Annotated in this window: 57 protein-coding genes and 1 pseudogene; 29 read left to right on the plus strand and 29 right to left on the minus strand. The window is 67.6% G+C overall.

Features of this window, described 5'->3' with window-relative positions; all coding sequences use genetic code 11:
- Positions 1–23 precede the first annotated feature (23 nt).
- The 5 genes from ACWEKS_RS39575 to ACWEKS_RS39595 form a co-directional block, all read right to left on the minus strand.
- Positions 24–1,052 carry a polyprenyl synthetase family protein gene (locus ACWEKS_RS39575; RefSeq protein ID WP_452344854.1) on the minus strand — a complete coding sequence of 343 codons (1,029 nt, stop codon included), beginning with the start codon at positions 1,050–1,052 and terminating at the stop codon, positions 24–26.
- Between the two features lie 150 nt (positions 1,053–1,202).
- On the minus strand, positions 1,203–2,183 hold the full coding sequence (locus ACWEKS_RS39580; protein WP_452344855.1) for a terpene synthase family protein: 981 nt from the start codon (positions 2,181–2,183) through the stop codon (positions 1,203–1,205).
- 118 nt (positions 2,184–2,301) lie between these two features.
- On the minus strand, positions 2,302–3,078 hold the full coding sequence (locus tag ACWEKS_RS39585) for an ABC transporter permease (RefSeq protein WP_357005905.1): 777 nt from the start codon (positions 3,076–3,078) through the stop codon (positions 2,302–2,304).
- On the minus strand, positions 3,075–3,725 hold the full coding sequence (locus ACWEKS_RS39590) for an ABC transporter ATP-binding protein (protein WP_452344856.1): 651 nt from the start codon (positions 3,723–3,725) through the stop codon (positions 3,075–3,077). The genes ACWEKS_RS39585 and ACWEKS_RS39590 overlap by 4 nt, the downstream gene beginning before the upstream one ends.
- Before the next feature lie 110 nt (positions 3,726–3,835).
- Positions 3,836–4,168, minus strand: a complete 333-nt coding sequence (locus tag ACWEKS_RS39595) for an ArsR/SmtB family transcription factor (protein ID WP_452344857.1) — start codon at positions 4,166–4,168, stop codon at positions 3,836–3,838.
- 74 nt (positions 4,169–4,242) lie between these two features.
- On the opposite strand from ACWEKS_RS39595, the gene ACWEKS_RS39600 reads away from it, so the two are divergent.
- Both ACWEKS_RS39600 and ACWEKS_RS39605 read left to right on the plus strand, forming a co-directional pair.
- Positions 4,243–4,656: a PPOX class F420-dependent oxidoreductase gene (locus ACWEKS_RS39600; protein WP_452344895.1), complete on the plus strand. Its 414-nt coding sequence runs from the start codon at positions 4,243–4,245 to the stop codon at positions 4,654–4,656.
- A 466-nt stretch (positions 4,657–5,122) separates the two neighbouring features.
- Positions 5,123–5,569, plus strand: coding sequence for a nuclear transport factor 2 family protein (locus tag ACWEKS_RS39605; protein WP_452344858.1), 447 nt, complete (start codon positions 5,123–5,125; stop codon positions 5,567–5,569).
- A gap of 12 nt (positions 5,570–5,581) precedes the next feature.
- Here ACWEKS_RS39605 and ACWEKS_RS39610 read toward each other — a convergent pair whose 3' ends face one another.
- Positions 5,582–6,463 (minus strand): LLM class F420-dependent oxidoreductase, encoded by an 882-nt coding sequence (locus tag ACWEKS_RS39610; RefSeq protein WP_452344859.1) that lies wholly within the window; start codon positions 6,461–6,463, stop codon positions 5,582–5,584.
- A gap of 181 nt (positions 6,464–6,644) precedes the next feature.
- On the opposite strand from ACWEKS_RS39610, the gene ACWEKS_RS39615 reads away from it, so the two are divergent.
- From ACWEKS_RS39615 to ACWEKS_RS39625, 3 genes are all read left to right on the plus strand, one after another.
- Entirely contained in the window at positions 6,645–7,865 is a 1,221-nt protein-coding gene (locus tag ACWEKS_RS39615) for a transcriptional regulator (RefSeq protein WP_452344860.1), read from the plus strand.
- Positions 7,866–8,058: 193 nt separating this feature from the next.
- Entirely contained in the window at positions 8,059–9,576 is a 1,518-nt protein-coding gene (exaC, locus tag ACWEKS_RS39620; protein ID WP_354832664.1) for an acetaldehyde dehydrogenase ExaC, read from the plus strand.
- 77 nt (positions 9,577–9,653) lie between these two features.
- On the plus strand, positions 9,654–10,061 hold the full coding sequence (locus tag ACWEKS_RS39625) for a DUF779 domain-containing protein (RefSeq protein ID WP_354832666.1): 408 nt from the start codon (positions 9,654–9,656) through the stop codon (positions 10,059–10,061).
- Between the two features lie 86 nt (positions 10,062–10,147).
- On the opposite strand, the gene ACWEKS_RS39630 is transcribed toward ACWEKS_RS39625, so the two are convergent.
- From ACWEKS_RS39630 to ACWEKS_RS39645, 4 genes and pseudogenes are all read right to left on the minus strand, one after another.
- Complete coding sequence (locus ACWEKS_RS39630; RefSeq protein WP_452344861.1) at positions 10,148–10,963, minus strand: class I SAM-dependent methyltransferase; 816 nt, start codon at positions 10,961–10,963, stop codon at positions 10,148–10,150.
- Between the two features lie 60 nt (positions 10,964–11,023).
- Positions 11,024–12,577, minus strand: a complete 1,554-nt coding sequence (locus tag ACWEKS_RS39635; RefSeq protein ID WP_452344896.1) for a succinic semialdehyde dehydrogenase — start codon at positions 12,575–12,577, stop codon at positions 11,024–11,026.
- Between the two features lie 319 nt (positions 12,578–12,896).
- A complete protein-coding gene (locus ACWEKS_RS39640; RefSeq protein WP_452344898.1) occupies positions 12,897–13,142 on the minus strand; it encodes a hypothetical protein in 246 nt (81 codons plus the stop codon).
- 20 nt (positions 13,143–13,162) lie between these two features.
- Positions 13,163–13,405 (minus strand): annotated as a pseudogene (locus ACWEKS_RS39645) (alkaline phosphatase); the annotation flags it as partial.
- A 171-nt stretch (positions 13,406–13,576) separates the two neighbouring features.
- On the opposite strand from ACWEKS_RS39645, the gene ACWEKS_RS39650 reads away from it, so the two are divergent.
- The 6 genes from ACWEKS_RS39650 (at position 13,577) to ACWEKS_RS39675 (ending at position 20,416) form a co-directional block, all read left to right on the plus strand.
- Entirely contained in the window at positions 13,577–15,907 is a 2,331-nt protein-coding gene (locus ACWEKS_RS39650) for a sensor histidine kinase (protein ID WP_452344862.1), read from the plus strand.
- Positions 15,885–16,283 carry a roadblock/LC7 domain-containing protein gene (locus ACWEKS_RS39655; protein WP_354832678.1) on the plus strand — a complete coding sequence of 133 codons (399 nt, stop codon included), beginning with the start codon at positions 15,885–15,887 and terminating at the stop codon, positions 16,281–16,283. The genes ACWEKS_RS39650 and ACWEKS_RS39655 overlap by 23 nt, the downstream gene beginning before the upstream one ends.
- Before the next feature lie 166 nt (positions 16,284–16,449).
- Entirely contained in the window at positions 16,450–19,068 is a 2,619-nt protein-coding gene (locus tag ACWEKS_RS39660) for a sensor histidine kinase (RefSeq protein ID WP_452344863.1), read from the plus strand.
- Positions 19,046–19,471 (plus strand): roadblock/LC7 domain-containing protein, encoded by a 426-nt coding sequence (locus ACWEKS_RS39665; protein ID WP_040857697.1) that lies wholly within the window; start codon positions 19,046–19,048, stop codon positions 19,469–19,471. Before ACWEKS_RS39660 ends, ACWEKS_RS39665 begins: the two co-directional genes overlap by 23 nt.
- Positions 19,468–19,845 carry a DUF742 domain-containing protein gene (locus ACWEKS_RS39670; RefSeq protein WP_354832682.1) on the plus strand — a complete coding sequence of 126 codons (378 nt, stop codon included), beginning with the start codon at positions 19,468–19,470 and terminating at the stop codon, positions 19,843–19,845. Before ACWEKS_RS39665 ends, ACWEKS_RS39670 begins: the two co-directional genes overlap by 4 nt.
- Positions 19,826–20,416 carry a GTP-binding protein gene (locus ACWEKS_RS39675; protein ID WP_354832684.1) on the plus strand — a complete coding sequence of 197 codons (591 nt, stop codon included), beginning with the start codon at positions 19,826–19,828 and terminating at the stop codon, positions 20,414–20,416. The genes ACWEKS_RS39670 and ACWEKS_RS39675 overlap by 20 nt, the downstream gene beginning before the upstream one ends.
- Positions 20,417–20,492: 76 nt before the next feature.
- On the opposite strand, the gene mtnC is transcribed toward ACWEKS_RS39675, so the two are convergent.
- The 5 genes from mtnC to ACWEKS_RS39700 all read right to left on the minus strand — a co-directional run bounded on the left by mtnC (position 20,493) and on the right by ACWEKS_RS39700 (position 24,899).
- A complete protein-coding gene (mtnC, locus tag ACWEKS_RS39680) occupies positions 20,493–21,176 on the minus strand; it encodes an acireductone synthase (protein ID WP_452344864.1) in 684 nt (227 codons plus the stop codon).
- Positions 21,173–21,751: a 1,2-dihydroxy-3-keto-5-methylthiopentene dioxygenase gene (locus ACWEKS_RS39685; RefSeq protein WP_452344865.1), complete on the minus strand. Its 579-nt coding sequence runs from the start codon at positions 21,749–21,751 to the stop codon at positions 21,173–21,175. Before ACWEKS_RS39685 ends, mtnC begins: the two co-directional genes overlap by 4 nt.
- A 33-nt stretch (positions 21,752–21,784) precedes the next feature.
- Positions 21,785–23,446 (minus strand): S-methyl-5-thioribose-1-phosphate isomerase, encoded by a 1,662-nt coding sequence (mtnA, locus tag ACWEKS_RS39690; RefSeq protein ID WP_452344866.1) that lies wholly within the window; start codon positions 23,444–23,446, stop codon positions 21,785–21,787.
- A 414-nt stretch (positions 23,447–23,860) separates the two neighbouring features.
- Positions 23,861–24,061, minus strand: coding sequence for a hypothetical protein (locus ACWEKS_RS39695; RefSeq protein WP_452344867.1), 201 nt, complete (start codon positions 24,059–24,061; stop codon positions 23,861–23,863).
- Positions 24,062–24,512: 451 nt separating this feature from the next.
- Positions 24,513–24,899, minus strand: a complete 387-nt coding sequence (locus tag ACWEKS_RS39700; protein WP_452344868.1) for a TROVE domain-containing protein — start codon at positions 24,897–24,899, stop codon at positions 24,513–24,515.
- A gap of 281 nt (positions 24,900–25,180) precedes the next feature.
- Here ACWEKS_RS39700 and ACWEKS_RS39705 point away from each other — a divergent pair, with 281 nt between their 5' ends.
- The 3 genes from ACWEKS_RS39705 (at position 25,181) to ACWEKS_RS39715 (ending at position 27,131) form a co-directional block, all read left to right on the plus strand.
- Positions 25,181–25,459: a hypothetical protein gene (locus tag ACWEKS_RS39705; protein ID WP_452344869.1), complete on the plus strand. Its 279-nt coding sequence runs from the start codon at positions 25,181–25,183 to the stop codon at positions 25,457–25,459.
- Between the two features lie 980 nt (positions 25,460–26,439).
- Positions 26,440–26,721, plus strand: a complete 282-nt coding sequence (locus ACWEKS_RS39710) for a ribbon-helix-helix domain-containing protein (protein ID WP_354832698.1) — start codon at positions 26,440–26,442, stop codon at positions 26,719–26,721.
- Complete coding sequence (locus ACWEKS_RS39715) at positions 26,718–27,131, plus strand: hypothetical protein (protein WP_033091132.1); 414 nt, start codon at positions 26,718–26,720, stop codon at positions 27,129–27,131. The genes ACWEKS_RS39710 and ACWEKS_RS39715 overlap by 4 nt, the downstream gene beginning before the upstream one ends.
- A 35-nt stretch (positions 27,132–27,166) precedes the next feature.
- Here the strand turns inward: ACWEKS_RS39715 and ACWEKS_RS39720 are convergent, their stop codons facing one another.
- A complete protein-coding gene (locus ACWEKS_RS39720) occupies positions 27,167–28,411 on the minus strand; it encodes a KasA/KasB family beta-ketoacyl-ACP synthase (protein ID WP_452344870.1) in 1,245 nt (414 codons plus the stop codon).
- A gap of 39 nt (positions 28,412–28,450) precedes the next feature.
- On the opposite strand from ACWEKS_RS39720, the gene ACWEKS_RS39725 reads away from it, so the two are divergent.
- Entirely contained in the window at positions 28,451–29,020 is a 570-nt protein-coding gene (locus tag ACWEKS_RS39725; RefSeq protein WP_452344871.1) for a TetR/AcrR family transcriptional regulator, read from the plus strand.
- Positions 29,021–29,082: 62 nt separating this feature from the next.
- Here the strand turns inward: ACWEKS_RS39725 and ACWEKS_RS39730 are convergent, their stop codons facing one another.
- Positions 29,083–30,327 carry an MFS transporter gene (locus ACWEKS_RS39730; protein ID WP_452344872.1) on the minus strand — a complete coding sequence of 415 codons (1,245 nt, stop codon included), beginning with the start codon at positions 30,325–30,327 and terminating at the stop codon, positions 29,083–29,085.
- A 112-nt stretch (positions 30,328–30,439) separates the two neighbouring features.
- On the opposite strand from ACWEKS_RS39730, the gene ACWEKS_RS39735 reads away from it, so the two are divergent.
- From ACWEKS_RS39735 to ACWEKS_RS39770, 8 genes are all read left to right on the plus strand, one after another.
- Entirely contained in the window at positions 30,440–30,817 is a 378-nt protein-coding gene (locus ACWEKS_RS39735; protein WP_452344873.1) for an ArsR/SmtB family transcription factor, read from the plus strand.
- 370 nt (positions 30,818–31,187) lie between these two features.
- The gene (locus tag ACWEKS_RS39740) at positions 31,188–31,778 is read left to right on the plus strand and encodes a DUF3558 family protein (RefSeq protein ID WP_452344874.1); all 591 of its coding nucleotides are present in this window, start codon (positions 31,188–31,190) and stop codon (positions 31,776–31,778) included.
- A gap of 67 nt (positions 31,779–31,845) precedes the next feature.
- Complete coding sequence (locus ACWEKS_RS39745; RefSeq protein WP_452344875.1) at positions 31,846–32,052, plus strand: hypothetical protein; 207 nt, start codon at positions 31,846–31,848, stop codon at positions 32,050–32,052.
- Between the two features lie 482 nt (positions 32,053–32,534).
- Positions 32,535–32,945 carry an NUDIX hydrolase gene (locus ACWEKS_RS39750; protein WP_452344876.1) on the plus strand — a complete coding sequence of 137 codons (411 nt, stop codon included), beginning with the start codon at positions 32,535–32,537 and terminating at the stop codon, positions 32,943–32,945.
- 139 nt (positions 32,946–33,084) lie between these two features.
- Positions 33,085–34,206 carry an NAD(P)H-dependent flavin oxidoreductase gene (locus ACWEKS_RS39755; RefSeq protein WP_452344877.1) on the plus strand — a complete coding sequence of 374 codons (1,122 nt, stop codon included), beginning with the start codon at positions 33,085–33,087 and terminating at the stop codon, positions 34,204–34,206.
- Between the two features lie 145 nt (positions 34,207–34,351).
- Entirely contained in the window at positions 34,352–34,849 is a 498-nt protein-coding gene (locus tag ACWEKS_RS39760) for a hypothetical protein (protein ID WP_452344878.1), read from the plus strand.
- A 274-nt stretch (positions 34,850–35,123) separates the two neighbouring features.
- Complete coding sequence (locus ACWEKS_RS39765; protein WP_452344879.1) at positions 35,124–35,930, plus strand: HNH endonuclease family protein; 807 nt, start codon at positions 35,124–35,126, stop codon at positions 35,928–35,930.
- A gap of 35 nt (positions 35,931–35,965) precedes the next feature.
- The gene (locus tag ACWEKS_RS39770; protein ID WP_402775830.1) at positions 35,966–36,190 is read left to right on the plus strand and encodes a hypothetical protein; all 225 of its coding nucleotides are present in this window, start codon (positions 35,966–35,968) and stop codon (positions 36,188–36,190) included.
- A 3-nt stretch (positions 36,191–36,193) separates the two neighbouring features.
- Here the strand turns inward: ACWEKS_RS39770 and ACWEKS_RS39775 are convergent, their stop codons facing one another.
- Complete coding sequence (locus ACWEKS_RS39775) at positions 36,194–36,646, minus strand: SRPBCC domain-containing protein (protein WP_354832733.1); 453 nt, start codon at positions 36,644–36,646, stop codon at positions 36,194–36,196.
- A gap of 75 nt (positions 36,647–36,721) precedes the next feature.
- Here ACWEKS_RS39775 and ACWEKS_RS39780 point away from each other — a divergent pair, with 75 nt between their 5' ends.
- Entirely contained in the window at positions 36,722–37,249 is a 528-nt protein-coding gene (locus tag ACWEKS_RS39780) for an NUDIX domain-containing protein (protein ID WP_452344880.1), read from the plus strand.
- A gap of 22 nt (positions 37,250–37,271) precedes the next feature.
- On the opposite strand, the gene ACWEKS_RS39785 is transcribed toward ACWEKS_RS39780, so the two are convergent.
- The 3 genes from ACWEKS_RS39785 to ACWEKS_RS39795 form a co-directional block, all read right to left on the minus strand.
- A complete protein-coding gene (locus tag ACWEKS_RS39785) occupies positions 37,272–37,868 on the minus strand; it encodes a Uma2 family endonuclease (RefSeq protein WP_452344881.1) in 597 nt (198 codons plus the stop codon).
- Between the two features lie 118 nt (positions 37,869–37,986).
- Positions 37,987–39,129, minus strand: a complete 1,143-nt coding sequence (locus tag ACWEKS_RS39790; protein WP_452344882.1) for a serine hydrolase domain-containing protein — start codon at positions 39,127–39,129, stop codon at positions 37,987–37,989.
- Positions 39,130–39,195: 66 nt separating this feature from the next.
- Complete coding sequence (locus ACWEKS_RS39795) at positions 39,196–40,599, minus strand: MFS transporter (RefSeq protein ID WP_452344883.1); 1,404 nt, start codon at positions 40,597–40,599, stop codon at positions 39,196–39,198.
- A gap of 100 nt (positions 40,600–40,699) precedes the next feature.
- Here ACWEKS_RS39795 and ACWEKS_RS39800 point away from each other — a divergent pair, with 100 nt between their 5' ends.
- Both ACWEKS_RS39800 and ACWEKS_RS39805 read left to right on the plus strand, forming a co-directional pair.
- On the plus strand, positions 40,700–41,176 hold the full coding sequence (locus ACWEKS_RS39800) for a winged helix-turn-helix transcriptional regulator (protein ID WP_452344884.1): 477 nt from the start codon (positions 40,700–40,702) through the stop codon (positions 41,174–41,176).
- A gap of 233 nt (positions 41,177–41,409) precedes the next feature.
- Positions 41,410–41,622 carry a hypothetical protein gene (locus tag ACWEKS_RS39805; protein ID WP_452344885.1) on the plus strand — a complete coding sequence of 71 codons (213 nt, stop codon included), beginning with the start codon at positions 41,410–41,412 and terminating at the stop codon, positions 41,620–41,622.
- A gap of 13 nt (positions 41,623–41,635) precedes the next feature.
- On the opposite strand, the gene ACWEKS_RS39810 is transcribed toward ACWEKS_RS39805, so the two are convergent.
- Positions 41,636–42,745, minus strand: coding sequence for a winged helix DNA-binding domain-containing protein (locus ACWEKS_RS39810; protein ID WP_452344886.1), 1,110 nt, complete (start codon positions 42,743–42,745; stop codon positions 41,636–41,638).
- 244 nt (positions 42,746–42,989) lie between these two features.
- Positions 42,990–44,156 (minus strand): thiolase family protein, encoded by a 1,167-nt coding sequence (locus ACWEKS_RS39815; RefSeq protein ID WP_452344887.1) that lies wholly within the window; start codon positions 44,154–44,156, stop codon positions 42,990–42,992.
- Positions 44,157–44,341: 185 nt separating this feature from the next.
- Between ACWEKS_RS39815 and ACWEKS_RS39820 the strand changes: the two genes are divergently transcribed.
- Complete coding sequence (locus ACWEKS_RS39820; RefSeq protein WP_452344897.1) at positions 44,342–45,013, plus strand: YoaK family protein; 672 nt, start codon at positions 44,342–44,344, stop codon at positions 45,011–45,013.
- A gap of 71 nt (positions 45,014–45,084) precedes the next feature.
- Positions 45,085–45,672 carry an HdeD family acid-resistance protein gene (locus ACWEKS_RS39825; protein ID WP_452344888.1) on the plus strand — a complete coding sequence of 196 codons (588 nt, stop codon included), beginning with the start codon at positions 45,085–45,087 and terminating at the stop codon, positions 45,670–45,672.
- Positions 45,673–45,746: 74 nt separating this feature from the next.
- Here ACWEKS_RS39825 and ACWEKS_RS39830 read toward each other — a convergent pair whose 3' ends face one another.
- The 5 genes from ACWEKS_RS39830 to ACWEKS_RS39850 are packed head-to-tail and all read right to left on the minus strand — an operon-like array spanning position 45,747 to position 50,775.
- Entirely contained in the window at positions 45,747–46,625 is an 879-nt protein-coding gene (locus ACWEKS_RS39830) for a phosphoribulokinase (protein WP_379381040.1), read from the minus strand.
- Between the two features lie 46 nt (positions 46,626–46,671).
- Complete coding sequence (locus tag ACWEKS_RS39835) at positions 46,672–47,748, minus strand: class 1 fructose-bisphosphatase (RefSeq protein WP_452344889.1); 1,077 nt, start codon at positions 47,746–47,748, stop codon at positions 46,672–46,674.
- Between the two features lie 16 nt (positions 47,749–47,764).
- On the minus strand, positions 47,765–48,859 hold the full coding sequence (locus ACWEKS_RS39840) for an AAA family ATPase (protein ID WP_452344890.1): 1,095 nt from the start codon (positions 48,857–48,859) through the stop codon (positions 47,765–47,767).
- A 25-nt stretch (positions 48,860–48,884) separates the two neighbouring features.
- Entirely contained in the window at positions 48,885–49,307 is a 423-nt protein-coding gene (locus ACWEKS_RS39845; protein ID WP_452344891.1) for a ribulose bisphosphate carboxylase small subunit, read from the minus strand.
- Between the two features lie 16 nt (positions 49,308–49,323).
- Positions 49,324–50,775, minus strand: a complete 1,452-nt coding sequence (locus ACWEKS_RS39850) for a form I ribulose bisphosphate carboxylase large subunit (RefSeq protein WP_452344892.1) — start codon at positions 50,773–50,775, stop codon at positions 49,324–49,326.
- A 120-nt stretch (positions 50,776–50,895) separates the two neighbouring features.
- Between ACWEKS_RS39850 and ACWEKS_RS39855 the strand changes: the two genes are divergently transcribed.
- The gene (locus ACWEKS_RS39855) at positions 50,896–51,771 is read left to right on the plus strand and encodes a LysR family transcriptional regulator (protein WP_452344893.1); all 876 of its coding nucleotides are present in this window, start codon (positions 50,896–50,898) and stop codon (positions 51,769–51,771) included.
- Positions 51,772–52,189: 418 nt separating this feature from the next.
- Here ACWEKS_RS39855 and ACWEKS_RS39860 read toward each other — a convergent pair whose 3' ends face one another.
- Positions 52,190–54,607, minus strand: coding sequence for a serine/threonine-protein kinase (locus ACWEKS_RS39860; protein WP_452344894.1), 2,418 nt, complete (start codon positions 54,605–54,607; stop codon positions 52,190–52,192).
- Positions 54,608–55,114: the final 507 nt, after the last annotated feature.

Consider the following 55,114-nt stretch of genomic DNA (forward strand, 5'->3'; position numbering starts at 1 on the left):
CCCCGGCACCGACCACTTCCTCCTCACCGGCAAGAAGTGGCCGACGTCCTATGAAGTGCGTTTCGTCCCCGCCTGATCTGGTCCATCGCGACCGGCTCGCGGCCCGCCGCGGTATCCGATTCCAGGGCGCACACCACCGGGAAGGACTGTTTGCGGTGAATCAGGTCGCTGTGCGCCGGTTTTCCGGTGATCTCCGGATCGCCCCAGATGTCGATGAAGTCGTCGACGAGCTGGAACACGAGCCCGATCTCGATGCCGAAAGTGTGCATGGCCGACACCACGCGGTGGTCGGCCCCGGCGCACAGCGCGCCCAGCGCGCACGCGCAGCCGAGTAGCGCGCCGGTCTTCCCGGCGGCCATGGCCAGGTACTCGTCCACGCTGACGGTGGGCCGGGTTTCGAAGGCGCAGTCCGCGTACTGGCCCCGGCACAGCGTGACAGTGGCCTCGGCCAGCCGGATGACCGCCTCGGAGGTGACGGTCTCGGGTGCGCCGTCACACAGCACGCCGAGCGCGACCGCCTGCAACGCGTCGCCGAGCAGCGTCGCATTGGTCTCGCCCCAGACGCGCCAGACCGTCGGCCGGCCGTGCCGGAAGGGATCGGCGTCCATGACGTCGTCGTGGACGAGCGAGAAGTTGTGCAGCAGTTCGGCGGCCGCGGCGGCGTGCACCGACCCCTCGACCACGCCGCCGCAGGCCGCGGCCGCCGCGAAGGTGAGGGCCGGGCGCAGCGCCTTGCCCTGCGCGCCGGTGGCCGTCTGCCCCTCGGGATCACACCACCCGAAGTGATACCCGGCCATCACATCCAGGGGTTCGGACAGCGCGCCGACCGCCGAGCGCAGCACCGGATCGATGGCGACCCGGGCCTCGGACAGGCGTCTGCGAGCTCTCCGCTCGGTGTCGACGTCGAGCGGGCGGGATAGGGATTCGAGTGTGCGGGCACAGGTTTCGTCACGGTCGGCGAGGGCGGCCGCGGCCGGACGGGACAGGCCCCACCGGCGCTTGCCGTCGGTGTGCTGTCCTGCGGTGAATCGGATCGGTTTCGACGCTCGCATAATCGGCCCCGCTCGCTCGGACACGGTTGCCGCAGCCACCCGATGGCGGCTGGGCAGCCATGCTCAGAAGAAGCTCATGGTCCCATCACAGTCTGAAACCTGAGGGTTGCCCGCGGATTTCATTTCGGCAACGCCGGAAGGTTTCCTGCTTCAGGTCAGTGGCAGCCCGTGCTCGAGCGCCTCCGCGGGTGCGCTCGTGTAGCGGGCCGCCTGGTAGTGGTAGTCGTGGTTGGCGCGCACATAGACGGTGTAATTCTGGGCGGTGACCAGGGCGTCCGCGCGTTCGCGGCCGGTGAGGCCGGCATCGTCGAGCTCGGTCGGCAGGCGTTGCACCGCCTCGATCATGTGCTCGACGCATTCGGAGAGCATGCCGTTGACCAGTTGCCGGGCCTGAGCTCTGTTGTGCCCGTGGTGATACTGCGCGAGCAGTACCGAGTTGTAGAGGTAGCCGGAGGCCTCGTCCGAGGCAACCGACAGCACATCGTTGAACAGGCCCATGTGTTCGACGGCCGCCATCCGGAGGCTGCGCATGGCGGGCAGGTGGCGGACGGCGGCGGACAGGTCCACGCCCTCGGCGCGTTCGCTGATATCGAGAAACACGAACAGTGCCACGCCGTCTCGCCGATGTGCGCGGTAGGTCTCGAGGTCGGGCAGATTGCCCGATAGCCGGCCGACGCTCTCGGTGTAGTAGGTCCACAGCCAGTCGTGGATCTCCCGGCGCACGCTCCGCCGCCAGGCTGCCGACCGGCCGTGGCACAGCCGCGGCCACAGCTCGGCCAAGGCGACGGCCAGCACGCCGGAAGGTGTTGTCGTACCGTCCAGTACGGCCTCGATGGCGGTAATGGCCTCCAGACACCTGCCTGGATCGGGAATTTCGATGTCGAACTGATCGTCCACGATGAAAGCCCATGCGGTGTACTGACTCAGCAGCGTGAGCTCGTCGGCGTCCGCACTCGGACACCAGAGGGCATACATGCGCGCCGGGCGGGTGCGTTCCATGCGCCGCCGGGTGGGCTCGGTGGGAACCAGCCCGTAGGCCTCCAGCCAGGACCACATCCCCGCTTCGGCTTCCGGCTCCGCCGGATTGACCCCCGCGGCGTCGAACGGCATGAAGAACTCGATCGCTTCCATACGAAACTACCTATCCCCCAAGCGTTTTACCGGCGACACCGTAACGATAACGGCATTTCGGACGTTTGAGCTCGCATTTGAAATCTCACTCATTAGGATTTTGCGGGCTTGACGGTCGTCAGTCGGGCAGCCGGACCAGGCGCTGTGCACCGTCGAAGAGGGTCCGCTCGGCCACCCGCGTGGCCGCCAGCGCGGCCAGGGTCGTGGCCGCGAGCAGCATGTACATCACGACGATCTGATAGCGGATGGCCGTCAGCGGATCCACGCCCGCCAGAATCAAACCCGTCATCGCGCCCGGCAGACTGATCAGACCGACCACCTTGGTCGAGTCGATGGCCGGGATCAGCGCGGTGCGCAGCGCCGAACGCTGATTCGGCAGGAACGACTGGTACGCCGAAAGACCCAGTGCCAGCCGCGCTTCCACGGCATCACGGGCCCGGCGCGCATCCTCGACCAGGCGGCGCAGGGCGATTCCGGTCGACTGCATCGCCGACGACACGATCATGCCGCCCACCGGTACCACCACCCGCGCCTGCGTGGAGATGATGCCGAGCGCGATCAGCGCGCCCAGAGTGATGGACGCGCCGAACGCCACGCCGATGGTCGCCGAGCGCGTCGCGTGCGGCAGTCCCGCCCCGCGTCGCCCGGCCACCTGCCCGGCGATGACGATCATCAGGACCACCCAGCCCAGTGCGCCCGGCAATCCGGTGTGGCGGAACAGGATCAGCAGAATCGCGCCCACCGCGACGAGCTGCACCCCGGCCCGGGCCGCCGCGATCAGCAGTTCGCGGGTCAGATGCAGCTGCTGCCGGTAGGCGATGGCCGCCGCCAGGGCGACCAGGACCAGCGACGCGCCGACGCCTGTCCAGTCGGGCACCGAAAGTCCCTGGGTCATGGCTGATTCCCCGCTTCCGCACCGCGCGTGAGCCGCCCGGCGGCCAGCGTCCACACCTCGTCCGCCACCTCGGCCACGAATCCCGGATCATGGCTGACCAGCACCACGCTGCCGCCGGCCGCCACATGCGCCCGGATCAACGCACCGATCGCCACCGCCGACGCCCCGTCCAGCGCCGAGGTCGGCTCGTCGAGCAGCAGCACCCGCGGCTCCACCGCCAGCGCCCGCGCCAGGCAAACCCGTTGCGCCTCACCCCCGGACAGCTCGGCGCAGCGGCGCGCAGCGAACCCGTCGGGCAAGCCGACCGCCCCGAGCAATCCGCCCACCCGCTCGTAATCGACGGCCCGCCCCACGCGCACCTCCTCGGCGACCGTGTCGGTGAGCAGCACCGGACGCTGCGGCACCAACCCCACCTGCCGCCGTAGCGCCAGTACATCCAGGTCGGCCACCGGGATCCCGTCCAGTAGCACCCGGCCGCTGTCGGGCTCCCCGAACCGATTCAGTAGCCGCAGGAGGGTCGTCTTGCCCGCCCCGCTCGGTCCGACCACCGCCGTGCACCGCCCGGCCGCGAAGGTGGCATCGGCCTCGACGAGTACCGAGGTCGATCCGTGGCCGAGACTGACCCGGTCCAAGACAATGCTGGGCACCGCCTCACCCTGCCCCACTCCGGATCGGTGGTGCGGTGCGGGGTCGCCCACTCGCGGGAAGTCGCCGGCAGCCCGGCGATCCGACGCAAACCCTCCGGCGCCGAGGTCGATCAAGGGTGTGCGGCTGGTTGGTGGTCGGCAAGCACCGCGGTGATGAGGCCAGGGAATCGATCGTCGATTGCTTCGCGGCGCAATACCGGGTAGCGAGCAGTGCCTTCTGACCAGCACTCGGTGATTCCGGTCGTAAACAACTGCTTGAGGTGATACGAACAGGTCGAAGCAGGCAGATTGACGTGCTTCGCGATCTCGCCGGTTGTGCGTAGTCGACCATCGGAGAGCAGGCGAACGATCTCCAGGCGCGCCTGATCCCCCAGGACACGCATCACCGCCGCCAGATCCAGCTCAGGTGCTGGGTTACCTCGTAAGCGCTTCGCGGACACCATCAACCCATGCTATCCTTTAAAGTATTTCCAAATGTTTGGAAATATAGAAGGAAGCGGAGAGATTGGAGCACATCATGGTTGCGGTTCCCGCTGGCTACAGCGATCTGCTCGAACGCCCGCTGTACGGGCACCTGGCGACGACCCGGCCGGACGGTACGGTGCAGGTGAGTCCGATGTGGTTCGACTGGGACGGCGAGCTGCTTCGGTTCGCGCACACCACCAAGCGCCAGAAATACCGCAATGTGCAGATCAACCCGCAGGTTGCCATGTCAGTCTCGGATCCCGACGATCCGTACCGCTACCTGGAAGTGCGCGGCAACGTCGAGCGCATCGACCCCGACCGAGGGTCGAGCTTCTTCCTGCATATCGCCAACCGCTACAAAGAGGCGGAGCGTCCCGCCGACGCCCCGCCCCCGGGGCAGGCTCCCGCGGACGCCCCGGACTGGGTGGTCATCGTGGTGCGCCCGACCGGCTTCAGCAAGCATTAGCCCAGCGAGCAGCGGTCCCGAGAGCGGACCAGGAAGTGTCTCGAAGTGGTGGGGCGAGCGGATCCGACCGATGCGCAATGGGCGCGGTTGGAGCCGTTGTTGCCCCGAGTCCACGCCCCGAGCCCGTGGCTCCGCACGCGTGAACCGGGACCCAACCCTCGACATCGACGAATCCAACTCGGCCACATCATGATCCAACGCCACATTCAGTAGCACAGACCCGGGCAAGTGCTGTTGCGGTCGGTCAATAGGTGAGGTGCAGAAATCGGTAATTGCCAGTAGGACGCGGTAGCGACCGGTAGGTCGTCAGCGAGCAAAACCCCCTGCTCCGGGCAGTTGGCGTGCCGCCGAGCTCGGCGGTTCTCATTCGCCCGCAATATCTTTCGGAAACGGCAAGATCAAGGCCCGCCTCGCCGTACGCTGGCCCACCGTCCCTGAACAGTTATCGGCACCACTCGGAGGCACCATGCTGTCCCTGCAGGAGATTTCGGACCGCCTGGAAATAGAGGACCTCATGGTCCGCTATTCCCACGCCGTGGACACCCACCAATGGGAGCTGCTGGACGAAATCTTCACCCCCGACGCGCACATCGACTACACCGCCATGGGCGGCCCGGCCGGTGACGTGGAATCCACCAAGAAGTTCCTCGCCACCGTCATGCCGAATTTCTCCGCCTTCCAGCACCTGATCAGTAACTCCTCCATCCGCGTGGAGGGCGATAACGCCACCGCCCGCACCATGTGCCACAACCCCATGCTGGTCACCGCCGCCGACGGTACGCGGCAGCTCATGCTGTGCGGGCTCTGGTATCACGACACCTTCGTGCGCATGGACGGCGAATGGCGCATCAAGCAGCGGGTGGAGGAGAAGAGCTACATGTTCATCGCCCCCGACGCGGTCCCGGGCACCTGAGTCCTGCGGGGATCACTCCCCCGTCAGCAGCTCGATGAGCGGCGCGAACCGGTCCATGTTGTGCTCGAGCACGGTGATGTAGTTGAACCCGAAGCGTTCCCGGCGTTCGCGCAGGACCTCGGCCATCTGCGCGGCGGTGCCGACCAGCAGCACGGGCAGGTCCTCGGGCGCGCCGGTGTAGCCGAAGGGCAGGTGCTCGGTGAGGTAGGCGACCGCGGCCTCGCGGTCGGCCGGTGCGGCGATGCCCTGCACGAGCAGGTTGAATTCGACGGCGCCGGCCCGGTTTCCGAGCAGCCCGCGCACATAGTCCGTCTTCTTCGCGGTCGAGTCGGCGTCCGCGAGCGTGAGCAGCCCGCTGTCGGCCGAGCTCGCGCCGGTGAAGGCGACAATGTCGGCGTGCTCGGCTGCCAGCCGCAGCGCCCGCTCACCCCAGCCGGCCACGAGCAGCGGCGGCCCGGAAGGCTGCGCCGGACGCGGCTGATACTCCGGATCGGCGTAGAGGCGGCGCAGCGTCGTGACCGTCTCCTCGAGGTGGGCGACGCGGCGGCCCGCCGGCGGGAACGGCATTCCGGCGGCCTCGAATTCGGCCCGCACGTACCCGGCCCCCAACCCCAGCTCGAACCGCCCTCCGGTGAGCTGATCCAGCCCGGCCACGTCGCGGGCCAGCAGAACCGGGTTGTAGAAGGGCGTATTGAGTACGAAGGTGTTCAACCGCGGTCGTTCGGTGACATCCGCGGCCAGCATGAGCGCCGGGAACGGCGCGGGCAGCCCGAGATGGTCGGGCACTCCGATGACGTCGTAGCCGAGTCCCTCGGCGCGACGGCACTTCTCGATCCATTCCGGGCGGGATGCGGGGGCCAGCAGGTTCACGCCGAAGCGGAAAGGGAGGACCATGACTTCTTGTCTACCAGTGGAATCCGGAACCGTTCGAGCGCGCGGAACCGGGGCGGCGAAGGCTGCGCAGCCGCCCGGAACGAATTAGCGCACAGACTGCGGCGAATGCGGCCCGCGCGATGCGACCGCGCGCCATCATGGAATATCGCTCGGTCCGGTCGCACCGCGAGGAGTTTGCGCCATGACACAGCTGCCGGTTCCTTCGCACCAGCGTGCGGAGTTGGAGAAGGCATGGGTGCGGTGGACCACGGCCTCCTCGGGCCGCCCGCCCGGCACCGAGGTGGTGCTGCGCAACGAGGTGGCGGAGTCGTGGGAGCGGTCGCTGCGCACGGTGGATCCGACGCGTGCGGTGGCGCCCGGAACCGATCGGGACGAATTGGGTTCGCGCTGGGCCGAATCGCCGTTGCGCACGCCCATCACCGAGATGGCCGGTGAGCTCCGGGCGCTGTCGGAGGATTCGGGCATGGTCGCGGTGGTCACCGACGACACGGGGACCGTGCTCTTCAGCTGTGGCGACCGCTCGGTCCGGCGGCGGGCGGAATCGGTCAATCTCGCGCCCGGCGGCTGCTGGGACGAGCCGTACATGGGCACCAGCGGCGTCGCGCTGTCGCTGCACAGCGGCCGCCCCACCTCGGTCTGGGCCGCCGAGCATCTGGTGGAGGCGCTGCACGGCTGGGTCTGTTACTGTGCGCCCATCCGCGGCGCCGACGGTCGTCAGCTCGGCGTGCTGGATTTGTCGACGTATTGGGATCGCTCACATCCGCTCATCCTCACAACGGTCCGAGCCCTGGTGACAGCCATCGAAGCCCGAGTACATGCCGAACAGTCCCGCCCGGCCGGTGATACCCGGCTGGAGTCGCTGGGGGTGCCGCGCCTCTACAAGCAGGGCAAGCAGATGGCGATGCGGCCCCGGCAGCTGGAGATCCTGACCCTGCTCGCCCTGGAGCCCGAGGGCTTCACGCCGGAACGCTTGCACGAGGCCGTCTATGGCGACCGGTCGGTGTCCTCCAGCACCCTCAAGGCCGACGTCTCCCGCCTGCGCGCCGCCACCGACGGCCGCATCGCCGACCGCCGGTACATGCTCACCGAACCCCTCGCTTGCGACGCCGTCGAGCTGCTCGCCGCCCTCGAAGCGGGCGACCTCACTACCGCCGTCCGCCTGTATCGCGGTCCGCTGCTGCCTGATTCGGACGTTCCGGGCATCGTGCAGTGGCGCGAACACCTCGACGTCTGCCTGCGCACCGCCGTGCTCGCCGACCACAACCCCGAGCACGCCCTGCGTTTCGGCCAGCGCTGCCCGGACGACATCGAGATCCACGAGCACGTGCTGCATCTGCTCCCGCACGGCGACAGCCGCCGCGCCCTGGCGACCGCGCGCCTGCACACCGCCTTGCGCGCGTAATCGATGCCGCAGCGCGTGCGCAGGTGCACCCCGTGCCGCGAATATGCCGACCTTGTCCGGAATGTCCATTGCCGCAGCCGTATTCGACGGCAGTGACTCAGCAACGTTTCGCCAACCCGGCGCCAACCTCCCGCCAACCTTCGCGGTTCATAGTGGCCCCCGTCACCGCAGATACGGGATCAGGAGCCGCGCCATGATCTACGCAAAACCCGGCACCGACGGGAGCATTGTCAGTTTCAACCGCCGCTATGACAACTTCATCGGCGGTGAGTGGAAAGCGCCGATCGAGGGCAGATACTTCGACAATCCCTCCCCGATCGACGGTGAAACCTTCTGCCAGGTGGCACGTTCGAGTGCCGCGGACATCGATATGGCCCTGGAGGCGGCGCACCGGGCGGCCGACGCCTGGGGTGCCACGTCGGTGACGGATCGTGCCAACATCCTCAACAGGATCGCCGACCGGATCGAGGCGAACCTGGAGCGGCTCGCCGTCGCCGAAACCTGGGAGAACGGCAAGCCGGTCCGCGAAACCCTCGCCGCCGACCTGCCTTTGACGGTCGACCACTTCCGCTACTTCGCCGGCGCGGTGCGCGCGCAGGAGGGCCATCTCTCCCAGATCGACGCCGACACCGTCGCCTATCACTTCCAGGAACCGCTGGGTGTGGTCGGGCAGATCATTCCGTGGAACTTCCCGATCCTCATGGCCGCCTGGAAACTGGCCCCCGCGCTTGCGGCCGGCAACTGCGTGGTCATCAAGCCCGCCGAGCAGACCCCGGCCTCGCTGCTGCTGGTCATCGAGCTCATCGCCGACCTGTTGCCGCCCGGAGTCGTCAACGTGGTCAACGGTTTCGGCGTCGAGGCGGGCAAGCCGCTGGCCTCCAGCCCGCGCGTCGCCAAGGTCGCCTTCACCGGCGAGACCACCACGGGCCGGCTCATCATGCAGTACGCCAGCGAGAACATCATCCCGGTGACCCTGGAACTCGGCGGCAAGAGCCCCAATATCTTCTTCCCCGACGTCATGGCCGCCGACGACGCCTTCCTGGACAAGGCTGTCGAGGGCTTCGTGATGTTCGCGCTCAACCAGGGCGAGGTCTGCACCTGCCCGTCGCGGGCGCTGATCCACTCGTCGATCTACGACGAGTTCATGGCCCGCTGCCTCGAGCGCACCAAGGCCATCAAGGGCGGCAATCCGCTCGACGACACGACCATGATCGGCGCGCAGGCCAGTAACGACCAGTACGAAAAGATCCTGTCCTACATCGACATCGGCCGCAAAGAGGGCGCGACGGTCCTCACCGGCGGCGAGATGCGCAAGGTGGAGGGCTTCCCCAATGGGTACTACATCGAACCGACGATCTTCGAGGGCCGCAATGACATGCGGATCTTCCAGGAGGAAATCTTCGGTCCGGTGGTAGCGGTGGCCCGCTTCGACAACGAGGTCGAAGCGGTAACCATCGCCAATGACACGCTCTACGGCCTCGGCGCGGGCCTGTGGACCCGCGACGGCAGCACCGCCTACCGGGTGGGCCGCGCCGTCAAGGCCGGTCGGGTGTGGACCAACTGCTATCACGCCTATCCCGCGCACGCGGCCTTCGGCGGCTACAAGAAGTCCGGCATCGGCCGGGAAAACCACCGTATGATGCTCGACCACTATCAGCAGACCAAGAACCTGCTCGTGTCCTACTCCCCGAACAAGCTCGGATTCTTCTGAACCGCAAGCAATTCGGTTCATTCAGAACTTGTCGGTAATTCAGAGTCGGACAGGCCGGAAGGTCTGCGAGGAGCGTGATGAAAGCAGGTTCCGTATCCCGGGTGACCATCACCGAGGCCGCCGCACACGTGCTGCAGGACCTCATCGATCACCATGGTCCGGTGATGTTCCACCAGTCGGGCGGCTGCTGCGACGGCAGCTCCCCGATGTGTTACCCCCTGGGCGAATTCCGGGTGGGCGCGGCCGATGTGCTGCTCGGCCGCGTCTTCCCGGACACGGCGTTCTGGATCAGCGCCGACCAGTACGAGTACTGGCGCCACACCCATCTGACCGTCGACGTGGTCCCCGGCCGCGGCGGTGGTTTCTCCCTCGAGGCCCCCGAGGGAGTCCGATTCGTCATCCGGTCACGCCTGTTCACCGATGCCGAGACAGCGGCGTTGGAAGCGGCTCCCGCTCCGCTGCGCGGCAACGAGCTGGCCGGATGAAGGAAGGTGGCGCGGCCGGTTTCTCCGGGTCGGCCGCGCCATCGTAAACCTCCGGAGCCTCCGGGCAGCTCCGAACCCGGAAGTCCTTATCGCGGAACGCGACCGGTGCCCAGCCACGCGGTCGTCGACAGCGGTGTGCCCGGCACGTAGTGCTCGCGCAGATAGTCGATCATGACCTTTTCCTGGGCTGCCCAGGTGGCCTTGTCGGTGCGCCGGCGGGTCGCCTGCAGTGGCGCGCTGCCCCGGGTCAGCCGGTCCCACATCTGCTCGGCGCTGTCGTAACTGAACGATTCCGCGTGCGGCCGCAGCACCACCTCGGTGAAACCGGCCGCGAGCAGCTCCTTCTCGAACAGGTTCGGATTCTCGAGGCTCTCCGGATTCGGCTGGGGCGCGGGGAATCCCGGAATTCCGGCCTGGAACGCCTCGAACAGCAATGTCATCAGCGGCGAGTCCGTGATCGGGGCCCAGCTCGACACCACCGCGATGCCGCCCGGTCGCAGCACCCGGTGCAGTTCGGCGAACCCGCTGGCCCGGTCCGGGAAGAACATGAGCCCGAACATCGAGAACGCGGCGTCGAAAGTGTTACTGGCGTAGCGCAAATCCTGCCCGTCGCCGACGCCGGTGAGCACATTGCCGACCCCGGTCTGCATGATGGCGCGCCGTAGCCGACGGATCATGGCCTCGGAGAAGTCGACCGCGACCACCTCCGCGACCCGCGGCGCGGCCAGCAGCGCCAGCACGCCGGGCCCGGTGGCCACATCGATGACCCGGGACCGGCCGCTCAGTTCGGCCGATTCCAATGCGCGAATCGCGAACGGCCGCATCATGTCCGATACGACGTCGTCGTAACTCTCAGCGACCTGGTCCCACGCGCCCGGCGCGGCAAGCGGATTCTCCGGCATTCGACCACCCTTCCGACGGGTACAGTGTACGCACGCCGGACGGGTGGTCCAGCGGGAGGATCAGCGACCCGGCAGGAAGCGGATGCCGCGGGCGATGGCCATGAGGAACGGCTGCCACGTGTTCTGCGGGATGAAGGGCGGGGCGTCCAGGTTCAGGAACCGAGTGACCACGACGGACTGGGGTTCGGTGAACTTCAGCAGGCCGTCGGGTCCGTGGCGGCGGCCGACGCCGGAGATGCCCATGCCGCCCATCGGCGCACCGGTGGTGCCCCAGGCCGGGGCGTAGCCCTCGTCGACGTTCACCGTGCCCGCGTGCAATTGCGCCGCGATGTGCTCGCCCTCGGCCTTGCTGCCCGCCCACACGCTGGCATTCAGGCCGTACTCGGTGTCATTGGCGCGGGTGATGGCCTCCTGCACCGAGTCGACCGGGTAGATCGACACCAGCGGGCCGAAGGTCTCGTTGCGGCCGCACTCCATCGCGTCGGTGACGTCGGACAGGACGGTCGGTTCGAAGAACAGCGGGCCCAGGTCCGGGCGGGCATTGCCGCCGGCGAGCACCTTCGCCCCCTTGGACACCGCGTCGGCGACATGCTTGGTGACCGTCTCCAGCTGAGCCTCGGAGATGAGGCTGCCGATATCCTGCGAGAAGTCGTACGCGGCACCGAGTTTCGCCGCCCGCACCGCCGCGACGAACTTCGCGGTGAACTGGTCGGCGACCTCACGCTCGACATAGAGCCGCTCGATGGAGATGCACAGCTGGCCCGCATTGGAGAAGCAGGCGCGGACCGCGGCCTTGGCGGCCTTGTTCAGATCGGCGCCGCGGGTGACGATCATCGGGTTCTTGCCGCCGAGCTCGGCCGAGAAGCCGATGAGGCGGCGCCCGCAGTGCTCGGCCAGGGTGCGGCCGGTGGCGGAGGAACCGGTGAACATCAGGTAGTCGCAGTCCTCGACCATGGCCGTGCCGACCACCGTGCCGGGTCCCGGGACCACGGCGAACAGATCGCGCGGCAGCCCGGCGCGCGCGAACAGCTCGGCGTTGACCAGCGAGGAGTATGGGGTCTGGCTGTCGGGCTTGACCACTACGGCATTACCGGCCAGCAGCGCCGGAATCGAGTCGCCCACCGACAGCAGCATCGGGTAGTTCCAAGGCGCGATCACCCCGACCACGCCCTTGGGTACCGCACGCACCGAGGCCCGGTTCAGCACCGGGAACGCGCCGGCCGCACCGTGCGGGGCGAGCAGCTGCGGAGCCACGCGGGAGAAGTAGCGGGCCGCGAACATCAGCCCGATGACCTCCTCCTGGGCCGCCCACCGCGCCTTGCCGGTCTCGGCCTGGATGATGTCCATCAGGTACTCGCGGTTCTCGACCACGAGCGCCCGGTACCGATCCAGCACCTCGGCCCGCTGCTTGGGCGTGCGCGCGGCCCATTCGGCCTGCGCGATACGCGCTTTGGCGATGGCGGCCGTGACATCGGCGGCGGTCCCGACCGGCACCGAGCCCAGGGTCTCGCCGGTGAACACCTCGGTGATCGCTCGGGTCGCATGGTCCTGGGTGGTATCCACGGCCGCGAACGAGCGCAACCGTTCGAACACCGCGGCAGCCGGCACCGACATCATTGCCTCCTACTTGCGAGTAACTTGCGGATACACACAATCTACTCCGCCACGTCCGCGCCCGGCCGGGACTGCGCGGTTCCGCCCGCTCGGATCGGGTTCCGGCCGGAGGGCCAGCTGGGCCGAAATGTCGTGATTGCCTTGTTTCTGGCTGCTACCTGCGAAATCTGTAACCGTTCATGAACGCGGAACGAAGAAACAGCCAGCAGTACCCGGGCAGGGATCCATCGCCGGTGAGGCAGCACCGGCTACCGGACCCGATCTCGCGCACGCACGAGGGGTGCGTGCGCGGGATCATGAAAAGCGCTGCGGGAAAAGACTATTCGTTGACCAGCACCGGAATCGACAGCACCGCGGCGGAGATCGGCGCATCGGCCGGGGACGCGGTGGTCGTGAAGGGGATGCCATCCGGGTTCCGTGCGTGCGCGCCACCGCCGGGTTCCGCGTCGGCGTGCTGGAAGGTCCCCGCACCCACCACCTGACCGGTCGCGTCGTAGAAGCCCGCGTGCACCTCCAGTGCCAGCACATCACTGATATCGGAGGTGATGGCGAGAGCGTCCCGCACCGTTGACCAACCCGGACGAGCGTGCCGGCCGCCGGTGTGCCGTCGGTGATCTCGGCGGTGCTGACATTGCCGGTCGCGAATCCGGCGGCCTTGGCCCGCTCCATGAGTGTCGCCGCCGACACCGTGGCCGTGGCGCCCGCGATGGCTGCCGGCCATGCGCGTTTCCTGTGCTGCACTTCGTATTCTCCGTCCGCGCGCCCGGATCGCCGGGCGCGGCCCGCTGTCCCGGGCGCGGACGAAGCTAGTGCTGAAAGTTTGCCCACTCTGGTCTCGCGGGAAGCTCACAGCTGGCTCGAAGGTAAATGAAGTCCAAAGAAGTCGCAGGGTATAGGCAACCTCCCGGCTTAGGGGACTCGTCTCGCCAGTGTCAAATCCCGTCCCGCACAAAAGGACTCGACCCGCCGAGCGCATCGCCGCGCAGTTACGTTGCAGCGATGCGCTTTCCGACGCTCGGGGTCCGCACCCGGATCCTGGCCATCGCGCTGGTACCGAGCGTGGCGTTGGCGGCCATCGGCCTCGGCGTCGCCGGCACCCTGATCGACCGCTCACACCAGGCCCGCACCTGGGCCGACGAGATGCAGGCGGGCATCGCGCCCACCCGCGAGCTGATCGAGGCCGTACAGGCCGAACGGCAGCTGACCCTGTGGCGGGTGGCCGGGATGGATTCCGATGTGCGCCAGCTGACGACGGCACGCCAGCGGCTCGACAGTGCCGTGCGCCTGATCGCCCCGGCCCAGTCGGCGCTGTCGCGGATCGGGCCCGCGTCCATGGGCCAGGCCACCGGCGCCCTCGGCGAAATGAGCAAGCAGCTGGCCGGAATTCGCGCCGGCGTCGATGCGGGCACGCTCGGGCTGGCCGACGCCTACGCCTTCTACAACCACATTCCCGAGGCCGTCATGGCGGGCGTGCAGGTCGCACAGAAGACCGCGCCCGATGCCGCCACCGCCGTCGAGCTCACCCAGGCCGCGGACGTACTGCACTGCCTGGAGGCCATGAGCCGCGCGAACGCGCTGGGCGCGGCCCTCGTCGACGGCAACGACCTCTCCCCCGAGCTGGGCGCCGAATACCTCAGCCTGGTCGGCTATTACCGCACCCGGATCGACGGCATTGTCAGCGCACCCGACGAGAAGCAGGCCGCCGCGGCCCGGGCGCTGGTCTCGACCACCGCCTGGCAGCAGCTGGGCGTGGTGGAGCCGGTCCTGGCCCAGCACACTCTGGTGCCGTCGGACGGCTCGGCCAAACGCTCGGCGCTGCAACCGCTCCCGATCTCGGTCGCGGAATGGCAGCACAGCGCCGGCGAGGTCACGCACGGCCTGGCGAACCTCTGGCAGGCAGAGAACGCCGAGGCCCAGCAGCTGGCCGGGGCCGCCGCGGACGACACCACCAGGAAATCGCTGGCGGCCGGGGCGGGCATGGTCGTGGTCGGGGTGGGCGCGATCCTGGTCGCGCTGGCGCTGGCCAATCGGATCATCCGCAGGCTCCGGCGTTTGCGCGACCGCACCTTCGCCCTGGCCGACGAGCAGCTGCCCGAGACGATGAGCCGGCTGGCCGCCGGTGAACACCTCGATATCGAGACCGAAACTCCCGTCCTGGACTTCGGCCACGATGAAATCGGACAGGTCGCCGAGGCTTTCGGCCACGCCCACGGGACGGCCGTCGCCGCCGCGGTCACCGAGGCGCATACCCGCGAGGGCGTGAAGTCGGTCTTCCTCAATATCGCGCACCGCAGCCAGGTGGTGGTGCACCGGCAGTTGGAGATCCTCGACGCGGCCGAATCCCAGCAGGAGGATCCGGAGCTGCTGGACATCTACTTCCAGCTCGACCACCTGGCCACCCGGGAACGCCGCAATGCCGAGAACCTGATCATTCTCGCGGGCGGGCGTCCCGGCCGCCAGTGGCGCAGTCCCGTCCCGCTGCTGGAACTGGCGCGGTCCGCGGTCGGCGAGACCGCCGACTACACCCGGGTCCAGACCGGCCGCCTGCCTGCGGCTTTCATTGCCGGGCGGTCCGTCGCCGACCTCATCCACCTGCTGGCCGAGCTGATCGACAACGCCGCCTCCTTCTCCCCGCCGCAGTCCCGCGTCGAGATCTCCGGCGCCTCGGTGGGCCGCGGGGTCGCGGTCGAGATCAGCGATCAGGGCATGGGTATTCCCGAGTCCGACCTGGCCCGGCTCAACGAGCTGCTGGCCGGGCCACCGGATTTCGCCGTCACCAGCCTGTCCTCGGATTCCCGCCTGGGCCTGTTCGTGGTGTCGCGGCTGGCCGCCCGGCACGGGATCTCGGTGCGCCTGTCCGATTCCGATTACGGCGGCACGCGCGCCATCGTCCTCATCCCGTCCGGGCTGATCGAGGGCGAGCTCGGCGCGGCGGAACCGCGGACGGAGGCCATGCCCCCGCAGCGCCGCGCCGAACTCGAGCAGGCGGCGATCGCGTCGCCGGAATTCCGAGCGGCGGCGGCATCATTCGATGCGTGGCATCCGGGCCCGCCCGAACCGGACTTTCCCGCACCGGATACGCAGGTCACCGCCGATCTCCGGCCCGAGCTGCCGCGGCGCCGCCGCCAGGAGCATCTCGCGCCGGAGTTGGCCGGGCATCCGGCCCCCGAGCACTTTCCGGCCCCGGCGCCGGACGAACGCAGCGCCGAGCAGGCGCGAGAGTTGTTCTCGGCCATCGAGAACGGCACCCGACAGGGGCGGCAGACCGATCCCGGCGCGCCGCCCGCCACCCGACAGGAAGGCGATGGTGAACACCTCCCCCGCTGGTGATCTCGACTGGCTCCTCGACGATCTCGTCGACAAACTCGCGGGCGTGCGGCATGCGGTGGTGCATTCCACCGACGGGCTGTTGCTCGGCCGGTCGGCGCGGATGAGCCGGGAGGACGCGGAGCATTTCTGTGCCATGTCCTCGACCCTGTTCGGGCTGTCCCGCAGTGCCGGGCACCGATTCGACGCGGGCGGGGTGCGGCAGGCCGTGATCGAACTCGACCGCGCCGTCCTGTTCGTCACCGCGGCGGGTGCCAATGCCTGCCTGGCGCTGCAGGCCGCGGCCGACGCGAATCTCGGCATGGTCGCCTACGAGATGAACCTGACCGTGCAGCGGGTCGGATCCTTCCTCTCCGCCGCACCGCGCCAGCGTGCGTGAGAGTCGCGAATTGTGCTGTCCTGCCCGGAATTCCGGTTGCCAGCAGGTAGCTGATCGAGGGCATTATTTGCGATGCACACTCATACATGAATGAGAAAGTCAACCTCAGTCCCGCTCAACGGGATCGGTGGGGCATATGTGACTTACGCCCCGTTACCTTTGCCCGATGTTCAGAGCGAGGCTCGGGGTCCGGACCCGCGTGCTCGCCATCGCACTCGTCCCGAGCCTGGCGCTGCTCGTGATCGGCGTGGGTGGCGCGGGGTACCTGGTGGTCGAGGGCAAGCACGCGCGGGATTGGGCGGACGCGTTGTCCGCCGCGGGACCGCCCACCGGAGAAGTGATCGCCGCGGTGGAGCAGGAGCGCCAGCTCTCTCTCGCCCAGATGGGTGGCGGCGATGACGCGAATCCGAAGTCGTTGGCGCAGGCGCGCACCCGTCTCGACACCGCGTTGCAGGGCATGGCCCCGGTCAGCGCCGCCATGGAGAAGGTCGGCCCGAAATCCGTCACCGGGGACGTCGGCGGGCTGCTCACCCTGACCCGCCAGCTGGCAGGTCTGCGCACCCAGATCGACACCAGTGCGGTGTCGGTCTCCGACGTCTACTACTTCTACGGCAAGCTGCTCGAGTTCGTCTGGATCGGCACCCGCATCGTCGCCGACACCGCGCCCAGTTCCGAAGTCGCTCTGGAGGTCGCCAACGGCCTGCAGGTCGTGCAGTCCGCCGAGATGCTCTCCCGCGAGGCCGCGGTCGGCGAGGTCCTGCTCGCCGGCGGCGCCCTGCCGCCCGAGCTGGCCATCGAATTCTCGCGCGTGGCAGGCACCTACCGGGTGAACCTCGGCGTGCTGGCCGGCGGTGACGGCACCAACGGTGACGTCGACATGCAGGCCCTCATGAACGATCCGGACTGGACGAAGATCGTCATGATGGAGAACGTGCTGCTCTCGCGGGCACTCGATCCCATGACCGTGCCGCCCGCGAAACCCGGTGCCGCTCCGCAGGTCGCACCGCTGACGTTCACCCCGCAGGAGTGGCGCGACACCGTTGCCCGGCTCAACACCCAGATCCTGCACCTGTGGGAGAAGATGAGCCGCCACAACGAGAAGATGGCCGCCGATGTGGCCGACAGCAATTCCCGCAACTCCGCACTCGCCGGCGGCGGCATGCTGGCGGTGTCCGGGCTGGCCTTCCTGGTGTCGCTGGTGCTCGCGAACCGGATCATCCGCCGCCTCAAGGGCCTGCGCAACGAGACGCTGGTGCTGGCCGACGAGCGGCTGCCCGAGATCATGGCCAAGCTGCGCACGGGCCAGCCGGTCGACATCGCCGCCGAGGCCGCGGTGCTGGACTTCGGCCACGACGAGATCGGCCAGGTGGCAAAGGCGTTCACCCACGCCCACGCCGCCGCCGTGACGGCCGCCGTCACCGAGGCCCGCACCCGTGAGGGCGTCAAGGCGATGTTCCTCAATATCGCCCACCGCAGCCAGGTCATCGTGCACCGCCAGCTGGAGATCCTCGACGCCGCGGAGTCGTCGCAGGAGGATCCGGCGCTGCTCGACATCTACTTCCGCCTCGACCACCTGGCCACCCGCGAACGCCGCAACGCCGAGAACCTGATCATTCTCGCGGGCGGTCAGCCCGGCCGCCAGTGGCGTAATCCGGTGCAGCTGCTCGAGATCGTGCGCTCGGCCGTCGGCGAGACCCTCGACTACACCCGCGTCAAGATCGCGCGGCTGCCCGACGTGTCCATCGCGGGCAGCGCGGTCGCCGACCTCGTGCACCTGCTCGCCGAACTCGTCGACAATGCCGCCCACTTCTCGCCGCCACAGTCGCAGGTCGAGGTGCGCGGCAATGTGGTCGGCAAGGGTGTCGCGATCGAGGTGATCGACCAGGGCATGGGTATGCCCGAGCAGGAGCTGGCGCGGATCAACGAGATCCTCCGCGACGCACCCGATTTCGGTGTCGCCATGCTGCCCGACGATTTCCGCCTCGGCCGCTTCGTGGTCGCCCAGCTGGCGGCCCGTAACGGGATCTCGGTGCGGCTCACCGAATCCGACTACGGCGGCGTGCGGGCCATCGTGCTGGTGCCCAACATCGTGGTCGTGCAGCCCTCCGGCCGCACCGGCGAGATCCCGGTGGTGCCGCGGCAGCTGGACGCCGCCGAGCCGTCCGCGGCCTCGCTGGCGGTGGCCGCGCTGCCGCAGCTCCCCGCGGCGCCGGCGGTCCCCGCGTCGATGATCTCGAGCTACGAGCTGCCCATCGTCGGCTACGAGTCCTACACACCCCCGGCCGCACCGGAACCGCCCGTCGCGCCCAGCGCGCCGGTGGCCCCGGTCGCGCCCCAGCGCGAGCCGTTCGGGCCGTCCACGGGCTCGCAGGTGCCGCCGGTCATGTCCTTCGGAGCCGCAACGCCGTTCGACCCGCCGACCAACCCGCGGCCGAACCCGAATCCGCCGGCCGAACCCGTCCCGCCGGTGGAAAACGGTTTCCGGTCTCGCGAATTCGGGCGCTCCCATTACACTGGCTCCGACGCCCGGCCCGCGCTCCCGCGTAGGCGCCGGCAGGCAAGTCTCGCACCGGAATTGGCGCAGGAGCAGTCGGCCCCCGAGTCGGCGGTCCAGGCCACCCGCACGGCCGAGCAGGCCCGAGACCTTTTCTCCGCCATCGAAAACGGAACCAGGCAGGGCCGCCAGGCCGACCCCGGTTCGTTCGGGCCTGAGTCCCAGGCCTTCTACGAAGGCACACAGTCGGAACGACAGGAAGGCGACGGTGACCACCTCAAACGCTGGTGATCTCAACTGGCTACTCGATGATCTGGTCGACCGGCTCGCAGGCGTCCGTCACGCGGTGGTGCACTCCACCGACGGGCTGCTGCTGGGCCGCTCCTCCGCCATGAGCCGCGAGGACGCGGAGCACTTCGGTGCCATGTCCTCCACCCTCTACGGCCTGGCGCGCAGCGCCGGAGGCAGATTCGACGGCGGCGGCGTCCGCCAGGCGGTCATCGAACTCGAGCGCGCGGTGCTGTTCGTGACCGCCGCAGGCAGCCATGCCTGCCTCGCGCTGCAGGCCACCGAACAGGCCAACCTCGGCATGGTCGCCTACGAGATGAACCTGACCGTGCAGCGCGTAGGCAACTACCTGTCCACCACCCCGCGCCACAATCTGGCCGGACAAGGCAACCCCCGACTGTCATGAGGCCGGGGCCGGGGGAACAGTGGTTCGATGACGCGGCCGGTCCGCTCGTGCGTCCCTACGCACGGACCGGTGGCCGAACCATGGGAGCGGGGCACGATCTGGACATGCTCACGGTGGTGGTGGTACCCAATGCCGCCCCACCGCTGCGTCGTGTCGAACCGGAGTATGCGGAAATCGTCCGGTTGTGCCGGCTGCCGCTGTCGGTGGCCGAGGTCTCGGCCGCCCTGCGGCTGCCGCTGGCGGTGACCAAAATCCTGGTGGGGGACCTGATTTCAGACAACATCCTCAACTTCCGGGCCCCGGCCTCCCCCGAGGCCGCGCCCGGTGACCTCAACATTCTGCGAGCGGTACTCGATGGCATTCGAAAACTCTGATACCGCCCAGCCCATGGCCGCCTCGGTGAAGATCCTCATCGCGGGCGGCTTCGGCGTGGGCAAGACAACGATGGTGGGGGCGATCAGCGAGATCACTCCGCTCCGCACCGAAGAACTCATTACCGAATTGTCCGCCGGCGTCGACGATCTGCGCGGCGTCGAGGGCAAGACCACCACCACGGTGGCGCTGGACTTCGGTCGTATCACCATCGACCAGAACCTGGTGCTCTACCTGTTCGGCACGCCCGGCCAGGACCGCTTCTGGTTCCTGTGGGACGAACTGGCGCGCGGTGCGCTGGGCGCGGTCGTGCTGGCCGACACCCGCCGCCTGGAGGGCTCGTTCGCGGCGATCGACTTCTTCGAACGCCGCGGCGTCGCTTTCACGGTGGCCGTCAACTGTTTCGAGGGCGCGCCCCTGTACACCCCGGCCGAGGTGCGCGACGCGCTCGACCTGGACGAGCGAATCCCGGTGCTGCTGTGCGACGCCCGCGACCGCGGCTCGTGTAAGAACGTGCTGATGACGCTGGTCGAGTACCTCATCGACCGGGCTGCCACCGCCGGCGTGCGCTGACAGCTGTCCCGAACGCGAGGCGAGCCCGCCCGGAGAAATCCGGACGGGCTCGCCTCGTCTTCGCTTGTGCGGCAGGTCAGTTGGGCACGACATCGGCGAAGTCGCCGACCCAGCGGTGCGGACCGCGCGGGCTGTTCGGCTCGCCCGGGCGGGTGACGCCGATCGCCTGCCAGCCGGCCGCCACGGCGGCGTCGACTTCGTCGGGGTGGTCGGACAGGAACAGGATCTGGTCGGCGGGGACGCCGATGGCGCTCGCGATCTTCTCGTAGGAGGAGGCTTCGCGCTTCGGGCCCGCGGTGGACAGGTCGAAGTGGCCGCTGATCAGCGGGGACAGATCGCCGCCCCGGGCGAACGCGAACCAATCCTTCTGGTTGCGAACCGAACCCGAGGAGTAGATGTAGAGCTCCAGACCGGCGTCGCGCCAGGCACGCAGCACCGACGGCACGTCGGGGAAGAACTCGCCGTGCAGGGACCCGTTGCGGAAGCCCTCGGCGCAGATGATGCCCTGGGCGGCCTTGAGCGGCTCGGACTTCACGTCGGTATTGAGCCACTCGATGAGGATCCGGGCCACCTCGGCGGCGTCGGCGTCGGGGCGGTTCGCCTGGGCGCGGGTGGCCTCGAGGATGGGATCCGCTGCGCCGCCGAGGTTCTCGGCCAGCCAGGCCGGGAGCCGGTCGCGGGTGTAGCCGTAGAGGTCCTCCCGCACCGAACTGGTCGGGCTGGTGGTTCCCTCGATATCGAGCACGACCGCCTTGATCATGCCGGTGCCAGCAGTTCGTCGAGGGTCGGGAAGCCGGACGAGATCTTGTCGCCGGTGAAATCGCCGATCCAGCCGTCCTCTTCCTCGAAGAAGCGCACGGCCACGAACTCCGGCCGGGTGCCCATGTCGAACCAGTGCAGGGTGCCCGCCGGCACCGAGACCAGATCGCCCGCGGTGCACACGGTGGCCAGCACCTCATCGCCCAGGTGCAGATAGAAGCAGCCCGCGCCGGCCGCGAAGAAGCGGACCTCGTCTTCGGCGTGGCGGTGCTCGTCCAGGAACTTGGTGCGGGCGGCGACCGCCTTGACGGGCCACTCCGGATCGCTGTCGTCGGGGTGGATGCGCGCCACGTCGATGAACTTGTAGCGGCCGTCGGCATTCAATTCGTCTATGCGGCCCTGATATTCGGCCAGCAGCTGCTCGGTGGTGGTGGCGGCGCTGAAACCCTCCAGCAGCGGCCAGCGCTCGAAGGTGATGCCGCGCTTGGCCAGCTCGGCGGCGATCGCCGCGTCATCGTCGGTGCGCAGCACCACATCACCGGCGTCCTTGGCGGACATGATCTGCAACAGGGTCATGGGAGGTTCCTTTCTCGGAACGCTGTATTCAGTTCATACATGGTCGCCCACCGGAATCTCTCGGTGTCCGGTCAGGGTGGTCAGCTGGCACATGGCCTCGAGGCACTCCGCGCGATCGCGTGCCTGCGCCAGGCTCGAACCCCAGGCGGTGATGCCGTGCCCGGCGATGAACAGCACCGGCGGGGCCTCCGGATGCTCGGTCAGGTACTTCTCGATATCCGCGCCGATCTGCGGGACATCGGCATGGTTCGGGAACACGGGGATGTCGATGACATCCGGGCGGGCCGAGCCGAGGCCCTTGATGAGCTCGTAGCCCGCGAAACGCGCGGTGGTGACGCCTGATCCGGCCGTCGTGATCGAGACGGCCGTGGCGTGCGGCGGGTGCACGTGCACCACCGCGTCGGCGCCGCGGGTGCGGTAGACGGCGGTGTGGATGGTGGTCTCCGCCGAGGGCTTGCGGCCGGAAGCGTCGACGGGCTCGGAGTCGACCACGGCGACGGTCACCATGTCGGAGGCGGTGAGCTCGCCCTTCGACAACCCGCTGGCGGTGACGAGGGCCGTATCGCCCTGGCGCACAGAGATATTGCCGGCCGTGCCGGGCATCCAGCCGCTGGCATACAGGCCGCGCGCGATCTCCGCGATCTCCGCGCCCGCCGCAGACTTCGGGGTGGCGGCCGCCGACGCGGAAGTCCGCGCGGCCGCCGGGTCCTCGAGCACCCCGAACTCGGTGACCACGGCGGTCACCAGCTCGGCCGGGGTGACGTCGAAGGCCGGGTTGAACGTCTTTGTGCCCTCGGGAGCCGTTGCGATACCACCGAATCCGGTCACCTCGGCCGCGGCGCGCTGCTCCACCACGATGTCGGAGCCCTTCGCGGTGGAGATGTCCCGCGTCGACTCGGGTGCGACCACGATGAACGGAATACCGTGGTGCTGCGCCGCGATGGCCAGCATGTAGGTGCCGATCTTGTTGGCGACCGACCCGTCGGCGGTGATCCGGTCCGCGCCCACGACCACGGCGTCCACCTGCTCGGTGGCCATGGCCCACGCGGCGGCGGAATCGATGGTGAGCCGGTGCGGGATACCGGCTTCGGCCATCTCCCACGCGGTCAGGCGCGCGCCCTGCAGCAGCGGGCGGGTCTCGTCCACGATCACCTCGGCGAGCGCGCCCCGCTGATGCAGCACCCGCAGCGCGCCGATGGCGGTCCCCCACGCGGTGGTGGCCAGGCGGCCGGTGTTGCAGTGGGTGAGCAGCCGCAGCGGGCGGTCCGCGCACAGCCGCTGGATCAGATCGGCGGCCGCGGTGGCGGCGGCCAGATTCACCCGCCCGTCCTCGGCCAGCATGTCGAGGGCTTCGTCGAGCATGGCCTGCAGCCCCTCGGGAAGCTTGGCCAGCGTGCGCTGCACACCCCAGGCCAGATTCACCGCGGTCGGCCGGGCGTCCGCGATCCGCGCGGCCTCGGCCTCGACCCGCCCGGCGTCGACCACGCCGTCGGTGGTGGCGGCACGGGCCGCGATCACCACACCGAACGCGCCGCACACGCCGATCGCCGGCGCGCCACGCACGGCCAGAGTCTTGATCGCATCGATGACCTCGTCGACCGTCGTGATCCGAAGCTCCCGCACCTCGTGCGGCAACGCCCGCTGGTCGATGGTGACGAGCGCACCGTCGGCCCACGCGATCGAACTCTGATCCATCTAGTTCTGCCCTCTTGACTGGAGAATTGCGGCGACGCCCACGGCCGTGGGCACACTCCACCGTATCGAACTCGGATCCGCGCCTGACCGGCAGGTTTCGGATCAGCGCAATCCGAATGACCGGTTCTCGTGCGGGATGACCCGGGAACGGGTAGTGCGTCTCACGGCGATGTCAGCTCGCGTGGCCGGGTCGACGGCCCGAAGGTCACCGGCACCGCCGAGTGGAAAATCTCGATCCGGGGAGACATCGACAGTCGATTTCCACTCAAATCCTGCGGTACCGCTGCGTTCCTCAGGGAACACGCCCCTGTCAATCACAAAAACACCGCCAAATTCGATGCGATCAGGGCTTTTACAGCACTCAGACCCCGGGGTTCGGAGATGACCCAGGCGGTGCTCAACGGAGGGGCGTGGTCATATGGTGGTTCCCACGACCACATAGTTGCCGCTGTCGTCCCTCTCTTCCAGCACACGCAGCGGCGAGACCGCGTCGTGGTCGTCGCCGGGATGCCTGTCGTGCTTCCACCACCCGCCGGTCGGGCATTCCACCCAGTGGATGCGGTTGGTGCAGGCGAGGCATCGAGAGAAGATGGGATGGCCGTCGGCGTCGCGCATTAGGGTCTCCTTTCGAATTACCGCCCGGATGTCGGACGGGAACGGTTCCGACAGTTAGTTCGGTACGGAGTTGGGTCGGTATTGGCGGGCTCGTCGATCGCGTCGCCCGCGCCCTTCGCCTGCGCCTCGATCGAGTCGATCGAGTCTGCAAGTCGGGCACCCCGGAGGTATCGCCGCCGCGCAGCTTGGTGTACGCGCCCTGCACGAGGTCACCGACCTGGGTCAGCGGCTTAGCCAGCCAGCCCGAGGGAACGCGCCGGTTAACGATTGCCTCGATCAGTTCCTGACTGCACCCGACGGCCTTCGCAAGAGCCGCGTACGTCCAAATGATCGGATTCTCGGCCCGCAACGCGCGAATGAGTGCGTTGCGGGCCGAGCGGTGTTTTGCTCACCGAGGCGGTCTGTCTCCTGACCGAGCCGATGGTGTTCGCGCGCTTGCCCGGCGCGACCGTCAGAGACCACGAGCGAAGTCCGCGAGCAATGTCGGGACCGCCGAGTCGAATCCGGGCTCGACTGCCTCGAACGCTGCGTAGAACGCCCCGTCGAGGGCATCGACGATAGGGCGCGACGGCTCCCACGTGCCTTCGCCCCGCGCGGAGCGACCGGAGGCGTAGGTGCGCTGCGCGACAAGGACATTCACCGGGTGCACGCGCGCGTTCCGCATGCGCTCCGGGTTGGCCAGTCGCGCGGCGACCTCGTTCGCGTGGCTGCCGAGCGGCGACAGCAGGCCCAGGCGGGTAAGGCGCGGCAGCTGGCGCATCAGCGCGGTCTGCGGCATCCCGTTGTGCCGCAGCGCTTCCCACCCGTGCGGGTCGTTGAGTGCCTCGTCGGGCAGCATCTCCCACGACAGCCGGTACTCGCGGACGAGCTCGGGGATCTGCTGCGCCGGCGCGGTCTGGGCGCGCTCGAAGCCCTCGATCAGGCGCAGGCCGTCGAGGGATGCGTCGCGGTGGCAGATCCAGTCGAACAGGTGGCGCCGCTCGTCCTGACCGGTCTCCGGGTGCGACAGCTGCAGCAGGTCTCGGTGCGTTCAGCCGGAAGCCGAGACCGACCCGGACGTATCGGACCGCATCGGCCAGAGCAGCCCGCACCGCCCGCTACCAGCATTATCTTCCTGGCATGACACCACTCGAGCCACCCATGATCGCCACGCCGCAGCAGATAGGGATGATCCTCGACGTCGCCGCCGTCGGCATCCACGACCCCGCCGGCGCCGACACCCTGTATCTGCGGGCAACCAACGGCGCGCGCTACCAGCTACCCGAGCAGCTGCGAAACTGGGCGACCACCGTCATCGGGGGAAACCTGCACGCTGTTGCGGCCGGGCACCCGTCGGCGTTCCCCTGCCGGATCGAGTTCGGAATCCTCGACGGCCACATGTACGCCGAAATGCTGTAGCCGGGGACGTCTCACCGGAGAAGTGGCTCTCATGGTCCGCCGCCGGGCATTCGATGGCGGGGCGTACCGGCGGCGACCATCTAATTGCAGAGACACATCAACAGCTGTCCATATCCGCACGGTCAACCTATCGGCTTGAAAGCGCCGACGCCAAACAGGCTGGGGCCGAGTCCTTTTCGGCCCTCTCGCGTTGCTACCGCCGGAAACGACGAAAGCCGGTCCAGGAAGGTGGAATCCGGACCGGCCGACATCGAATACCGGGAGGTCAGTGCGGAAGGTCTGCAACGGCATTCGTCGTTTCGTGGGGTGCGGGCCGATCGGGATGCCACCGCGGTGGCGGTGCCGGAACCGCATCCGGTGGCGTGACGATCTCGTCGCTTCGCGGCCTGCCGACATCGCTTCCGTACGCCCGAATTCCGGATTGAAGTCGGCTTTGATCCGGATGCTGTTTGACCCGCGCGTTCAAAGGTGGGGCTCCGAACCTTTAGGCACCAGCCGGCCGATGTCATTCCTCGCCAGCGGCGGCCGGGTCACCGTGCTCCTTTCCCGCCCATTGGCATTCGCGCGTGTGTCCGGCGGTCACGAGTTGGGTCCTCTCGTCGTTGCAGCCCGGTACGTGTGGTTGCTGATGGATTGCGGGACCTCAAAACCTGCCCGCGAGTCGGTAGCACGACACGCCGACTGGCGACCAGGTCGGCAGTGGTTGGACTGCGTCCGAGAACGGCCCAGGAGCGCCAGGCTGATACACGGCGCGCGCTCTCCGCGGCGGTTCGAATCGGGCGATCCGTCTCCGATATGCCCGGGCAGTTGCGGGCAGTGCGCTCCAGGATCGGCTCCGAGTTTCGGATCGAAATCGCGGCCGAACCGGTGTAATCCGGGGTAGGCGCGGGCAGGACGGATTTCACCGAACTTGCAGGCCAGTGTGTAAATTCCGTGCGGTCGCCAGGGGTTTTCCGGTATGCGTGGGATACCATCGCGGTATGGCGAGACCGCGTCGTACCCGCAAGATCACCGTGACGATGCCGGAGGAGATCGCTGCCACCCTCGACGATTGGCGCAGCACCGGCCGCATCGCCTCGATCTCCGCGTTCGTCGCCGAATCCGTGAAGGCCCGGGTCGATCGGGCCGAATCGCTGGCCCGCCTGGAGAACGCGCTCGGCGGCCGCCCGCCGCTGGATCTGATCAATCGCGCCCGTGCCGTGCAGGGGTTGCCGCCCTTATCGGATAAGGAGGATCCCGGCGATCACGCCGGCGCGGCATGACCCCCGCCGCCCCGACGCTGGGCGGCGTCGTGTTCGACACCGCAGCGCTGACCGCCTGGGCGCATCGCGTGGCATACGTGCAATCGGTGGTATGGGCGACCGCGGACGCGGGCCACACCATCATCGTCCCGGCCACCGCTCTCGCCGCGGCCCGCGCGCTGATTCCGCCCGGCCGCCTGGACATCCTCTCGGTGCTGCTGGATCTGCCGAACACCGTCATCCAGCCCCTCGACCGCCCGGCCAGTGACCATCTGGGCGACACCCTCGCCGATCGCCCCGACGCCGACGCACTCATTCCGGCGGGTCACGCGACTCTCGAAGCGGTGAGCCGGGATTGGCCGTGCCTGACCGACCGCCCCGATACGCTGCGCAAGCTGGACCCGCGTGTCCAGACGGACAAGTTGCCCTGAGCTCTCGAATCCGGCCGCGGCCCAAGGGCTATCGGTCAGGCGCGTCCCAGCGCGAGGGTGACATTGTGGCCGCCGAAGCCGAAGGAGTTGCTCAGCGCGTACCGGAGTTCCTGATGGCGCGGCTTGTCGGCCACCACATCCAGCTCGGTATCCGGGTCCGGGGTCTCGAAATTCAGTGTGGGCGGGACGATCTGCTCGTTGAGCGTGCGCAGAGTGAGCATGGCTTCGAGGGCACCGACAGCGCCGATGGAGTGGCCCAGGGCCGATTTGGGCGCGTACACCGAGGCATGTGGCGCGACCGTCATGATCGCCTTCGCCTCGGAGGCGTCACCGACCTGGGTGCCGGTGGCGTGGGCATTGATGTGGTCGATGTCCGCGCCGGTCAGGCCGGCCGTGGCGAGGGCCTTGCGCATGGCGCGGGCGGCGCCGTCGCCGTCGGGCGCGGTGCCGGTGATGTGGTAGCCGTCCGAGGTGATGCCCGCGCCGAGGACCCGGCCGAGCATCCGCGCACCCCGCGCCCGCGCATGCGCTTCCGACTCCAGCACCAGCAGCGCGCCCGCCTCGCCGAACACGAACCCGTCCCGGTCCCTGTCGAAAGGCCGTGAGGCGCGCTCGGGTTCGTCATTGCGGGTGCTCATGGCCCGCATCATGGCGAAACTGGCGATCGGCACCGCGTCGATGTGTCCCTCGACGCCGCCCGCCACCACCACGTCGGCCTCGCCGGTGGCGATCAGCCGCCAGCCGTGCGCGATGGCCTCCGCGCCCGAGGCGCAGGCCGAAACCGGCGCGTACACACCGCCTTTCGCGCCGATCTCCAATCCGACGGTGGCCGCCGAACCGTTGGGCATGACCATGGGCACCGTCATGGGCGGCACCTTCCGGTAGCCCCCGGTCTTCATCAGGTCCACGGCATTGACCAGTGCCTCGCCCCCGCCGAGCCCGGTGCCCACGGCGACCGCCAGCCGTTCCGCCTCGACGCCGGGCGTCCCCGCCTCCCGCCAGACCTGCCGGCTCAGTACCAGTGCCAGCTGCTGCACGAACGACATCCGCCGCTGCTCGATCCGGGTCAGCTGCTCCCCCGGCTGCGCGACCAGCCGCCCGCCGATCCGCACCGGCAGGTCGTTGCCGGTGACGAAATCGTCTGTGAGCGTGCCGATCCCACTGTCCCCCGCCAGTAGTCGCGACCAGGTGGTGTCGAGGTCGGCCCCCAGGCAGGTGGTTGCCGCCATTGCCGTCACCACGACGCCCCGGCGAGTTTCTGTACCAGTCGTTACACTCATGCTGACATAGATACCTGTACCACCCGCTACAGTCAACCCGTGCCCCGCCCACTCGACCACGCCCGCCGCGCCCAGCTCCTCGAAGGCGTCATCGCCTACATCGCCGAGCACGGCCTGGCCGAACTCTCCCTGCGCCCGCTGGCGGAATACCTGGGCACCAGCTCCCGCATGCTGATCCACTACTTCGGAACGAAAGAGGCAATGCTGGTCGCCGCCTTGGAAACCCAGCGGCCCGATATCGCCGCGCTGTTCTCGGGCATCGACTCGGCGGAGGTTCTGCGCGAGCGACTCTCGGCGTCCTTCGCGATCAACACCGCAGGCCAGTTCGCGAACAGTCTCCCGGTGCTGCTCCAGGTTCTCGGCGCGGCCACTGTCCCCAACAGCCCGTTCAAGGCCTACGCGACCGACGCCATCCTGGTGCTCATCACCGCAATGACCCAGTCCCTCGGCCGAATCGACCCCACCATCCCCGACCCCGAGGCCTCCGCCACCCTGCTCATCTCGGGTATGCGCGGCCTGATCCAGGACTGGTGGGTGACGGGCGACACCACCCGGGTCCACCGCGCCGTGAAGCTTCTCATAGCCCAAGCCATCCCCACACCCTCGTGAACGGCGAACATGCCTCGGCGCACACATCGGAAATGGTGTGTGCGCCAAGGCGTGCCGGTGGGTCAGGCCGGAGTGAGGGCAGGGCGATTACGCAGGATTGCCGCGACGGCCAGCACCGACAGCGCCAGTAGGGTCAGTGCGAAGGTCGTCGCGCCGGTCGAGAGGCCGACGAGGTCGCTCAGGTACCCGGCGCTGACGGGCAGTAGACCGGCGGGGATGTAGCCGCCGATATTGAACGCCGCGTTGGCTTCTGCCAATCGAGCGGCCGGGACGGCGTGGTTGAGCAGGGACAACCCACCCAGCTGGCCCAGGCCCTGGCCTGCCCCGGCGAGCAGCGCCGAGGCGATCAGGAAGGTCGGCGACTGGGTGTGGACGGCGATCGCGAGGGTGAGCATCGCGAGGGCGGTCGCGGTGGCGGAGATCGCCATCGTCGCCGGGCGCGGCAGGGATCGGGCGGCGAACTGGACGGCGGTGGCGGTGAAGAACATCGCGAAGGCCATGGCGCCGGCGACGATTCGGCTCGTCGTGCCGAGCAGGCCGGACAGCAGGGCCGGGCCGAGGGACAGCACGAAGGAGGTGGCCGTGATTCCGGGCGCGAACACCGCGATGCCGAGGAAGAGCTGACGGCGGTTCGCGTGGGGCACCCGGGGTACCCGGATCCATGAGCCCGCATCCCGGTGCGCCGGACGGCCGACGGGCATCCGCAGCACTGTCACGAAAGCGGTTGCCAGCAGCGCGATCTCGACCAGGAAGACGGTGACGGTCGGGGCCGGGACGGTTTCGGACAGGACGCCGGACAGCAGCGGGCCGACGCCTGCGCCCAGCACCATCGCCGTCGAGGCGAAGAGCGCGCCCAGGTGCTTGCGCTCAGGTCCGGCGACATCGGTCACGGCTGCCATGCCCGCCGATACCGCAGCGCCCACCGCGATGCCGGTCAGCAGGCGAGCGATCATCAGCGCGATCACACTCGGCGCGGTGGCGAAGATCAGACATGCGGCCGCCGCGAGGATCAGCGCCGGGATCAGCACGGCTTTGCGGCCGAGCCGGTCCGAGGCGACGCCGGACACCAGCAGCGATCCGAGCAAACCGACGATGTAGAAGGCGAAGACCACGGTCATCATGCCCTTGGAGAACCCGAAGTCGCGCTGCCACAGCACATACAGCGGCGTCGCCGCGTTCGAGAGCACGAAGACCGCGGTCACCGGCCACGCCGCGAGCCAGATCCACCACGTCGGGGCGACGCGAGCTGCGATTCCGAGATCGATCGGCTCCGCAGTCTGTGCCGGGCGAGATTGTGTCGCAACCACTTCCACTACCTCCACTCAAAGTTCGAATCGACTCGAACTAGTACGAACGAAGTCGAACATAGCATGCTGTACGATGAAAGTCGTACAAGCGTCGACAGTGAGGAGTTCATCGATGCCGGCCAAGCAGCGCCCCGCGCCGAAGTTCACGCTCCCCGCGGAACCGGCCGTCATGCCGGATCCGTTGCCAGAACCCGGACTCGACGAACTGCGACTCGAGACCGTCATGGGCGCGCTCAGTGACCCTTTGCGGCTGCACATCGTCCAGAAATTGCTGCTCGAATCCGAGGCCTACGACCACTCCTGCGGCTGGTTCGGCATCGACCGCCCGAAATCGTCACTGACACACCACTTCAAGGCGCTCCGCGAAGCTGGTGTGACCCGCCAGCGTCAATACGGCCTCGAACGCCGCAGCCAGGTCCGCATCGACGACCTCGAAGCCCGCTTCCCCGGCCTGCTCGAGCTCGTCGCCGCCTGGGAGCCCGCGGACTGACGCCCGCCGGGGGTGATGGTCCTGTCAGCTTGGCGTCACGAACGCTGGTGAGCGCTATCGCAATGCTGGTGGCGAGCCCCAAATTTTGGGGGGCGGTAGTCTTGCTAACAGAATGAGGGGATCATCCGACCAAATGGCCATGAGTCCGAACAGGCTGGATATTCAACAACTTTCGGCGCGCGCTCGTTTGCGGCCGGATGTTCGACCAACCCTCAGAAGGCGCCGATCAATCTTGGCGGCGAAGGACTCCGAGATAGCGAGAAAAGCTAGCGGAACTCTTTTCGCAATCGTGGCGTGTGGTGCAGCCGGCCTGCTCGCGGGATGCGGCACCACAGCCTCCGTGGACAGCTCGCAGACTCCGAGCAGGTCTATGTCGGCGACCAACGCCGCTGCCACCGCCACGGCCCGCACCGACGCCGGATCGGCCCAACCGCAACCCGGCCCGGTCGACGACGATGCCACGACACCCGCGGCCACAGCACCACCCGGCACGCCCGCGCCTGTCACCGCCGCGCCTGGAAGTCCTCCCGTTACTACGGTTTCCACGGCCGGTGTTGTCTGGGATGCGTGCTCGATGTCGGAAACCGCCCTCGCTGCGGCCGGCTTGAATACGGCATCCAAGACACGTATGCCCACTTCAGCCCCGACCTGGCAGGCATGCAGGTGGCAGTCCGCCGACCAGACTTTCGAGTTGGTTCTCACCGCCACCGACGAAACAGTGGATGATCAGCTCACGCCCGGGCACTACCAGGATGTGCGCAGGACCGCGTACTACGGCCGAGATGTGATCGTGTACCGATCGGTGCAGGACACCAACAAGCTGGGGTGCTATGTCGCAACATCGGCCCCTTTCGGCAGCGTCGTGTTCACGGTCCGCAATGTGCGCGTCCAAACGGGCGAGGGCGAACCTTGCGCCGAAGCCAACCGCCTCGGCGCAGCCCTGACCAGGTCATTGCCCTGATCCTGCCGGTGGCATTACTTGATTCACCGATCGAAGAACAAAAGGGAACACAATGCTTGGAAAGACGATGCTGGCCCTCACGGCAGGGATCGTGATCGCCGCCCCGACGACGGCAATCGCCGAGGCCGCACCGCCGACCCCGACCGTTGTCGGCGCACAAGATGTCGCTATCAGCACGGGATCGGGAGCGGCGGACGCTGTGATCAACGGACTGATCGCAGCGATCTTCGGTCCCAATGATCCGTCTCAGTGCAAATTCCCGTACTGCTTCTGAGCCGTACGCGGCGGCCGGCGAACCCGCGACATCGACGCCCCGAATCCAACTGCTCGGGTGGAGCGGGAGTCGAGCCGCCGCTCTCGCGAGGGGCCAGTGGAGGCCGATCCGACTGCTCGATCCGGCCCGTGAGGGCCAGTGGCGCGAAAAGTCACGCCAGGTAGCTGCGGGGCGGGCCTCGGATTCCGAAATGCGTTGCCTGGCAGCATGTTCCCGGCTATGACTGAACGTCGGCGGCCCAATATCGCGAAAAGTCACGCTAAGGAACTACCGCACACAATGTCTCACTATGTGCGGTAACTCCCGTGCCGACCTGAGGAGACGTCCCCGGTGAACCCGCGGCGGGGGGCGGATCGTCATCGACTACTCCGCACCCAACGTGGCCAAGGAAATGATCGACGGCCTCGAGGCTCGTTTCCCCGGCCTGCTCGAGCTCGTCGCCGCCTGGGAGCCCGCGGACTGACGCCCGCTAGGCTGCGCCCATGCAGACGGAGCGGGAGCAGCGGCTGATCGACACGGTGGCCTGGGTGCGAATCGAGGACGGTCGCATCCTGTGCGCGCGGCCGTGCGGCAAGGACGTCTTCTATATCCCCGGCGGCAAACGCGAGGGCGCGGAAACCGATCTGCAAACCCTCGTCCGCGAGATCCGCGAGGAGCTCACGGTCGAACTCGCGCCGGACACCGTCGCTCACGTCGGCACCTACGAGGCGCTGATTCCCGACGCCGTCGTGCGCATGGCCTGCTACACCGCCGAGTATTCCGGCACCCTCGCGGCCAGCAGCGAGATCGACGAGATCGCCTGGTTCACCTACGCCGATCGGCCGCACGTCCCGCCCGTGGACCAGCTCCTTTTCGACGATCTGCACGCCGACGGCCTGCTCGCGCACGGCTGACCACTCCCGGCAACTAGAACATGTTGTTGACAGTGACCTACGGGCAGGCATCGAGAGACTGGTCCGAATGTAGAACATGTTCTAGTGTGGTGGGCACAACATTTCCAGTGCCGGAAAGTTCAGAGGAGCCCACCACACCATGCGTACCGAGATCTGTGATCGCCTCGGCATCGACGTACCCATCTTCGCCTTCACCCATTGCCGGGACGTGGCCGCCGCGGTCAGCAATGCGGGCGGTCTGGGTGTGCTCGGCGCGGTCGGGTTCACCGCCGAACAGCTCGAGGTCGAGCTGCAGTGGCTCGACGAGCACGTGCAGGGCGTCTACGGCGTGGACCTGGTCATCCCCTCCAAGTACGAGGGCAAGGGCGTCGAAGGCCTGAGCCCCGAGGAGCTGGAGGCCCAACTGGCCAAGCTGGTTCCGCAGGAGCACCGCGACTTCGCCGAGAAGATCCTCAACGACCACGGCGTGCCGCACCTGCCGCCGGAGGAGCGCCACAACCAGCTGCTGGGCTGGACCGCCACCACGGTCGCCCCGCAGATCGAGGTGATCCTGAAGCACCCCAAGGCCAAGCTGGTCGCCAACGCGCTGGGCACCCCGCCCGATGACGTGATCAAGCAGATCCAGGACTCCGGCCGCCTCATCGGCGCGCTGTGCGGTTCGGTCAAGCACGCGCTCAACCACAAGAACGCCGGTCTGGACTTCGTGGTCATGCAGGGCACCGAGGGCGGCGGCCACTGCGGTGAGATCGCCTCCATGGTGTTGTGGCCGCAGGTCATCGACGCCATCGGCGACATGCCGGCGCTCGCGGCCGGTGGTATCGGCAATGGCCGCCAGGTCGCGGCCGCCCTCGCCATGGGCGCGGCGGGCGCGTGGACCGGCTCGCTGTGGCTGACGGTGGAGGAGGCCAATGTGCCGCCCGCCCAGATGCAGACCTACATCGACGCCACCAGCCTCGACACCGTGCGCTCGCGGTCGTGGACCGGCAAGCCCTGCCGCATGCTCAAGAACGACTGGACCGAGGCGTGGGAGCGTCCCGACACCCCGAACCCGCTGGGCATGCCGCTGCAGATGATGGTCGCCCTCGACGGCGTCAAGCGCGGCCACCGGTACCCGGAGCAGGCCAAGGACGTGAACTTCAACCCGGTCGGCCAGGTCGTCGGCATGATGAACAAGATGGAGCGCTCCGCCGACGTGGTGCAGCGGCTCATCACCGAGTACCTGGAGTCCTGCGAGCGGCTGAACAAGCTCAACAACGCCTGATTCTCAGGACATCGACACCGCCTGATGCTCAGGCGATTCGGCGCGTCGGGTAGGGCTGCCCGGCGCGCCGACGCATCTCCGGCGGGCGCGGCACCAGGTCGCGGGCTGCCGGGGCGGACCATAAGCCGGCGCTAGGGTTGTCCCCATGGGGAAGGTCGAGCGGGTGCTGCGGGCCGCGTACTACGCGCTGCTCTCGGTGCCGGTTGCCTTCGCGCCCACGGGGGTTCGGGCCCGGGTGGTGCGGCGAGTGTTCCGGGCGCCGTTCGAGCTGCGGGAACCGGGACCGTGGCGGACCGCCGGGCACACGGTGCTGGCGGTCGCGGTTGGACTGGTCGCCTGGTTCGCGGCGTTCCTGATGGTGCTGGCCGCGGTGCGCGGCATCTTCTATCCCCTGGTGGCGGCGCACGATTTCGAACATTCCTGGGGCGGTCCGACATTGGCCGGGGCGTGGGCGGTGCATTTCGCCGGCGGCGCGCTGCCGTTCCCCCTGTGGGTACTGCTCATCGCCGGGCTCGGAATGCTCGAACAGCGTCTCGCCCAGCGGTTGCTGGGCCGCAGCGGTCCGTGGTGGCCGGTACCGGTGGCCATCGCGCTGTGCGCGGGCGGCGCGGTGTTCTTCATAGCCTGGTGGCATCAGATCTAGCGCGACACGGCAACGCGCCGGAAGCCGAGCGGAAATCCCTGCACCGTCATTGTTTTCGATCTCACGGCGACTCAGTATGGAATTGCGGCGGGTGTGCCGCGAGTCCGGTTCCGGACGCCGATTCTCGGGGCGCGGTGTGACACCGGTCTCCGAAACCCTCGTGCGGCTTGCCGTTTCGGGTCGCTGATTGCCAAGGTTTGCGGGATATGTTGCACACGAAGCCGTCACGCCTGTCGAAGCCCCTGTCCCCGGCCGCCGCGGGCGGTGATGCGCGGTGACATGGTCGAAGATCCGTTCCTCCCCCACCCTGCGCCGCGTCTTGAAAGCGGCGGTGTCGCTGCTGTTCGTGATCGTGCTGGCCATCGTGGCCGTCGTCCTCGAAAAGCATGTCGGCACCGATAAATCGGACGCGAGCGGCCCGCCGATACCGGATCGCGGCGCTCAACCGGCGGGATCGGCCAAGGAGATCAGCAGTCTGCTGGGCAAACTGAAGGTGGCCGACGAACTGCCGATGACCGGTTACTCCCGCGACCGATTCCCGCACTGGGACACCGACAAGCCCGAGCACGGATTCGGTGACGCCTTCGCGCAATACAATCGCTGCACCACCCGTGACGTGGTGCTACTACGTGACGCCACCGGGCCGGTGAAGCTGGATCCGAGCAGCTGCAAACTGAGCGTCGGCACCAATGGCGGCTGGCGCGACCAGTACGGGGTCATGGACAAGAAGACCAACGCCCTCAAGCCCTACAAGTGGACCACCGATTCGTCGGCCCTGGACATCGACCACATCGTGGCGCTGGCCGAGGCGTGGCGTTCGGGCGCTGCGAACCTCGACGACGACACCCGGCGCCATATCGCCAATGACGCGCTGAACCTGGTGATTTCCGATCCCACCGCCAACCGCTCCAAGGGCGACCAGGATCCGTCCAGTTATCTGCCGCCCGGGACCTTCCGGTGCGCCTATATCGGGCACTACATCCAGGTGAAAGTAAAGTACGGATTGAACGTCGATACCAAGGAGCAGACCGCACTGCAGACCGCGGTGAAGGACTGTGCCAGCAAGGGAGAGTTCACATAGTCGCCGTTGTCGAAATCCGCAGCGAGGCAGCCGTCATGACCCGGGAAGAGGGAACGGTCTCCGGGGATCTCGATGTGACGCTGGATTATTCGGGTCACGGGCTGGTGCGCTATCGCGGCACCGCCACCTGGTACACCATCGGCAATCTGGAGGACGAGGAACCACGCAGTTGGACCAGCGTGCAGGACCTGGCCACCGCCATCGAGAACGAGAGCGGTGGCCGCGACGCCGCCGGCAACGTGCTGCCGTTCGAGGCGTGAACGCTAGTCGCGCACGGCTTTCAGGGCCTCTGCCCGCGTTTTGACGGCGTCGGTCATGCCCTCGAACCCGGTGGTCAGCGCGCCGCCCAGCAGGCCGGCGACCACCGGGGCCAGCGGCCCGTTGAGCTGGAAGTGCGAGAAGTAGCGGGTGCGGCCGTCCTCGAGCGGGGTCAGGGTGTGCGAGCGCTCGCTGCTGAGCAGGCCCAGCGGCGCGGGCTTCATGTTGTAGCTGAATTCCTTACCCGGTGTGTGGGAACGGATGAACTCGCGCTGCTGCTTGGGTTTCGGCCCGACCAGCCGCACCTTCATATCGATCGGCGACCCCGGTTCGAGGGTGGTCTTGCACTCCAGGCAGAAGGGATTCCATTCCCCGTACTTGTCCACGTCGGTGAGCACCTGCCAGACCAGCTCGGCGGGCGCGTCGATCTCCACGCTTTTGTCGATGACGAAGGCCATAGGGGAACAATACTGAAACCAGTTCTAGAAGGTGGGGCGGGCCGCCACTCCGCGGAGGGACAGTACCGTCGAACCATGACCCTCGCCGACCGCTATCCCCTCCTCCACACCCCCGCTCGGTGGGAATGGGGCGGCCTCGACGTCCAGTTCTCCACCGACCTCCCACCCGACCACCTGGTCACCAACATCCACGTCGTCTGCTTCCTCGGCGACCGCATCGTCCTCTGCCGCGACGACCGGAACCGCTGGATCCTCCCCGGCGGCACCCGCGAAGCCGGAGAATCCATCGAGTCCTGCGTAATCCGCGAACTTGCCGAGGAAGCCGGCGCCGAACTGTCCGGCCCCCTGCACCACTTCGGCGCCCACTACGCCACCACCGACCGGCCCGCCCCCTACCGCCCTTGGCAACCCCACCCCCACAAAGCCTGGCTCTGGTGCACCGCCGACGTCACCCTCACCGGCGACCCCACCAACCCCGATGACGCAGAACAAATCCTGGAAGTCCGCGCCTTCCCCCTCGCCGAGGCCATCCACCGGGCAGCCACCGACGGCTCCCACGTCCCCGAACTACTCGAACTCGCCGCCGAACTTCACCCACGCTGACCCCCGAGAACCGCAGTGCGCCTCAGCCATCCAATCGACTGAATGGAACGACTGCTGAATAAGGGCTCTCCAGCAGCAACGCGTCTTCGTGGGTTTCGGCAAGCCGGTAGGTCCGCGCGGCCCAATCGAGCCGGTACTCCTGGATCATCTTCACATAGAGACTCGAGTCCAGATAGACGATCAGATAGACCGGAATCCCCTCGTATGCGTATTCGGCACGCTTGTCGACCGTGTCCGTGTATCCGGAACCGGGCGATACGACTTCGACGACCAGCAAGGCATCGGCGGTGGTGAGTTTGGTGCCGCGTTCGACACCGCGGTAGACGGTCGCATCGGGGCGACGGAACGAGAAGGCGCCGTCGCGCCGCTTCCTCCGGGTGAAGTGGATGTCTACATCGGTCGACACCCGCATACAGGGGTCGTCGGGCTTCGCCGCTTCGATATGATTGGCGAGCCGCCGAGCGACATCACTATGTTCCGCGCTGCCGCTTTGGCAGCGGATGACATTCCCGTCGATGACTTCGATCAGCTTGCGCAGGGCATCCGGGAGCTCGTCGTACTGCTCCTCGGTGAGCTCCAGCGCCCCGGGATCGTCGGCCCACACAGGCAGTTCGGTCACTGGCAACCTCACTCGAAACGGGACGTCAGGGCAAGGTCATGGTACGCGCCGAGTGCCGGAACCCTGGGGATGCTCGGATTCCATCCCCGGCGGATGACTGCAGGGGCGGTTGTGACCGTTACGGGCACAGGGCGTCGCTGAGTAGGCCGGTGATGTCCGGGTCGGTGTCCGGGGAGTCGTTCATCGCGATGGTCACCGCGCGGCCCTCTCGGGTGGCGCCGGAAATGGTGAGGTAGCCGGCGATCTCGCCGACGTGGCCGAAGTAGTGTGCGCCGCAGGGAAGTTGGATCGCGCCGATGCCGAGGCCGTAGTCGAGGGCGCTGTCGGGGGAACGGGGTGGGGTTGTCAGCATGTCGTGCAGCTGCCCGTCGGCGACGATCTTTCCGGCGAGCAGGGCCATGAAGAAGTGGTTCAGGTCGTTGCCGGTGGAGATCAGTCCGCCTGCCGACCACCCCACCGACGGCTCGGAGCGGGTGACGTCGGCCGGGACGCCGCCGACGAGGGTGTAGCCCTGCGGGTGTGGGCCGCGGAAGCCGGTCTCGCCCGGAGCGGGCAGGTAGGTGTCGGCGAGCTGATTCGGCGTCGTGATCCGGCCGGTGAGTTCCTCGGAATACGTTCTGCCCGTGACCTTTTCGACCAGCATGCCCGCGACGATGAAATTGGTATTGGTGTACTTGAACCGCTCCCCCGGCGCGAACTGCGCGGGCCGGCGCAGCGCGATCGCGATCTCCTCGGAGGGAGTGAAGGTGCGGCCCCCGGCCGCGGCGCGCACCTCGTCGAGTTCGGGGTCGTCGGAGAGTTCCGGCAGTCCGCTGCGGTGCTGGAGGATCTGGCGCACCGTGATCATGCGCCCGTCCACGCCATTGCCCCTGAGGAGGCCGGGTAGATAGGTGTCGACGGGTTCGTCGAGCCGCACCTTCCCTTCCGACACCAATTGCATGATGAGTGCCGCCGCAAAGGTTTTGGAGATGCTGCCGACCCGCACCTGCTGCGGCGGGGCCATCGGAATCGGCGCCCGGGTGGTACGGTCCCCGACCCCGGCGGTGAGGGTGATGGTCTGCCCGTTCTCGGTGAGGGTCGCGATCACCCCGGTGGTCCCGGCCCGCACCAGCCCGTCGATGTCGTCGCGAATCCGCTCGACCCGCTTGGGCGACACCGCCATCGGGGTGGTGGAGACCGGCTGCGGCGCCGAGGTGGCCATACTCCCGCATCCCGCGGCCCCCACCAGCGCCAGCGCTGTCACCGTCAGTCCGATTCGCATATCTCGACGGTAGGGACGGCCGCGGAGCGGGACATCCGGACAACCCCTGAGTCGGTCCCTGAGAATCTACCCGGATACCGGTGCGGCCTTCGGCATTCGCGCTGCCAGGCCCAGCACGCCCGCGGCCACCGAAGCGCCGGCGATCACATACCAGCCGTGCTGGAAGGCGTCGAGGGTCGCCTGCGCGCCGGCCGGTGTACCCAGCACCGCCACCAGAACGGCCACACCCACGGCCATTCCGAGCTGTCGCGCCATGCTCAGCACCGCCGACCCGGTCGCGAACTGCTGCGGCGGCAGCCCCGCGGTCCCCGCCGCCACACTGGTCGGCATGGTCAGGCCGACGCCCAGACCGGTCACCAGCATGCCGCCGAGCAGCCCGGCCGGATAGTCCGGCCGCAGCGTGATCGCCTGCGCCCACCAGACGATTCCAGCCGCGAACGCCACCCCGCCGAGCGCGAGCACCGGCCCGACACCGATCCGGGCGATGAGCCGGCCCGCCGACACCGCCACCAGCGGCACGATCAGCGGCCCGGGCGCGATCCCCAGCCCGGTCTGCAAGGCCGACCACCCCCACACGTTCTGCATCCACAGCACCGCCGACAGCAGCATCCCGGCGAACGCGATATTGAACAGCAGCGAATTGCCGAGCATGAGCGCGAAATTCGGCACGCGCAGCAGTCCCGGATCGACGACGGGACTGTGATGGCGACGCGACGACACCACGAACACCACCGCGAACACGGCGGTCGCCGCGAACGCGCCGATGACGCCGGGCGATCCCCACCCCCAGTCCTCACCCTTGACGACGGCCAGAATCAGCGACGCCACCGACCCGATCAACATGAGCGCGCCGACCCCGTCCGGCATCGATCCGCCAGTGCCGTTCGCTCGCGGCAACAGCCGCGCCCCCAGCACCAGCGCGATGATCCCCAGTGGCACGTTCACCAGAAACACCCAGCGCCAATGCAGTTCGACCAGCAGTCCGCCGATCACCGGCCCCAGCGCCGCACCCAGACCGCCGAACGCCACCCACAGCCGCACCGCCGTCGCCCGTCGCTCGGCCGGTGTCGCGGCCAGCAGCAGGCCCAGCGAGGACGGCGTCAGCAACGCCGCGCCCGCCGCCTGCAGGACCCGGAAGGCCACCAGCGCACCGGTATTCCACGCCACCGCGCACAGCGCCGACCCCAGCACGAAGACGCCCAGCCCGGTCAGGAACGCGGTCTTGTTCCCATTCCGGTCACCCAGCCGCCCGGCGGGAACCAGCAGTGCCGCGAACACGATCGAATACGCGTTGAGCACCCACGACAGTCCCGCGATCCGGGCTCCCGAGAAATCCTCCGCGATCCGCGGCAGCGCCACATTGACGATGAACAGGTCCAGGCTGGACAGCAGCACCGCCACCGCGACGATCCCGAGCACCACCCGTGGATCGACGGCCCGGCGTTCCTCCTGTGCGACAACGGTGCTCATCGTTCTCCCCCATACGTCCGGCCGTAGGCCCGAGTGAGTTTCTTCATGAGACGGACCATAGGCGAGTGAGTCTTCTGAAGCAACCGACTATGCTGGGGTCATGCGGCGAACCAGCTTCGAGGACATGAACTGCTCCATCGCCCAGTGCCTGGAGGTGGTGGGCGAATGGTGGACCCTGCTCATCGTCCGTGACGCCCTCTTCGGCATCACCCGCTTCGACGACTTCCGCTCCCGCCTGGGCATCGCCCGCAATGTCCTCACCCAGCGCCTGGAACACCTTGTCGCCCAAGGCATCATGGACAAAACCCCCTACCAGGACAACCCGGTCCGCTACGACTACCTGCTCACCGACAAGGGCCGCTCCCTCTGGACGATCCTGGCCGCCATGCGCCAATGGGGCGACGAATGGGCCGCCCCCGCCGGCCCCCCGATCGAATCCGTCCACAAGGCCTGCGGCCACATCATGACCGTCCAGCCCGTCTGCTCGGAATGCGGCGACCACCTGACCGCCAGGGACCTACGCCCCCAACTGGGCCCTGGCGCTCACGACCCGTCCCTCCTGCCCAGCAGCAACTGACGGACAAATCCCACTCGACAGCAGAGAGGGCGTGAATCCTTCGGGCCACCTTGTGGTGTCCTCGTACATCGCGTCGCCGGCCGGATGCTGCCGGTCACGATTGCCGACGAGTAGGTCCGCGACGTCAGGTGCGATGCGAAACGCAGGTGCTCCGGGCCGCGCCAAAGCGTAGAATTCCGCATCATGTGTGGGCCGAAGGGGCTCGCGCACACCGGATTCGGGGGGATCTCGCGATGTCGGACCTGCGTGGAGCGCGAAGGACCTGGCGTTTTCTGGTCGCGTTGGCCATCACGGGTGGGTTGTGCCTTGCCAGTTTGGTCAGCTACATCGTCAACTTCGACCATATGGAGCATTGGAGCCAGCTGTTCGCGGTGCTGACAGTGGCATCTGCGGCTCTGTTCTGGTTTGCGGGGTGGGTCCCGCTGCCGTCACGGGACCGGCGGTGACCGGGAATCTGCGTCAGGCAGCGCGGACTGTTGTGACGGGTTGGCCGGTGGCCTTGGCAATGCGGGGTAGTTCGGCGGTGAGCTGGGCGGTGGGGATGGGTGCGCCGTCGAACATGGAGACGGTCAGGTCGCCCTTGTTCAGGTCCCAGGTTCCGGTGATCCGGCCGCCGGTCAGGACGAGTGGGGAAATCCAGCCTGCGGTGCGGCTGACCTTGGCGCGGTGGTCGCCGGGGAGGAGGACGGTGTCGCCGGTGCCGGGGCCCAGGACGTACTGGTCGAACTGGCCGAGGAGGTGGATAGCGGAAGTTGGTTTGGTCCTGGCGAGTTCGTCCAGGTGAGCTGTGAGGAAGTAGCCGGGTCGGCCCTCGACGTCGATCTCCGTCAGCTCGTTGCCGAGGTCCGAAAACCAGCGGCGCACAGTCGGTTTGCTCAGGAACCCGCGAGTCAGCCAGGTATTGAAGATCTCCGGGGTGGCGGGGCCGTAGGCGCCGAGGTAGGCACGGATGATGCTGGGCGCGGCGGCATCCGGGTCGGGGATACCGGACCAGCCGGGGATGACGTGCGCGGGATTGGTGAAGGTGACCGACGTGCCACGGGACGGGCCGTGGCACAGCGCGCCCTGCCAGGCCAGGGGCTTCAGCATCGAACCCCACCCGGAGCGCAGATGGCCCTCCAGCGGCTGGAATCGCCGCTCGGCGATCAGCTCCGCGACCAGTTCGTCGCGGGTCAGAACACGCCCGTCGAGAATGTCACCGACCGCCTTGACCAGCGCCGCCACATCATCCGGTGTCGCCCCGGAAGCCCTTGTCCACGCAGGTTTCTCCCACGTGCGTGCGGACGCCATGAGCGATAACGCAGCGGCCCCCTGCTCCGGCGTCAGGGCGTGCAGCGTGCCACGCATCGCCCACGTCTTCATCAGCGCGCCCGCCGCCAGCGCCGTCACCACCGCACCGGGCTCACCTGCCGAACGCCGCAGCGCCACAGCGGTTTCCGCCGCCGACGTCACCTGCGCCTGCACCCCGCACAGCCGCTCGACCACAGCCACGGCATCGCTGTTCGTCCGCGGATCCACGAACTGCCGCTGGACCCGCCAGCTGAACACCTGATCCCACGAAACCTGCACAACGCCTCCGCCTATCCCACGCGCTGCCCGCGCAACCGACGCCAGCCTACGGCCGGTCTCCGACAGTGCCGGCGATTTCCCGTGCCCGGGAAGCCATCCGGCGTGCAGCGCGCAGGCACCCGATGCGCTGTCGGGGCGGCGGCGAAAGGGTCGCTTCGTCGAGGCCTCCGGGCCGACGAGGGCGGCAGCCCTGCCGGCCTCGGCCCGCTCGCTGCCGAGCGTGCCCGTGATGCGAGGCGCGAACTCAGAGGCGTTCGATGATGGTGGCGTTGGCCAGGCCGCCCGCCTCGCACATGGTCATGAGGCCGTAGCGGCCGCCGGTCTGTTCGAGGTGGTTGAGCATGGTGGTGAGGATGCGGGTGCCCGAGGCGCCGAGCGGGTGCCCCAGGGCGATGGCGCCGCCGCGCGGGTTGAGCTTGGCCGGGTCGGCGCCGAGCTCGTGTGCCCAGACCAGCGGCACGGGCGCGAACGCCTCGTTCACCTCGTAGACGTCGATGTCGTTGATGGACAGTCCCGCTCGCGCCAGCACCTTACGGGTGGCCGGAATGACGGCGGTGAGCATGAGCAGCGGGTCGTCACCGGTGACCGCGAAGGAGTGGAAGCGGGCGCGCGGCTTCAGGCCGAGCTGGGCGGCCTTCTCCTCACTCATGATGAGCGCCGCCGACGCGCCATCGGTGAGGGGCGAGGAGTTGCCGGGGGTGATGGACCATTCGATTTCCGGGAACCGGGCCTTGAATTCGGCGTCCACGAAGGCGGGCTTCAGCCCGGCCAAGTCCTCGACGGTAGTGCTGGGGCGGATGGTCTCGTCGGCCGTGAGCGATCCCGCCGGGACCAGTTCGTTGTCGAAGCCTCCGGACGCCGCGGTGGCGGCGGCCAATTGGTGCGAGCGCGCCGCGAATTCGTCGAGCGCGGTCCGGTCGAACTTCCAGCGCGCGGAGATCACCTCGGCGGAAATGCCCTGCTGCACAAGCCCGTCCGGGTACCGGTGCGCGATCGGCCCGCGATTGGCGTCGCGGCCCTGGGCGTTGGAGAACATCGGCACCCGCGACATGGATTCCACGCCGCAGGCGATGGCGATGTCGTAGGCCCCCGCGATGACACCCTGCGCCGCGAAATGGGCGGCTTGCTGTGAGGATCCGCACTGCCGGTCCACCGTCGTGGCGGGCACCGCTTCCGGGAAGCCGGCCGCCAGCACCGCGGTGCGGGAGATATTGAAGGCCTGCTCGCCACTCTGGGTGACGCAACCACCGATCACATCATCGACCAGCGCGGGATCGATCCCGGTGCGCTCGACCAGGCTTTCCAGCATGCCCGACAGCAGTGTCGCCGGATGCACTTCCGACAGGCCGCCACCTGTTTTACCCTTCCCGGAGGGGGTGCGGACAGCGTCGACGATGACGGCGGAGGTCATGACTTCTCCTTGTTCCCACTGGACATCCCAGTTGCGAATTCCGGTTAACATACGCACTGTACCGCACCGGCAGCGCGGCGTCACCGGCGCGAATTTTCCCTCCGGGCCGACATCCTGCGGATTGCTAGCCTGTTGCTGTGGCTGCGACCGGCAAGCAACCTCAGAAGCCCTTCTGGGATCTCGAGATGCGGCTGTCCGCGGTGCTGTCAACGCTGGCAGGATTCATCGGCGCGGCCGCGTACGCCCACTCGGAGGGCTATTTCGTCACCTTCATGACCGGCAATACGGAACGCGCGGTTCTCGGCAACTTCACCGGCGACCCGACCCTGGCCGGCGGCGCGGCCGCGATCATCGCCTGCTTCCTGGCCGGCGTCTTCATTGCCTCGATCTGCCGCCGCTACTGGTGGACCAACCATCCGCACGGCGCGACCATGCTCACCACCGGTGCGCTGCTGCTCGCGGCCATCGTGGACGCCGCGCTCGGCGAGCGTGGCATCGGCCTGATCCCGATCCTGTTCGTCGCCTTCGGCATGGGCGCGCTCAACACCTCCTTCGTCAAGAACGGCGAGGTCTCCATTCCGGTCAGCTACGTCACCGGTACCCTGGTCAAACTCGCGCAGGGCATCGAGCGACACGTCTTCGGTGGCGGCACTGCCCGTGACTGGCTCGGCTATGCGACGCAATATGTTTCGTTCAGCCTGGGCGCGCTCATCGGCGGCCTGGTGTCGCTGGTGGTGAACGGTTCCTCCATGCTCAATGCCGCGGTCGTCGGTTCGCTGCTGGTCGCCGGATACACCTGGCGGGCCGACATTCGCTGGGTGCGGCGCATCGCGCGCCTGAGTGCCGACGACGATTGAGTCATGTCACAGCCGCGCAACACTTGGCTAATTGATCGCAAACGGCCCGAACTGGTCATATTCTGCTGAACATGACAACCAGCAAAGAGGGAGTTTACGAAGGGCCGGTCCATGCACTGGCCCGCAGCGCGTGGCAGTCGATCCTGGTCACCGGCCTTCTCTCGGTGGTGCTGGGCATCCTGGTGCTGGTGTGGCCCGGACCCACCCTGGTCGTCGCCGGTGTCCTGTTCGGCATCTACCTGCTCGTATCCGGTGTTTTCCAGCTGATCGCGGCCTTCGGAATGCACATCAGCACCTGGATGCGGGTGCTGTCCTTCATCACCGCCATCCTGTCGTTCATTCTGGGCTTCTTCTGCTTCCGCAACGAGTTCCAGGCCATCGGCCTGCTGGCGCTGTGGATCGGCATCACCTGGATCTTCCGCGGCACCGCGGTGCTGGTGGCCGCGATGTCCGATGCCGCCGTCCCGGGCCGGGGCTGGCAGGTCCTGTTCGGCATCCTGCTCATCGTCGGTGGTGGTCTGCTGATCGTGGAGCCGTTCCGCTCGATCACGGCCCTGGTCGTGGTGGTCGGCTGCTGGCTGATCGCCATCGGCGTCTTCGAGGTGGTCTCGGCCTTCCTGGTGAAGAGCCGCGCCAAGGATGTGCCCACGGCCGTCTGACCGCTTCGATGCGCGTAACCCACGGCGGTCGCCCTTCCTGGGCGGCCGCCGTTTCTCGTGCGGCACAACCCGGATCAGCGCAGCCGCTTGGGCCGCTTGTCCATCAGCCGCAGGATCAGCGGCGTGAAGATGAGCTGCATCGCCAGGTCCATCTTCCCGCCCGGCACCACGATGCTGTTGGGCCGCGACATGAACGAATCGTGCAGCATGGACAGCAGATACGGAAAGTCGATGACTTTCGGATCGGCGAAGCGGATCACCACAAAACTCTCGTCCGCGGTCGGAATGGTCCGGGCGGTGAAGGGATTCGAAGTATCCACCGTGGGCACCCGCTGGAAGTTCACATAGGTCCGCGAGAACTGCGGGCAGATGTGCTTCACGTAGTCGGGCATGCGCCGCAGAATGGTGTCGATGATGGCCTCGCTGGAGTAACCGCGCTCGGTCTTGTCGCGGTGCACCTTCTGAATCCACTCCAGGTTGATGATGGGAACCACGCCCACCAGGAGATCGGCATAGCGGGCCACGTCGACGCCGTCGCCGACCGCCGCCCCGTGCAGGCCCTCGTAGAACAGCAGATCGCTGCCCGGCGACAGCTCCTCCCACGGCGTGAACGTGCCCGCCGGCTGCCCGAAGGGTTTGGCTTCGTCGTCATCGTGCAGGTAGCGCCGCACCGCACCAACCCCGGTCTCCCCGTACTCGCGGAACAGTGACTCCAGTTCGGTGAGCAGGTTCGCCTCCGGCCCGAAATGGGAGAAGGTCAGGTTGCGATGCTGTTCGGCCTCTGCCATGGCCAGCTTCATCTCGTTGCGGTCGTAGCGATGGAACGAATCCCCCTCCACGATCGCCGCGCTGATTCCCTCGCGGCGGAATATCTCCTGGAAGGTTCGCGTGACGCTGGTCGTCCCCGCACCGGACGACCCGGTGATCGCGACCACGGGATGTTTGACCGACATGGCACCTCCTCGATTGCCGGACAACAGCTTTCACACACCCGGCCGCTCAGTGCCGGGACGCGCGGAACAGAGAGCGGGAACCGAAGAGCGAGGCGTCGAAACTGGGCCCCTCCTCCGGTTCGCGGTGATAGCGCTCGATCCGTTCGACCTCGTTGCGGGAGCCGAAGATGAACGGGATCCGCTGGTGCAGCTCCTCGGGCCGCACATCCAGCACCCGTTCGTGCCCGGTGCTGGCCGCACCCCCGGCCTGTTCGACGATGAAGGCGATCGGATTGGCCCCGTACAGCAGCGAAACCCGGCCCGGGCGTTCGGGATTGCGGGTATCGCGCGGATACATGTAGAGCCCGCCGCGGGTCAGGATGTGAAAGGTGTCGGCCACCAGCGAGGCGACCCAGCGCATATTGAAATCCCGTCCGCGCGGGCCGTCCACGCCTTCGAGGCATTCGTGGACATAGCGGCGGACGGGGCGTTCCCAGAACCGCTCATTGGCGGCATTGATGGCGAAACCGGAAGTGTCGTCGGGGATTCGCATGCGTGGATGGGTGAGTACGAACGCGCCCACCTCGCGATCCAGCGTGAACCCGTCCACCCCGTTGCCGGTGGTGAGCACCAGCATGGTCGCGGGCCCGTACAGCGTGAAGCCGGCGCACACCTGCTGGACGCCCGGCTGGAGGAAGTCGGCGCCGGCGGCCTCGCGCCCGTCCTCCGGAGCGCGCAGCACGCTGAAGATCGTTCCCACCGGCAGATTCACGTCGATATTGCTGGATCCGTCCAGCGGATCGAAGGCCAGCAGATACTTCCCGCGCCGGTACTCGGTCGGCACCTGATGGCATTCGCGCATCTGCTCGGACACCAGCGCCGCCAGCGGTCCGGTCCACTGGCTCTCGGCGACCATGATGTCGTTGGCGATCGCGTCCATCTTCCGGTGCACGGTGACCGGCAGATTCTCGGCATCGGATGCGCCCAGGGAGCCGACGATCGCTCCCCGGGTCACTTGATTCCCGATGATCTTGGTTGCGGTGGCGAGCACGTTCAGCAGCGCCGAGAACTCCCCGGACGATCCGGGATGCCGGTGCTCCTGCTCGATGGTGTAGCGGGTGAGGGTCTTCAATCCTTCGGGCACAATCGCTCTCAATTCGTCATGGAGGGGCCCCCTCGTCGGCGAGGGCGTCCGCGAACACACTGCTGCCGAGGACATCGCTGTCCGTCAGGGTGATCAGATCCGTGCGACCGACCGGCCGGTGCAGTTCGACCAGGCGTTTGGCCTGCCGCAGCCGGCAGCGCTCGAGGGCATTGCGCACGCTGCGGGCATTGGCGAAGCGGGGGCGGGCCATGCGCAGCTTCAGATAGCGCGAGAAGGCCTGTGCGGCTTCCGGATCGAAGCGGAAGTTCTCGTGGCGCACCATGAGTTCGGCGATGGCCATGAGCTCGTCGTGGGTGTAGTCGGGGAACTCGATGTGGTGGGCCACCCGGGAGGACAGGCCGGGATTGGCGGAGAAGAAGGTCTCCATGCGGTCCGGGTAGCCGGCGAAGATGACCACCAGGCTGGTGCGCTCGTTCTCCATCTCCTGCAGCAGGATCTCGATCACCTCCTGCCCGTAGTCACGCTCGTTCTCGGGACGGAACAGGTAGTAGGCCTCGTCGATGAACAGCACTCCCCCGGCGGCCTTGGCGAGGGCCTCCTTGGTCTTGGGCGCGGTGTGACCGATGAACTGGCCGACCAGATCATCACGGGTGACGGTGTGCACCTTGGGTTTCCGGATGTACCCGAGGGCGTGCAGCATCTCGGCCATGCGCAGGGCGACCGTGGTCTTCCCGGTGCCGGGCCCGCCGGTGAAGCTCATGTGCATGGTCGGGCGGGTAGCCTCGAGCCCGAAACGCTGACGGGCGCGATCGATGAGCAGCAATGCGGCGATTTCCCGCACGCGGCGTTTGACGTTCGCCAGACCCACCAGTTCCGCGTCGAGGCGGGCGAGAGTGTCCTCGACGTCCTTGCCCGCGACATCCGTCGACAGATCCAGCAGGGCGTCCTCGGCCAGCATCTCCGGTGGGCCGGCAGCGGGGCGGTGCAGATGGTCGGCCGCCGAATCCTCCGGTCGGGGAGGACCATCGGCGGCCGTACCACGCACCGGTGCGGGGCTCGTGACCCCGGGCCGGTGCATCTGGAACCCGCCCGCCGGGCGGCCGGCTGCAGGCTGCCGGCCGCCCGGTACCGCGGGGCGTTCCGCGCTCACGATATCCTCCCGTTCCGAAAGCTGTTCAGCCGCCATACCTTTGGCCCGGACGGTCGTCGAGTGCGTAGGCATGGAAGCCGTAGTGCTGACGGCGGTCGTCGGACTCGGTCCGGTCGAGGCGGAAACCGGGCTCGTGGGCCGGACGCTGCACGAGGAAACTCAGCGCCGTGGTCTGCCGGCCGTAGGAGGCGTCGTAGGCGTTCACGCGAATGTAGTGGCGCGGGAACGTGGCCCGGCAGGCGTTGATCTCGGCGAGCACCCCGTCGGGCTCGTCCAGATCGAACAGCGGCAGGCCCCACATCTCCCAGTAGTTGTTGCGCGGATGCGGATCGTCGGTGTATTCGATGGACACCGGCCAGTTGTTGAGCAGGGCGTAGCGGACCTGGGCGGCGATCTCGATGTCGTCGAGGTCCGGCAGGTGCGAGAAGGTGCCTTGGCGCAGATGCATGGGGATTCCTCGACTTTCAGCGGGAGGCCGTCGGGACGGCGTCGGGGGCGTCGGTGGAGGTGTAGTCGAAGGTGACATCACCCCAGGTGGCGAGCGCGACGTCGAGCGGGCGGCAGATCTCGGCGGCGCGGCGCAGCACGTCCGGGCCCTCCTTGAGCAGATCGCGACCCTCGTTGCGCGCCTTGACCACTGCTTCGAGGGCGACCCGGTTGGCTTCCGCGCCCGCGGCGATCCCCATCGGATGGCCGATGGTGCCGCCGCCGAACTGCAGGATGGCGTCGTCGCCGAACAGGTCCAGCAGCTGGTGCATCTGGCCGGCGTGGATGCCGCCGGAGGCGACCGGCATGACGCCGGGCAGGCTGGCCCAGTCCTGGTCGAAGAAGATGCCGTTGACCGGGTTCATCGGAATGTGGTTGTCGCGCAACGTGTCATAGAAGCCCTTGACGGTGTGCGGATCACCTTCCAGCTTGCCGATGACCGTGCCCGCGTGCAGGTGATCCACGCCGATCAGCCGGCACCACTTCGCCAGGACCCGGAAGCTGACGCCGTGGGTCTTCTGCCGGGTGAAGGTGGAGTGCCCGGCCCGATGCAGGTGCAGCAGCATGCCATTGCGGCGCGCCCACTTCGACATGGACTGCATGGCGGTGTAGCCGACCGTCAGGTCCATCATGATGATGCAGCTGCCGAGCGATTTCGCGAATTCCGCGCGCTCGTACATGTCCTCCATCGTGGCGGCCGTGACATTGAGATAATGCCCCTTCATTTCTCCGGTTTCGGCGATGGCGCGGTTGACGCCCTCCATCGCGAACAGGTAGCGGTCGCGCCAGCGCATGAACGGCTGCGAGTTGATGTTCTCGTCGTCCTTGGTGAAATCGAGTCCGCCCCGGCAGGCTTCGTACACCACGCGGCCGTAGTTGCGGGCCGACAGACCGAGTTTCGGTTTCACCGTGGCGCCCAGCAGTGGGCGGCCGTATTTGTTGAGATACTCCCGTTCCATAACGATTCCGTGCGGCGGACCCTGAAAGGTCTTGACATACGCCACGGGAATGCGCATATCTTCCAGCCGCAATGCCTGCAGCGGTTTGAAACCGAAGACATTGCCGATGACCGAGGAGGTGAGGTTCGTGATGGAACCCTCCTCGAAGAGATCGAGATCGTAGGCGACATAGGCGAAGTACTCGCCCTTGCGGCCCGGCACCTCGTCGACGCGGTAGCACTTGCCCTGGTAGCGCTCGTGCGCGGTGAGCCGATCGGTCCAGACCACCGTCCAGGTGGCCGTGGATGATTCACCCGCCACCGCCGCGGACGCCTCCACCGGATCGACGCCCCGCTGGGGCGTCACCCGGAAGACCGCCAGGACATCGGTGTCCTTGGGCTGATAGTCGGGAGCGTAGTATCCCATCGACGCGTACGACTGCACACCCGGATCCCACCGGCTGCGCTGATCATCGACAGATCCGGCCATCATTCCTCCTGCGAACCGGGTTGGGCGACTTGTGATTCCCAGGATGACCGGGCCGTTAACGACAAACAATTCGATTGTTTCTGTTCTCGCTCAACCTTTTCGTCGAGTTTGCTACCGTTGAGTATGGGTACGGTGAGCGCGGTGCGCATGGAAACCTTTCTCGCCGTTGCCAAGCACTCCAGCATTCGCCGCGCGGCCGTGCAGTTGCACATCACCGAAGCGGCGGCCTCCGCGGCCGTAGCACACATCGAGAAACAACTCGGCGCGAAACTCGTCGCCAAATCCGGGCGGGGTATCGCGCTCACCGAGGCCGGGCGGGTCTACGCCGACTACTGCCGCAGCATCCTCGGCTTGATGAAGGAGGCGCACGCCGCCGTCCGGGAAGCCGAGACCGGCCGGTTGCGTATCGGCGTGGTGGGGACCGCCGGCGAATACGTGCTGCTCCGGCTGCTCGCGTCCTTCCGCATCCGGTACCCCGACATCGAACTGGGCCTGTCCATCCAGCCCCGCGACGTGCTGTACCTCGAATTGACCCACCACGAAACCGATCTCGTGATCGCCGGCCGCCCACCCCGCGACGCCGGACTGGTCACCCGCGCCCGCCGCCCCTGCCAGCTGGTCGTGGTCGGCGCACCCGACGCCTGGCCCGACCCTTGCGAGGCCACCTGGCTCCTGCGCGGCAAAGGCTCCGGTACCCGCGACACCACCCTCGCCCTCTTCGACCGCCTCCAAATCCTCCCGCCCACACTGACTCTCGGCACCCACGGCACCGCGCTGGCCGCCGCCCGCGAGGGCCTGGGCATCACCCTCATCCACTCCGACGCCGTCGCCACCGACCTGGCAGCCGGACTGCTCGAAGTCATCGCGGTGGAGGGCACTCCCCTCAACCGCCCGTGGCACGTCGTCACCACCCGCACCCCCGCCCCCGCTGCCCGCCTGTTCCTCTCCCACATCACCGATCCGGACAGGGTCGGCGACAAGGCGTTTCGCGGAGTCTGATCCGCAGTTTCGCGAATGGGGATCTCACCGATCTGCAGGAAGCTCAATCAAGGGGCCACGCGGGCTTCGTTGGAACTTCGACGACTACGGCAAGCTCGGCCCATTGCCTGGGATACGAATTGGCCAGAGTGTGCGCACTCGGTGGCTAGCCCAGGCAATGATATTGCCCGCCAAGAGAATTCAGCCAGTGAACGGTTGGCCGCAACTGGTAGTCGGCGCAGTTCCGGAGTCGGGTTGCGACATGCCGGTGTGGTGCGCTGACGTGCGACTCGCATGCGATGCAACTATTTCGCATCTGGTGTGACCAGCGGAGGGGGTTTCTGTGGGATTTGACGGTGGTGGAGCGCCGGGAGTGAAACCAGACAGTTGAAGACGGAACCTCACCGTCTTCCGGGACGCAGGCCCTGTTCGCTCATAGTCAACTGGCGGCATTCGGCTCCCGCTGTCCGCAGACGGGATCCATCACACGTCCCAACGCCTCCAGATCGGCCTCGATCGCCCGGAACAACACATAGACGACGATGAACGCAATGATCGCGCCGATGCACAATACCCGCACCGCCACGAGCATCAACGGAATGGCCTCCGGCGGCAGCAAGGTCACCCCAGCAATCGCGAGCAACGGCACCGACGCCGCTACCGCGAGATAGACGGTGCAGCGCCGACCGAGTCTGCGCAGGTGCAGCGTATCGACCGTCGTGATGTCGCCCTGCGGGAGGAACATCGGATAGATACAGCGCACCATGTAGAACGTCACCAGGATGGACGGGTAGGCCACCGCGATTGCGCCGCAGACCAGCGCCCCGCCCAGGAAGTGCAGCGCCGCATCGCCGGTGAGTTCATTTGTCGTGAGGTGCATCACGATCGGAAAGATGATCGCCGCCAGGCTCCACAGCGAAAGCGGCACCAGCACAGCACGATCGCCCAACCGCACGGCGTCTGATCGAGCCCGGGCCAGCACCCGCGGGTCGTATTCCCGACCCTGGCGTAGCCCGCGCGAGACGATGAGCAGACACCGCGACATATAAAGCACCAACGCAATGCCCAACGGGAATAACACCGCGTTCACCAGGGCTACGGCGATCCACCACTCACGCTGCGCTGAAAGGCTCAGCCGGTCGATGATCAGCGTCTTATTGTGCTCGATGTTGTACGCCGCAGCGAGCGCGTTCGGAGTGAGTATGGCCAGCACCACCATTGGCACCAGCCACGGCCGAAGTCGCAGCCGCCAGCTGGATGGCGGCGGGTCGACCAGGTCGCGGGCGCGCTCGTCGAGGCACACTTGCAGTTGCTGGGCCAGTTCCGCGCCGTCGGCCCACCGCTTGTCACGCTCGGACACCAGGCACATCAGCAACACCCGGCGCAATGCCGCCGGGCAGTCGGGCGGAATCCGTTCGAGCGCACCCGGATCCACCCCGGCCCGACGGCGCTTCAACATGGCCGCCAGCGTGGTGGCGTCGCTGGATTCACCCGCAGTAGTGTCATCGAACGGCTTGGCGCCGGTGAGTAACTCCCACAGCACAACGCCGAGCGAATAGATGTCCGCGCGGGTGTCGAGATCGTCGGCGGACCGGTCGTAGCCGGGGTGACAGGCCTCCAGCTGTTCCGGCGACATGTACGACAGCGATCCGCCGAAATAGGAGACCGGGTTGGCTTCGTCGAGGTCGCGGCTGAAACTGACGTTGAAATCGGCGAGCTTCGGCACGGCCTCGGCGGTGAGCAGCACATTGGCCGGTTTGACGTCGCGGTGCAGCACGCCGTGTGCGTCCGCGTAGGCCAGCGCCTCGGCGAGCCGGCGCCCCAGCCAGGCGACGGTCTCCGGCCATGAAAGCGTCGCGATCTGAGCGCGCACGCTGGAATCGGTCGGCCGGATCTCGCCCTTCTCCGCCATCGCGGCGTCGACCGCGTCCAGCAGCAGATGTCCAGTGCGCAGTTGCGGTGCGGTGGCCCGCACCCTGCGCAACACGCTCAGCAGGGTGCCGCCGGGCAGGAATTGCATGTACAGCATCCGCAGCCTCTGCCCATCGGGTGCGATGTCCAGACCCGGATGGTCCAGCAGCCGCTGATCGAAGACGCGCACGATGTAGTCGTGGTCGAGCTGTGCCAGCGTTTGCGGTTCGGTGCCGCGGTCGGCGGAGATCTTCACTGCCACCAGCCGCTGGAGCGACCGCTGCCGGGCCAGGAACACCCGTCCGAATGCACCGCTGCCCAGCACTGTCAGCAGGTCGAAATCGTCGATTCGATCGCCGACCACGATACGGTCCAGGTTGGCGGCCCGTGTCCCGGTGGTGTCCTGGGCGGCGCGGAGGTCGGTCGCCGTGCGGATCGTATTCTCCGACGAGGTGATCGAGTCGGCGGAGCTCGCGACGGTAAGCTCTATGCCGCCGCGCCGGGTCCCCTGATTCTCCTCTCCGGCGTTGAGCAGCTCGCGCAGCTGCGCCGCCTGCTCGGGATAGTCCCGCAGGTATTCGCCCGGATCCACCTGCTCACCACATTGGCGGCGGATCACGAACTCTTCGTACACCAGGCTGGCCGGAATTTGCTCCAATGTCAGTTCGGGAAATTCGGAGCAGTATTCGGCTAGCCGCTTGGGCCCGAGTGTGGCCGCGACGGGTTCATGAGGCCGGCTCCCTGCCGATAAACGCAGCCACCGATGCCGCAGGTCGATCCGGATCAGTTCGATCAGCGCACCCAGGTGTGCGTCCGGTAGATAGTCGGCGATGGCCGGCGGCTGGATATCGGATTCCCACGCAGCGGCAAAAGCGGCCATGGCGCCGGATTCGATTCCGGCCGTTGGTCGCCCGAACCCCTTCCCCGAGTCTGAGCTGTAGCTCATATCTGCACCTATCGAGCCGGACCACACACTCGTCGCTCAGTGGATCAGGCGGACACGACAACCGCCACACCCCACACCATCATCCCCCGAGAGATGCCGGGAACCATCAGTGGTGCACGTGAGTGGGCGTGGCTATGGCCTGGACCCCCATCGGTTCCCCGGCTGCCACACCGGTCACAGCTACGTGGAGCAGCTACGCTGCAGGCCCTCGGCTGCGGTCCCCATCGGGCTGGACACCGCGAACCCGCGACAGTTGATTACGCAATCCCGCCAGTCTGCGACCCGACATCAACTCGTCCGCGAAGTCGGCGCACCCGTGTTGTGCATCGTCAGCCGCAACGCCGGCGCTCGTGTTCCGGCAGCCGTAGAGCTGATCAGTGCAGATGCGCAATGACCAGTGGTCGACGCGGTCGGTTGCGTCCAATAGCGTGGTGTAGGAGCTCGCCGAGTAGTCCGGTGAGTATCGAATCCCGGACATGAGGGTGGTCACCGCGTGATCCTCGAAGG

This window comes from Nocardia sp. NPDC004711, from assembly GCF_053601595.1.

Bases quoted from the DNA above. Each gene is read 5' to 3' on its own strand.
- ACWEKS_RS39615 (WP_452344860.1), top strand. From the start codon at position 6,645: ATGACACAGCTGCCGGTTCCTTCGCACCAGCGTGCGGAGTTGGAGAAG.
- ACWEKS_RS39580 (WP_452344855.1), bottom strand. From the start codon at position 2,183: ATGGAAGCGATCGAGTTCTTCATGCCGTTCGACGCCGCGGGGGTCAAT.
- ACWEKS_RS39845 (WP_452344891.1), bottom strand. From the start codon at position 49,307: ATGCATCTGCGCCAAGGCACCTTCTCGCACCTGCCGGACCTCGACGAC.
- ACWEKS_RS39705 (WP_452344869.1), top strand. From the start codon at position 25,181: ATGACACCACTCGAGCCACCCATGATCGCCACGCCGCAGCAGATAGGG.
- ACWEKS_RS39625 (WP_354832666.1), top strand. From the start codon at position 9,654: ATGAAAGCAGGTTCCGTATCCCGGGTGACCATCACCGAGGCCGCCGCA.
- ACWEKS_RS39710 (WP_354832698.1), top strand. From the start codon at position 26,440: ATGGCGAGACCGCGTCGTACCCGCAAGATCACCGTGACGATGCCGGAG.
- ACWEKS_RS39800 (WP_452344884.1), top strand. From the start codon at position 40,700: ATGCGGCGAACCAGCTTCGAGGACATGAACTGCTCCATCGCCCAGTGC.
- ACWEKS_RS39685 (WP_452344865.1), bottom strand. From the start codon at position 21,751: ATGACCCTGTTGCAGATCATGTCCGCCAAGGACGCCGGTGATGTGGTG.
- ACWEKS_RS39790 (WP_452344882.1), bottom strand. From the start codon at position 39,129: ATGCGAATCGGACTGACGGTGACAGCGCTGGCGCTGGTGGGGGCCGCG.
- mtnA (WP_452344866.1), bottom strand. From the start codon at position 23,446: ATGGATCAGAGTTCGATCGCGTGGGCCGACGGTGCGCTCGTCACCATC.
- ACWEKS_RS39720 (WP_452344870.1), bottom strand. From the start codon at position 28,411: ATGAGTGTAACGACTGGTACAGAAACTCGCCGGGGCGTCGTGGTGACG.
- ACWEKS_RS39600 (WP_452344895.1), top strand. From the start codon at position 4,243: ATGGTTGCGGTTCCCGCTGGCTACAGCGATCTGCTCGAACGCCCGCTG.
- ACWEKS_RS39860 (WP_452344894.1), bottom strand. From the start codon at position 54,607: ATGAGCTACAGCTCAGACTCGGGGAAGGGGTTCGGGCGACCAACGGCC.
- ACWEKS_RS39795 (WP_452344883.1), bottom strand. From the start codon at position 40,599: ATGAGCACCGTTGTCGCACAGGAGGAACGCCGGGCCGTCGATCCACGG.
- ACWEKS_RS39675 (WP_354832684.1), top strand. From the start codon at position 19,826: ATGGCATTCGAAAACTCTGATACCGCCCAGCCCATGGCCGCCTCGGTG.
- ACWEKS_RS39670 (WP_354832682.1), top strand. From the start codon at position 19,468: ATGAGGCCGGGGCCGGGGGAACAGTGGTTCGATGACGCGGCCGGTCCG.
- ACWEKS_RS39575 (WP_452344854.1), bottom strand. From the start codon at position 1,052: ATGCGAGCGTCGAAACCGATCCGATTCACCGCAGGACAGCACACCGAC.
- ACWEKS_RS39745 (WP_452344875.1), top strand. From the start codon at position 31,846: ATGCTGGCCCTCACGGCAGGGATCGTGATCGCCGCCCCGACGACGGCA.
- ACWEKS_RS39605 (WP_452344858.1), top strand. From the start codon at position 5,123: ATGCTGTCCCTGCAGGAGATTTCGGACCGCCTGGAAATAGAGGACCTC.
- ACWEKS_RS39715 (WP_033091132.1), top strand. From the start codon at position 26,718: ATGACCCCCGCCGCCCCGACGCTGGGCGGCGTCGTGTTCGACACCGCA.
- ACWEKS_RS39660 (WP_452344863.1), top strand. From the start codon at position 16,450: ATGTTCAGAGCGAGGCTCGGGGTCCGGACCCGCGTGCTCGCCATCGCA.
- ACWEKS_RS39825 (WP_452344888.1), top strand. From the start codon at position 45,085: ATGACAACCAGCAAAGAGGGAGTTTACGAAGGGCCGGTCCATGCACTG.
- ACWEKS_RS39830 (WP_379381040.1), bottom strand. From the start codon at position 46,625: ATGTCGGTCAAACATCCCGTGGTCGCGATCACCGGGTCGTCCGGTGCG.
- ACWEKS_RS39780 (WP_452344880.1), top strand. From the start codon at position 36,722: ATGACCCTCGCCGACCGCTATCCCCTCCTCCACACCCCCGCTCGGTGG.
- ACWEKS_RS39760 (WP_452344878.1), top strand. From the start codon at position 34,352: ATGGGGAAGGTCGAGCGGGTGCTGCGGGCCGCGTACTACGCGCTGCTC.
- ACWEKS_RS39595 (WP_452344857.1), bottom strand. From the start codon at position 4,168: ATGGTGTCCGCGAAGCGCTTACGAGGTAACCCAGCACCTGAGCTGGAT.
- ACWEKS_RS39820 (WP_452344897.1), top strand. From the start codon at position 44,342: ATGCGGCTGTCCGCGGTGCTGTCAACGCTGGCAGGATTCATCGGCGCG.
- ACWEKS_RS39855 (WP_452344893.1), top strand. From the start codon at position 50,896: ATGGGTACGGTGAGCGCGGTGCGCATGGAAACCTTTCTCGCCGTTGCC.
- ACWEKS_RS39805 (WP_452344885.1), top strand. From the start codon at position 41,410: ATGTCGGACCTGCGTGGAGCGCGAAGGACCTGGCGTTTTCTGGTCGCG.
- ACWEKS_RS39695 (WP_452344867.1), bottom strand. From the start codon at position 24,061: ATGCGCGACGCCGACGGCCATCCCATCTTCTCTCGATGCCTCGCCTGC.
- ACWEKS_RS39585 (WP_357005905.1), bottom strand. From the start codon at position 3,078: ATGACCCAGGGACTTTCGGTGCCCGACTGGACAGGCGTCGGCGCGTCG.
- ACWEKS_RS39610 (WP_452344859.1), bottom strand. From the start codon at position 6,463: ATGGTCCTCCCTTTCCGCTTCGGCGTGAACCTGCTGGCCCCCGCATCC.
- ACWEKS_RS39815 (WP_452344887.1), bottom strand. From the start codon at position 44,156: ATGACCTCCGCCGTCATCGTCGACGCTGTCCGCACCCCCTCCGGGAAG.
- ACWEKS_RS39635 (WP_452344896.1), bottom strand. From the start codon at position 12,577: ATGTCGGTGCCGGCTGCCGCGGTGTTCGAACGGTTGCGCTCGTTCGCG.
- ACWEKS_RS39755 (WP_452344877.1), top strand. From the start codon at position 33,085: ATGCGTACCGAGATCTGTGATCGCCTCGGCATCGACGTACCCATCTTC.
- ACWEKS_RS39775 (WP_354832733.1), bottom strand. From the start codon at position 36,646: ATGGCCTTCGTCATCGACAAAAGCGTGGAGATCGACGCGCCCGCCGAG.
- ACWEKS_RS39750 (WP_452344876.1), top strand. From the start codon at position 32,535: ATGCAGACGGAGCGGGAGCAGCGGCTGATCGACACGGTGGCCTGGGTG.
- ACWEKS_RS39850 (WP_452344892.1), bottom strand. From the start codon at position 50,775: ATGATGGCCGGATCTGTCGATGATCAGCGCAGCCGGTGGGATCCGGGT.
- ACWEKS_RS39740 (WP_452344874.1), top strand. From the start codon at position 31,188: ATGTCGGCGACCAACGCCGCTGCCACCGCCACGGCCCGCACCGACGCC.
- ACWEKS_RS39630 (WP_452344861.1), bottom strand. From the start codon at position 10,963: ATGCCGGAGAATCCGCTTGCCGCGCCGGGCGCGTGGGACCAGGTCGCT.
- ACWEKS_RS39770 (WP_402775830.1), top strand. From the start codon at position 35,966: ATGACCCGGGAAGAGGGAACGGTCTCCGGGGATCTCGATGTGACGCTG.
- mtnC (WP_452344864.1), bottom strand. From the start codon at position 21,176: ATGATCAAGGCGGTCGTGCTCGATATCGAGGGAACCACCAGCCCGACC.
- ACWEKS_RS39700 (WP_452344868.1), bottom strand. From the start codon at position 24,899: ATGCTGCCCGACGAGGCACTCAACGACCCGCACGGGTGGGAAGCGCTG.
- ACWEKS_RS39650 (WP_452344862.1), top strand. From the start codon at position 13,577: ATGCGCTTTCCGACGCTCGGGGTCCGCACCCGGATCCTGGCCATCGCG.
- exaC (WP_354832664.1), top strand. From the start codon at position 8,059: ATGATCTACGCAAAACCCGGCACCGACGGGAGCATTGTCAGTTTCAAC.
- ACWEKS_RS39735 (WP_452344873.1), top strand. From the start codon at position 30,440: ATGCCGGCCAAGCAGCGCCCCGCGCCGAAGTTCACGCTCCCCGCGGAA.